Source organism: Ruegeria sp. CDSA079, assembly GCF_059612245.1.
In genome coordinates this window covers 1-57,671 of sequence record NZ_JBXWQF010000024.1, presented here as the reverse complement: position 1 = coordinate 57,671, position 57,671 = coordinate 1, and the positions used below count along the sequence as shown (strand labels likewise).

General features: G+C 56.3%; 52 protein-coding genes (1 of these 52 running past the window's edge). 26 read left to right on the top strand and 26 right to left on the bottom strand.

Annotated features, from left to right (window positions below; all coding sequences use genetic code 11):
- Positions 1-33, bottom strand: part of the annotated coding region (locus tag AC2FJZ_RS19430) for a hypothetical protein (RefSeq protein WP_496779691.1) (this coding region is incomplete at its 3' end). 566 nt of the annotated region lie to the left of the window's left edge; 33 of its 599 annotated nt are in view.
- Between the two features lie 196 nt (positions 34-229).
- Between AC2FJZ_RS19430 and AC2FJZ_RS19425 the strand changes: the two genes are divergently transcribed.
- Together AC2FJZ_RS19425 and AC2FJZ_RS19420 are read left to right on the top strand one after the other, a co-directional pair.
- Complete coding sequence (locus tag AC2FJZ_RS19425) at positions 230-427, top strand: hypothetical protein (RefSeq protein ID WP_496672190.1); 198 nt, start codon at positions 230-232, stop codon at positions 425-427.
- Positions 428-496: 69 nt separating this feature from the next.
- Positions 497-724, top strand: a complete 228-nt coding sequence (locus tag AC2FJZ_RS19420) for a hypothetical protein (RefSeq protein ID WP_050605465.1) — start codon at positions 497-499, stop codon at positions 722-724.
- Between the two features lie 123 nt (positions 725-847).
- Here the strand turns inward: AC2FJZ_RS19420 and AC2FJZ_RS19415 are convergent, their stop codons facing one another.
- Genes AC2FJZ_RS19415 through AC2FJZ_RS19380 form a run of 8 tightly spaced genes read right to left on the bottom strand, consistent with a single transcriptional unit; the run spans position 848 to position 6,915 of the window.
- The gene (locus AC2FJZ_RS19415) at positions 848-1,690 is read right to left on the bottom strand and encodes a fumarylacetoacetate hydrolase family protein (RefSeq protein ID WP_496779689.1); all 843 of its coding nucleotides are present in this window, start codon (positions 1,688-1,690) and stop codon (positions 848-850) included.
- A 19-nt stretch (positions 1,691-1,709) separates the two neighbouring features.
- Positions 1,710-2,462: an SDR family oxidoreductase gene (locus tag AC2FJZ_RS19410; RefSeq protein ID WP_496779687.1), complete on the bottom strand. Its 753-nt coding sequence runs from the start codon at positions 2,460-2,462 to the stop codon at positions 1,710-1,712.
- Positions 2,463-2,468: 6 nt separating this feature from the next.
- Positions 2,469-2,759 carry a hypothetical protein gene (locus tag AC2FJZ_RS19405; RefSeq protein ID WP_496779685.1) on the bottom strand — a complete coding sequence of 97 codons (291 nt, stop codon included), beginning with the start codon at positions 2,757-2,759 and terminating at the stop codon, positions 2,469-2,471.
- A 10-nt stretch (positions 2,760-2,769) separates the two neighbouring features.
- Positions 2,770-3,882: a fumarylacetoacetate hydrolase family protein gene (locus AC2FJZ_RS19400; RefSeq protein WP_496779683.1), complete on the bottom strand. Its 1,113-nt coding sequence runs from the start codon at positions 3,880-3,882 to the stop codon at positions 2,770-2,772.
- Between the two features lies 1 nt (position 3,883).
- Complete coding sequence (locus tag AC2FJZ_RS19395) at positions 3,884-4,714, bottom strand: amidohydrolase family protein (protein WP_496779681.1); 831 nt, start codon at positions 4,712-4,714, stop codon at positions 3,884-3,886.
- Complete coding sequence (locus AC2FJZ_RS19390; protein WP_496779679.1) at positions 4,711-5,139, bottom strand: RbsD/FucU family protein; 429 nt, start codon at positions 5,137-5,139, stop codon at positions 4,711-4,713. Before AC2FJZ_RS19390 ends, AC2FJZ_RS19395 begins: the two co-directional genes overlap by 4 nt.
- Positions 5,129-6,181 carry an aldo/keto reductase gene (locus AC2FJZ_RS19385; protein ID WP_496779677.1) on the bottom strand — a complete coding sequence of 351 codons (1,053 nt, stop codon included), beginning with the start codon at positions 6,179-6,181 and terminating at the stop codon, positions 5,129-5,131. The genes AC2FJZ_RS19390 and AC2FJZ_RS19385 overlap by 11 nt, the downstream gene beginning before the upstream one ends.
- Positions 6,178-6,915 (bottom strand): GntR family transcriptional regulator, encoded by a 738-nt coding sequence (locus tag AC2FJZ_RS19380; protein ID WP_496779675.1) that lies wholly within the window; start codon positions 6,913-6,915, stop codon positions 6,178-6,180. The genes AC2FJZ_RS19385 and AC2FJZ_RS19380 overlap by 4 nt, the downstream gene beginning before the upstream one ends.
- A gap of 85 nt (positions 6,916-7,000) precedes the next feature.
- Here AC2FJZ_RS19380 and AC2FJZ_RS19375 point away from each other — a divergent pair, with 85 nt between their 5' ends.
- The 4 genes from AC2FJZ_RS19375 to AC2FJZ_RS19360 are packed head-to-tail and all read left to right on the top strand — an operon-like array spanning position 7,001 to position 12,118.
- On the top strand, positions 7,001-8,554 hold the full coding sequence (locus AC2FJZ_RS19375) for a UxaA family hydrolase (RefSeq protein ID WP_496779697.1): 1,554 nt from the start codon (positions 7,001-7,003) through the stop codon (positions 8,552-8,554).
- Positions 8,555-8,596: 42 nt separating this feature from the next.
- A complete protein-coding gene (locus AC2FJZ_RS19370) occupies positions 8,597-10,123 on the top strand; it encodes a sugar ABC transporter ATP-binding protein (protein ID WP_496779673.1) in 1,527 nt (508 codons plus the stop codon).
- Positions 10,120-11,127, top strand: coding sequence for an ABC transporter permease (locus tag AC2FJZ_RS19365; RefSeq protein ID WP_496779671.1), 1,008 nt, complete (start codon positions 10,120-10,122; stop codon positions 11,125-11,127). Before AC2FJZ_RS19370 ends, AC2FJZ_RS19365 begins: the two co-directional genes overlap by 4 nt.
- Before the next feature lie 46 nt (positions 11,128-11,173).
- Positions 11,174-12,118, top strand: coding sequence for an ABC transporter substrate-binding protein (locus AC2FJZ_RS19360; protein ID WP_496672216.1), 945 nt, complete (start codon positions 11,174-11,176; stop codon positions 12,116-12,118).
- Positions 12,119-12,263: 145 nt separating this feature from the next.
- Here the strand turns inward: AC2FJZ_RS19360 and AC2FJZ_RS19355 are convergent, their stop codons facing one another.
- Genes AC2FJZ_RS19355 through ubiT form a run of 4 tightly spaced genes read right to left on the bottom strand, consistent with a single transcriptional unit; the run spans position 12,264 to position 15,934 of the window.
- Positions 12,264-13,532, bottom strand: a complete 1,269-nt coding sequence (locus AC2FJZ_RS19355; protein WP_496779669.1) for an NnrS family protein — start codon at positions 13,530-13,532, stop codon at positions 12,264-12,266.
- Complete coding sequence (gene ubiV / locus AC2FJZ_RS19350; RefSeq protein ID WP_496779667.1) at positions 13,493-14,410, bottom strand: ubiquinone anaerobic biosynthesis protein UbiV; 918 nt, start codon at positions 14,408-14,410, stop codon at positions 13,493-13,495. The genes AC2FJZ_RS19355 and ubiV overlap by 40 nt, the downstream gene beginning before the upstream one ends.
- A gap of 4 nt (positions 14,411-14,414) precedes the next feature.
- Complete coding sequence (gene ubiU, locus AC2FJZ_RS19345) at positions 14,415-15,392, bottom strand: ubiquinone anaerobic biosynthesis protein UbiU (RefSeq protein WP_496779696.1); 978 nt, start codon at positions 15,390-15,392, stop codon at positions 14,415-14,417.
- The gene (gene ubiT / locus AC2FJZ_RS19340; protein ID WP_496779665.1) at positions 15,392-15,934 is read right to left on the bottom strand and encodes a ubiquinone anaerobic biosynthesis accessory factor UbiT; all 543 of its coding nucleotides are present in this window, start codon (positions 15,932-15,934) and stop codon (positions 15,392-15,394) included. Before ubiT ends, ubiU begins: the two co-directional genes overlap by 1 nt.
- Positions 15,935-16,069: 135 nt before the next feature.
- On the opposite strand from ubiT, the gene AC2FJZ_RS19335 reads away from it, so the two are divergent.
- Both AC2FJZ_RS19335 and AC2FJZ_RS19330 read left to right on the top strand, forming a co-directional pair.
- Positions 16,070-17,578 carry a UbiD family decarboxylase gene (locus tag AC2FJZ_RS19335; protein ID WP_496779694.1) on the top strand — a complete coding sequence of 503 codons (1,509 nt, stop codon included), beginning with the start codon at positions 16,070-16,072 and terminating at the stop codon, positions 17,576-17,578.
- The gene (locus AC2FJZ_RS19330) at positions 17,575-18,165 is read left to right on the top strand and encodes a UbiX family flavin prenyltransferase (protein ID WP_496779663.1); all 591 of its coding nucleotides are present in this window, start codon (positions 17,575-17,577) and stop codon (positions 18,163-18,165) included. Before AC2FJZ_RS19335 ends, AC2FJZ_RS19330 begins: the two co-directional genes overlap by 4 nt.
- Before the next feature lie 110 nt (positions 18,166-18,275).
- On the opposite strand, the gene AC2FJZ_RS19325 is transcribed toward AC2FJZ_RS19330, so the two are convergent.
- Positions 18,276-22,250: an AAA family ATPase gene (locus tag AC2FJZ_RS19325; RefSeq protein WP_496779661.1), complete on the bottom strand. Its 3,975-nt coding sequence runs from the start codon at positions 22,248-22,250 to the stop codon at positions 18,276-18,278.
- A gap of 365 nt (positions 22,251-22,615) precedes the next feature.
- Here AC2FJZ_RS19325 and AC2FJZ_RS19320 point away from each other — a divergent pair, with 365 nt between their 5' ends.
- Together AC2FJZ_RS19320 and AC2FJZ_RS19315 are read left to right on the top strand one after the other, a co-directional pair.
- The gene (locus tag AC2FJZ_RS19320; protein ID WP_496779660.1) at positions 22,616-28,360 is read left to right on the top strand and encodes an alpha/beta fold hydrolase; all 5,745 of its coding nucleotides are present in this window, start codon (positions 22,616-22,618) and stop codon (positions 28,358-28,360) included.
- Between the two features lie 151 nt (positions 28,361-28,511).
- The gene (locus AC2FJZ_RS19315; RefSeq protein WP_496672234.1) at positions 28,512-28,643 is read left to right on the top strand and encodes a hypothetical protein; all 132 of its coding nucleotides are present in this window, start codon (positions 28,512-28,514) and stop codon (positions 28,641-28,643) included.
- A gap of 409 nt (positions 28,644-29,052) precedes the next feature.
- On the opposite strand, the gene AC2FJZ_RS19310 is transcribed toward AC2FJZ_RS19315, so the two are convergent.
- The 6 genes from AC2FJZ_RS19310 to AC2FJZ_RS19285 form a co-directional block, all read right to left on the bottom strand.
- Complete coding sequence (locus tag AC2FJZ_RS19310) at positions 29,053-29,862, bottom strand: NAD-dependent epimerase/dehydratase family protein (RefSeq protein ID WP_496672236.1); 810 nt, start codon at positions 29,860-29,862, stop codon at positions 29,053-29,055.
- Positions 29,850-30,740: a hypothetical protein gene (locus tag AC2FJZ_RS19305; RefSeq protein WP_496779659.1), complete on the bottom strand. Its 891-nt coding sequence runs from the start codon at positions 30,738-30,740 to the stop codon at positions 29,850-29,852. The genes AC2FJZ_RS19310 and AC2FJZ_RS19305 overlap by 13 nt, the downstream gene beginning before the upstream one ends.
- 52 nt (positions 30,741-30,792) lie before the next feature.
- Entirely contained in the window at positions 30,793-31,788 is a 996-nt protein-coding gene (locus tag AC2FJZ_RS19300; RefSeq protein ID WP_058275445.1) for a substrate-binding domain-containing protein, read from the bottom strand.
- Positions 31,789-31,839: 51 nt separating this feature from the next.
- Positions 31,840-32,826 (bottom strand): ABC transporter permease, encoded by a 987-nt coding sequence (locus AC2FJZ_RS19295; RefSeq protein WP_496779692.1) that lies wholly within the window; start codon positions 32,824-32,826, stop codon positions 31,840-31,842.
- Between the two features lie 2 nt (positions 32,827-32,828).
- Positions 32,829-34,340, bottom strand: coding sequence for a sugar ABC transporter ATP-binding protein (locus AC2FJZ_RS19290; RefSeq protein ID WP_496779657.1), 1,512 nt, complete (start codon positions 34,338-34,340; stop codon positions 32,829-32,831).
- A gap of 178 nt (positions 34,341-34,518) precedes the next feature.
- Positions 34,519-35,190: a GntR family transcriptional regulator gene (locus AC2FJZ_RS19285; RefSeq protein WP_496672244.1), complete on the bottom strand. Its 672-nt coding sequence runs from the start codon at positions 35,188-35,190 to the stop codon at positions 34,519-34,521.
- Positions 35,191-35,298: 108 nt separating this feature from the next.
- Between AC2FJZ_RS19285 and AC2FJZ_RS19280 the strand changes: the two genes are divergently transcribed.
- The 13 genes from AC2FJZ_RS19280 (at position 35,299) to AC2FJZ_RS19220 (ending at position 46,016) form a co-directional block, all read left to right on the top strand.
- Complete coding sequence (locus tag AC2FJZ_RS19280; RefSeq protein WP_496779655.1) at positions 35,299-36,168, top strand: SMP-30/gluconolactonase/LRE family protein; 870 nt, start codon at positions 35,299-35,301, stop codon at positions 36,166-36,168.
- Between the two features lie 26 nt (positions 36,169-36,194).
- Positions 36,195-37,229 (top strand): sugar ABC transporter substrate-binding protein, encoded by a 1,035-nt coding sequence (locus AC2FJZ_RS19275; protein WP_496672248.1) that lies wholly within the window; start codon positions 36,195-36,197, stop codon positions 37,227-37,229.
- Between the two features lie 87 nt (positions 37,230-37,316).
- Positions 37,317-38,840 (top strand): sugar ABC transporter ATP-binding protein, encoded by a 1,524-nt coding sequence (locus AC2FJZ_RS19270; RefSeq protein WP_496779654.1) that lies wholly within the window; start codon positions 37,317-37,319, stop codon positions 38,838-38,840.
- Positions 38,837-39,838: an ABC transporter permease gene (locus tag AC2FJZ_RS19265; RefSeq protein ID WP_496672253.1), complete on the top strand. Its 1,002-nt coding sequence runs from the start codon at positions 38,837-38,839 to the stop codon at positions 39,836-39,838. Before AC2FJZ_RS19270 ends, AC2FJZ_RS19265 begins: the two co-directional genes overlap by 4 nt.
- 1 nt (position 39,839) lies before the next feature.
- Complete coding sequence (locus tag AC2FJZ_RS19260; protein WP_496672255.1) at positions 39,840-40,628, top strand: SDR family NAD(P)-dependent oxidoreductase; 789 nt, start codon at positions 39,840-39,842, stop codon at positions 40,626-40,628.
- 22 nt (positions 40,629-40,650) lie between these two features.
- A complete protein-coding gene (locus AC2FJZ_RS19255; RefSeq protein ID WP_496779652.1) occupies positions 40,651-41,145 on the top strand; it encodes a lactoylglutathione lyase family protein in 495 nt (164 codons plus the stop codon).
- Positions 41,138-42,169 (top strand): C-terminal binding protein, encoded by a 1,032-nt coding sequence (locus AC2FJZ_RS19250; protein ID WP_496672257.1) that lies wholly within the window; start codon positions 41,138-41,140, stop codon positions 42,167-42,169. Before AC2FJZ_RS19255 ends, AC2FJZ_RS19250 begins: the two co-directional genes overlap by 8 nt.
- 12 nt (positions 42,170-42,181) lie before the next feature.
- Positions 42,182-42,871: an RraA family protein gene (locus tag AC2FJZ_RS19245; RefSeq protein ID WP_058275456.1), complete on the top strand. Its 690-nt coding sequence runs from the start codon at positions 42,182-42,184 to the stop codon at positions 42,869-42,871.
- Positions 42,852-43,772, top strand: a complete 921-nt coding sequence (locus AC2FJZ_RS19240; RefSeq protein WP_496672260.1) for a 2-dehydro-3-deoxygalactonokinase — start codon at positions 42,852-42,854, stop codon at positions 43,770-43,772. Before AC2FJZ_RS19245 ends, AC2FJZ_RS19240 begins: the two co-directional genes overlap by 20 nt.
- Positions 43,769-44,395, top strand: coding sequence for a 2-dehydro-3-deoxy-6-phosphogalactonate aldolase (locus tag AC2FJZ_RS19235; RefSeq protein ID WP_496672263.1), 627 nt, complete (start codon positions 43,769-43,771; stop codon positions 44,393-44,395). Before AC2FJZ_RS19240 ends, AC2FJZ_RS19235 begins: the two co-directional genes overlap by 4 nt.
- Entirely contained in the window at positions 44,392-45,093 is a 702-nt protein-coding gene (locus tag AC2FJZ_RS19230; RefSeq protein WP_496672266.1) for an SDR family NAD(P)-dependent oxidoreductase, read from the top strand. Before AC2FJZ_RS19235 ends, AC2FJZ_RS19230 begins: the two co-directional genes overlap by 4 nt.
- Positions 45,094-45,103: 10 nt before the next feature.
- A complete protein-coding gene (locus AC2FJZ_RS19225; RefSeq protein ID WP_496672268.1) occupies positions 45,104-45,622 on the top strand; it encodes a 2,4'-dihydroxyacetophenone dioxygenase family protein in 519 nt (172 codons plus the stop codon).
- Positions 45,603-46,016 (top strand): methylglyoxal synthase, encoded by a 414-nt coding sequence (locus AC2FJZ_RS19220; protein ID WP_496672271.1) that lies wholly within the window; start codon positions 45,603-45,605, stop codon positions 46,014-46,016. The genes AC2FJZ_RS19225 and AC2FJZ_RS19220 overlap by 20 nt, the downstream gene beginning before the upstream one ends.
- A gap of 24 nt (positions 46,017-46,040) precedes the next feature.
- Here the strand turns inward: AC2FJZ_RS19220 and AC2FJZ_RS19215 are convergent, their stop codons facing one another.
- The 4 genes from AC2FJZ_RS19215 to AC2FJZ_RS19200 form a co-directional block, all read right to left on the bottom strand.
- Positions 46,041-47,186, bottom strand: coding sequence for an alpha-hydroxy acid oxidase (locus tag AC2FJZ_RS19215; RefSeq protein WP_496779650.1), 1,146 nt, complete (start codon positions 47,184-47,186; stop codon positions 46,041-46,043).
- A gap of 47 nt (positions 47,187-47,233) precedes the next feature.
- On the bottom strand, positions 47,234-48,517 hold the full coding sequence (locus AC2FJZ_RS19210) for a TRAP transporter large permease (RefSeq protein WP_050606113.1): 1,284 nt from the start codon (positions 48,515-48,517) through the stop codon (positions 47,234-47,236).
- Positions 48,518-48,527: 10 nt separating this feature from the next.
- Complete coding sequence (locus AC2FJZ_RS19205; RefSeq protein ID WP_109312800.1) at positions 48,528-49,013, bottom strand: TRAP transporter small permease; 486 nt, start codon at positions 49,011-49,013, stop codon at positions 48,528-48,530.
- A gap of 78 nt (positions 49,014-49,091) precedes the next feature.
- Complete coding sequence (locus tag AC2FJZ_RS19200; protein ID WP_496779648.1) at positions 49,092-50,132, bottom strand: TRAP transporter substrate-binding protein; 1,041 nt, start codon at positions 50,130-50,132, stop codon at positions 49,092-49,094.
- Between the two features lie 78 nt (positions 50,133-50,210).
- Here AC2FJZ_RS19200 and AC2FJZ_RS19195 point away from each other — a divergent pair, with 78 nt between their 5' ends.
- On the top strand, positions 50,211-50,897 hold the full coding sequence (locus AC2FJZ_RS19195) for a GntR family transcriptional regulator (protein ID WP_496672281.1): 687 nt from the start codon (positions 50,211-50,213) through the stop codon (positions 50,895-50,897).
- An 814-nt stretch (positions 50,898-51,711) separates the two neighbouring features.
- Here the strand turns inward: AC2FJZ_RS19195 and AC2FJZ_RS19190 are convergent.
- Positions 51,712-54,222, bottom strand: coding sequence for a CoA transferase (locus tag AC2FJZ_RS19190; protein ID WP_496779646.1), 2,511 nt, complete (start codon positions 54,220-54,222; stop codon positions 51,712-51,714).
- A 41-nt stretch (positions 54,223-54,263) separates the two neighbouring features.
- Complete coding sequence (locus AC2FJZ_RS19185; protein ID WP_496779644.1) at positions 54,264-55,931, bottom strand: GMC family oxidoreductase; 1,668 nt, start codon at positions 55,929-55,931, stop codon at positions 54,264-54,266.
- Positions 55,932-56,145: 214 nt separating this feature from the next.
- Between AC2FJZ_RS19185 and AC2FJZ_RS19180 the strand changes: the two genes are divergently transcribed.
- Together AC2FJZ_RS19180 and AC2FJZ_RS19175 are read left to right on the top strand one after the other, a co-directional pair.
- Entirely contained in the window at positions 56,146-57,057 is a 912-nt protein-coding gene (locus AC2FJZ_RS19180; RefSeq protein WP_496779642.1) for a LysR family transcriptional regulator, read from the top strand.
- Positions 57,058-57,206: 149 nt separating this feature from the next.
- The coding region (locus tag AC2FJZ_RS19175; protein ID WP_496779640.1) for an AraC family transcriptional regulator ligand-binding domain-containing protein at positions 57,207-57,671 on the top strand (465 nt) is incomplete at its 3' end.

The window sequence follows — 57,671 nt, the reverse complement described above, 5'->3', positions numbered from 1 at the left end:
TCTTTGCCTCCTGCCCACTAAACTTTTCGCCACCTTTCCTGCAATTGCAGGGCATCCTACGCAGGACTTCTTTGTTGGGTGCATCGTATCATCGCGCAGAAATCAATCTTCCGGAACGAAACGGATGAACGTCTTGGATGCGCCATCTGGAAACTGGCATTTCCCAATTATGCTCTCAATCCGATGAAAATCGGCTATGGTTCCAAACATCTTGAGACAGGAGATTGCTATGCTTTATCCACTTGCAACGCTTGAGGCCGATAAACTCAGCTTGGTTAAGGAACTTGAAAAGGAAATCGGAAGCCCGCTTGTGGCGTTTGCCGCAGTTGACGCCGATACTGCCAATCTGCCGAAGGACCAGCTTCGGAAGTTACAGGCCCTTGAGGGTGAACTTGATGTCGTTCTTGTCGCTGTAAGACCAAACTAGGCTTTGTTCACAAAGCCCGCGTAATCACTCTCAGGAGTGTTGAGTTTCCAGCATCCATAGGAGGTTTTGTTGCCACTGTACAATGACATGTTCGAACTGTCTGTCGATGATATCGACTTAATTGAAAACTCGCTCCGTCGCGCTCAGACCGCTCTGTCACATGCCGATCGGGATGAGAGCGAACAGGAAAGGAGGGAACGGGAAGAAGCTCTTACCAGGATTCATGACTTATTGGGGCGGCTTCACGACCAGAAGATTTTCTATCGGCCGAAAAGCGGAGTGTACGTAGGCGGATAGAAGCCGGACTGTTGGAAAATTGGCCGCAGATCTGCAGCCAACACCGGTACTTTGCCATGCCGCTCTCAAAGCTCTCAAAGCTCTCGAAACATCCGATCTCGTCGAACAGTTAGAGGTCCTGCCTTATCCGGCAACGACATTTTGCCGCTGAACACCTAACCCCTCAATCCCCAACTCCATCCGGTCGCCGGGTTTCAAATAGGTTGGTGGATTTTGCCCCATGCCCACGCCCGGAGGGGTTCCGGTTGAGATCACATCGCCGGGCTGCAAGGACATGAACTGAGACAGGTGCGAGACAACTGTCGCCACGCCAAAATGCATCGTTTTGGTCGAACCGTCCTGATATCGATGGCCGTTCACCTCAAGATACATCGGCAAATTCTGCGGGTTGGTAACCTGATCGCGCGTCACCAGCCAAGGGCCGATCGGGCCAAATGTGTCTGCCGACTTACCTTTGACCCACTGACCCGAGCGATGCAGTTGAAAATCGCGTTCTGACAGATCGTTGACCACGCAATAGCCCGCAACGTGGTCCATGGCGTCTGCTTCGGAAACGTATTTGGCCTCTTTTCCCATGACCACGCCCAGTTCGACTTCCCAATCGGTTTTGACAGAGCCTCGCGGGATTTCCACCGGGTCATCAGGGCCGATAATGGCAGAGGTCGCTTTGAAAAAAATGACGGGCTCTTGCGGCAGTTCCATTCCGCTTTCCGCCGCGTGGTCGGCATAGTTCAGGCCGATGCAGATGAATTTGCCGACCCGGGCGACACAGGCACCGATGCGCGGATCGCCCTCTACTTTGGGCAGGCTGGTGGGGTCAATCTTGCGCAGTCGGGCCAGTGTGGCGTCGTCCAGCGCATCCCCTGCAATATCATCGACCACGTCCGAGAGGTCGCGGATCGCGCCTTCAGCATCCAGCAGCCCGGGTTTTTCTGCGCCCATCGGGCCAAAGCGTAGCAGTTTCATATATGATTTCCCTTGTCGCTCAGATCGTCCAGCCGCCATCAATGGCAAATGGCTGGCCAGTAGTGTATTTGCTGGCGTCGCTGGCCAGGTACAGGGCCAACTCAGCGATTTCCTCGGCGCTGCCAATCCGCCCCATCGGTTGCCGCGCGATGAAATCGGTCATCGCCTGATCATAGTCGCCTGTGGCGCGCAATCTGTCATGCAGGCTGGGGCTGTCGACAGTGCCCGGACAAATGGCGTTGCACCTTATGCCCCGGGCCACAAAATCAGCCGCCACGGACTTGGTCAAACCAATGACAGCCGCCTTTGACGCGCAATAGGCAAACCGGTTCGGCACACCTTTCAACGAAGAGGCTACAGATGACATGTTGATGATCGACCCGCCGCCGTTCTCCAACATGCCGGGCAGGGTCAGTTGGATCAGTCTGAACATGGATTTGACGTTGAGATCAAAACTGAATTCCCAGTCTTGTTCCGGGCATTCAAGGATCGAGCCTGCCGCAACATAGCCCGCGCAGTTAAACAGGACGTCTAGATGGGGCAGGTCAGACGCTGCCGTCCGTACCGCTTCGGCATCCAAAACATCCAGTTTGAGTGGAGTGATCCTGTCAATGTCGGTCAGCTCGGCGAGAGTGGCGTCATTTATGTCGCTGGCAATGACATGCGCACCTTCTGAGGCGAAAAGGTCAGCAGTCGCGCGGCCAATACCCTGACCGGCAGCCGTGATCAGAACCGTTTTCCCGGCAAGCCGGTTGGATGATGTCGTGGTCATGGGGCCTCACAGTTTTTCGGTCAGAAGGTCGGTTAGAATGTCCTGCAAACAAACAGGTCGTCGAATGCGTTTGATCGCATGGGTGCCAACGGATGTTGCATCGAATTCGCGTACCAGCGTGGCGCGGGTCGACCACCCGAAGGTGGTATAGGCTTTCTCTCTGGCCGGAATGGCGGCACCGACAACCGCGGGTAAGCCTGCGGCAAAGCCGCGGCTGAATCCGGGCGCAAGCTCTGACGCAAAAGTCTTGCCCAAACCTACCCATTCACCAGCCATCAGGCGTTTTCCGGTCAACATGCCTTTTCTCTCAAAGAAGCCCACGCTGGGCCAGGTTTCGCATCAGATGGGACGCACCAAATGTCCATTCGGGGCATTCCGTTGACAGTCGCACCGCGTTGGTCAGTGCTCCCAGTTGGTCATTTGCAATTGTGACGACATCGCCCAGTTTATGGGTGAAGCCACCGCCGGGCGTGTCCCGGTCCTGGGTCGGTGCAAACAACGTGCCCAGAAACAGCATGATCCCGTCAGGGTATTGGTGATGCCGTCCGATCGTCTGCAGTACAAGGTCGGTGGGATCGCGGCTGATCTGAGACATGGACGAGCGGCCGTTCAGGACAAACCCGTCCGGCCCGTTGACGGTCAATGTCAGTTCAGCCTGACGCACGTCGTCCAGTGAGTAGATTTCGTCAAACAGCCGGATCATCGGTCCGATCGCGCAAGAGGCATTGTTGTCCTTGGCCTTGCTCAGCAGCAGGGCTGAACGCCCTTCGACATCACGCAGGTTGACGTCATTGCCCAGTGTAGCGCCCTTGATTTCACCTTGTGATGTGATGGCCAATACGATTTCGGGTTCGGGATTGTTCCAGGTCGAGATCGGGTGAAGCCCGATATCCGCGCCATATCCAACCGATGACAGAACCTGCGCCTTTGAAAACACCTCGGCGTCAGGGCCTATCCCAACCTCGAGATACGGACTCCAAAGCCCCTCAGAGATCAGCGCGTCCTTGACCTGCGCAGCGGCGTCTGATCCGGGCACGATGTTTGACAGGCTCTCGCCGATCCTGTCGCCAATGCGTGTGCGGATTGCCTCGGCCTTGGCTGGATCACCCGCTGCCTGTTCTTCGATCACGCGTTCCACCATCGATCCTGCAAAGGTGACGCCGCAGGCTTTGACGGCCTGCAAGTCGCACGGGGCAAGCCATTGGTGGTCTGCATCCAACGGTCCGATATCCAGGCCCTTGGCTGAACGCACGTAATCCACCGCGTCGTCGCGTTCCAGAATATCCCGCACAGTGGGCGCCGGTTTTGCAGTGATGTCGACAACACGCCCATCGCGTAAGGTGACAACGCAAGGGCCGATCCCGGCGCGCTCAACGCGGCCAAGCCACAACCCGTCTGAATCCATGGTGTCGAGTGTCATTTCAATCCCTGAGGTTATAGGCGCGCGCTGCGTTGCCGCCCAGAATAGCCTGGCGTTCGGCACTGCTCATTGAGCCAAGCAGCACATCGGTGGTTTCAAACCAGCGTTCGTAACTGCTGGCCAAAGTGCAGACCGGCCAGTCACTGCCCCAGATCAGACGAGACGGGCCGAAGCAGTTCAATAGGTGATCCACATAGGGCCGCAGATCGTCAACGGTCCAATCCGGTTTTGCTTCGGTGACAAGTCCCGATAGCTTGCACCAGGCGTTTGCCTCTTGCGCCAGCGAAGCCATGTCGTTGGCCCAATCATCTATCATCACGTCCCGGATCAGAGGTTTCGAGGCGTGGTCTATGACCACCTTCATCTCGGGGTGCCGCGTCAAAAGAGTTCTAAGCGACCCAAGATGTTCGGGTAGGGTTAGGGCGTCAAACGTCAGGGCGTGGTGTTGCAGTGCTTCGAAGGCGGGCGTCAGGGTATCCTCAAGCATCCATAACGGATCAGAGATGTCCTGGATCATCGGGCGCAGGCCGACCAGAGCCGGATGGTCAGCCAGTGCCGCAATTTGTGCTGGCGCGTCAGTGGCCTCAAAATCGACCCAGCCGACAACACCTTTGATGAACGAAGTTTGATCGGCCAGTGACAGCATATATTCTGTCTCGGCCACAGTTGGTGCCGCTTGAACCAGAACCGTGCCGTCAATCCTTGCCGCTTCCAGCAAAGGGACCAGATCGGCTGGCGTGAAATCTCGATAAATAGCCTCCAGTTCAGGCGTCAACCAACCATAATCATCCCGCGCCAATGCCCAGAAATGCTGATGTGCGTCGATCCTCATCCGATCACGCCCTTTTTCAGCATGATATTGCCATAGAGCCTGCGTTCACCTGTCTGAACGACGGCAAAGGCGGTAGCGGCGCGCTCGTAGAAAGCGAACCTCTCCAGACATTGGATCTTGACCGGATTGTCGGCGGTTGAGTCTATGATACGTTGAAAATCCGCGACAGCATCGGGTACAGCCTGCGGGTTGTTGACCACCTGCATTGTCAGTGCCGGATCGGAAACGAATGTGTCCAGCGGCATCACTGAGAGAACGGCCCGTAAGATGTCACTGGCCGAAGAGCCATCGGCCCGGATGCAGTCAGTACCGATACTGGAGCCGGGGAAATTGGCATCGGTGATCACAATCTCATCCCCGTGGCCCATGGCCCGCAGCGCATAAAGCAGCTCGGGTGACAGGACCGGGTCGATATTACGCAGCATATGCGGCCTCATCAGGCAGCGGCGCGTCTGGGCGGATCAAGCCCTCGGCACGCAGGTCGGACCAAAGCGCCATCGGGATATCGCGGTCCAGCAAGGCAACATTCGCCTGCACTTCGGCTGCACTGACCGCACCGGGAACCACTGTCTTGACGCAGGGATGGCCCAAAACAAATTGCAGCGCTGCCGCGATCAGCGGCGTGTTATGTGCTGTACAGACATCCTCGATCTTTCGAACGCGATCCAGAATGTCCTCTGGAGCGTCAGCATAATTGTACTTGGCCCCGGGCACTGCACCGGTGGCCAGAATGCCCGAATTATAAGGACCGCCCAGAATGATCCCGACATCGCGCTTCTGACAAAGTGGCAAGAAGCTATCCAACGCTTCCTGTTCCAGCAGGGTATAGCGTCCAGCCAAAAGGAACCCGTCAAAATCTCCCAATCCCAGAAGCTTTTCACAAACCTGCCATTCATTCACGCCTGCGCCGATCGCCGCGATTTCACCGGCTTCGCGCAGTTCAACCAGAGCCCTGTAGCCGCCGCCATCAAACAGTTCGCGCACCTTGGTGTCTGACATTTCCTGGCTGCCCTGACTGAAGACACAGACATCATGAACCAACAGAATGTCCACATTGGACACGCCGAGCCGCGCGCGGCTGGCTTCATACGACCGCATTACCCCGTCATAGGTGTAATCAAACACGATACGTTTCTGCGGCACATCCACAAAAGCCTCTGGCGTGACCTCGTGCGGTTTGCAGTCCAGCAGCAGTCGTCCGATTTTAGTCGACAGTTGAATGTCCTCGCGACCAAAGCGGGTGATTGCTTCGCCAAACCGATGCTCGGACCGGCCGAGCCCGTATTGAGGGGCGGTGTCGAAAAACCGGATGCCTGCGTCATAGGCGGCTTGCAATGCAGCTTGCGCATCTTCGTCCGAGACCTTGCGATACAGATTTCCCAGCGGTGCGCCGCCGAACCCCATGCGGGTCAGGTGCACAGGTCGCGTGGTCCGTGAGTTGAGCAATTCTGCCTGGGAAACGGTCATACTTCCTCGCTGTGCGGCTGCGGGGTGAGGTTGAACAGATCTGGTTTTTGCTGCTCCAACTTTTCGATGCGGGGCATCAATTGGCGCAAATGTGTGCGCATGGCGTCCTTTGAACCCTGTTCGTCATGTTTGCTGATCGCTTCAAAGACTGCACGATGTTCGGCCAAAGTCTCGGCAATGCGGCCAGGTGTCGGCAGCAACAACATCCGTGCACGGCTGACCTGAAGGGAAACTGTTTGCGCCACGTCGTTGAGGCGACGGAAACCGGTAAATTCCATCAGCAGGCCGTGGAATTCTTCATCCGCCTGATAGAAACCGGGAATATCATCATCTTCGATCAGCAGTTCCTGTAGGCGCATATTGCGGCTGAGCCGCTTGCGTTGATCGTCGGTCAGATCCCGCGCGACCTTTGCAACCGCCGCAAGCTCAAGCGCCTCACGCAGGAAGACGCCTTCGCGAATTTCTTCCATCGAAAAATAGGAAACGCGCGTGCCTGACTGAGGCACAACATCCACCAAGCCTTCAGAGGCAAGACGTGCAATCGCGTCGGCGACCGGTGCGCGCGATACGCCAAGACGCTCGCATACTGGGGCTTTGCGCAGGATCGCGCCGGGCGGGAAGTCGAGCGCCAGAATCGCCTGCTTCAAGGCGCTGTGGACTCGCTGGGTTAGGGTCCCTTCGGTCGACGTGATTTCGGGCAGCAGGGTGGCATCAATATCATTGGGTTTGTTCATGTTTTGATATTTAGCATTCTAACATGTTAGTTGACAAGAGGTGAGATTCCACTTAGCAAAAGGACCCAGACAATAAGGGAAGATGATGAAGGCAAATGGCGGCATAGGTGTTTTGAACGGTGCAGCGCGCGACGTCGTAAAGCTGAATCCGCAGGACAACATCGTTATCGCCCTGCGGGACCTTCAAGCCGGTGAGCGGCCTGAGCTCGTCCCTGTACCTTTGACCAAATCGGTCGCACGCGGGCACAAGATTGCGGTGGCTCCGGTTCGTGCCGGCGAAAACATCGTTCGCTACGGCCAGATCATCGGTCAGGCAAAGTGTGATGTTGCCCCTGGCGAACATATCCACGTACACAATCTGGGTATGGGCGCGCACCAACAGGACTATGCCCATGCCAGCGCAAACAAGCCGCTACCCGGAAGATCAGAGGCGCGGACGTTCGATGGTTACTTCCGGACCGGCGGCAAGGTGGGAACTCGGAATTACATAGGGATTCTGACCACGGTGAATTGCTCTGGCTCGGTTGCGCGGTTCATTGCAGAAGCAGCCGGGAAATCCGGATTGTTGGACAGCTTTCCCAATGTCGATGGTGTGGTGCCGATCGTGCATGGCACTGGCTGCGGGATGTCGGGCAAGGACGAAGGCTATGCAACCTTACTCCGCACGCTTGCCGGATATGCCCAACACCCGAATTTCGGGGGTATCCTTTTGATCGGGCTTGGGTGCGAGGTCATGCAGGTGGCGGATCTTGTCGGCGGTCGTCCGATCCGCCCAGACGGCGTGTTACGGTATATGACCATTCAGAACGAGGGCGGCACCCGTCGCACTATCGAGCGTGGGCTGGACGAACTGCGCGGTATTGCCGAACTGGCCAGCCAGGTACAGCGTGCTCCGGCGCCGGTCAGTGCGCTTACCGTCGGGATGCAGTGCGGCGGTTCAGACGGCTATTCCGGCATCACGGCGAACCCGGCCTTGGGCTATGCCTCGGACCTTCTGGTGCGCCATGGTGGGACAACGATCCTGTCGGAAACCTCAGAGATCTACGGAGCGGAACATCTGCTGACCCGACGGGCCGAAACCGTTGAAGTCGGCGAGAAGTTGATCGAACGCATCCACTGGTGGGAAGACTACACCGCTCGCAATGGCGGTGAGATGGACAATAACCCAAGCCCCGGCAACAAGCGCGGCGGTTTGACGACGATCCTTGAAAAATCGTTGGGGGCAGTCGCCAAAGGCGGCACCGCGCCGCTGCGCGCCGTTTACAAGTTTGGCGAACAAATCAACAAGCGCGGTTTTGTTTTCATGGACAGCCCCGGCTTCGATCCATGTTCAGTCACGGGGCAGGTGGCCTCGGGGGCGAACCTGATCGTGTTCACTACGGGGCGCGGCTCGGTTTCAGGCTATCAGCCCACGCCCTGCATCAAGCTCGCCACCAATTCCGAAATGTATGCGCGCATGTCCGAGGACATGGACCTGAACTGTGGCGACATCGTTACCGACGGTGTCAGCATCGAAGCCAAGGGCGAGGAACTGTTCGAAATTCTGATCCGTGTCGCCTCGGGCGAGAAAACCAAAAGTGAGGAGCTTGGCTTCGGGGGCGTGGAATTCGTGCCCTGGCAAATTGGCGCGGTGATGTAACCCGCGCGCAGCCCCTGGGGAGAGGGGCAAATGGGAGGAAACATGTCTAAGTTGGTCGAAATGGCGGGGATCGAAAAGTTCTTCCCCGGCGTGCACGCGCTGAAATCTGTGCAGTTCGATCTGGAGCCGGGCGAAGTTCACGCACTGATGGGCGAGAACGGGGCTGGCAAAAGCACTTTGATGAAAGTTTTGTCGGGCATTTATCAGCGTGACGAAGGAGTCCTGAAAGTCGAAGGGCGCGAGGTCAGTCCCACAACCCCGCGCGAGGCGCAGGATCTGGGCATCGGCATTATTCATCAAGAACTGAGCCTGATGAATGATCTGACTGTGGCGCAGAATATCTTTATCGGGCGCGAGCCACGCAAGAGCTTTGGTCGCCTGGATGAGGTCGCGTTGAACGCGCAGACAGCCGGTATTTTTGCCTCGATGAACCTGAACCTTGATCCAAAAGCTCTTGTGGGCAGTCTGACCATCGCCAAACAGCAGATGGTCGAGATCGCCAAAGCCTTATCTTTCCGCTCCAAGGTTCTGATCATGGATGAGCCGACTGCGGCGCTGAACGACGCCGAGATCGCAGAATTGTTTGTGATCATCCGACGCCTCAAGGCCGAAGGCGTGGGGATCGTTTACATCAGTCACAAGATGGACGAGCTGAAACAGATCTCGGATCGCGTGACGGTGATGCGGGATGGCGAATATGTTGGCACAGTGGGGGCCGCGGACACGCCGATCAGCCAGATCATCGCCATGATGGTGGGTCGCGAAGTCAAGGAAGAGCCGCTGGATCCGCCAAATCTGGACGATGCCGAAGTGTCTCTGCAAGTCACGGGGCTGAGCCGTGACAATGAGATTCACGAAGTCAGCTTTGCGATGCAGAAGGGGGAAATCCTCGGTTTTGCGGGCCTGATGGGGGCGGGTCGAACCGAGGTTGCACGCGCGATATTTGGCGCTGACCCAAAGGATGGCGGAGAAATCCGGGTGCATGGCAAGGTGGTTACGATCAAGTCCCCTTCCGACGCGGTCAAAGCAGGGATCGGGTACCTGTCCGAGGATCGCAAGCACTTTGGCCTCGCCACTGGCATGAACGTGCGCGACAATATCGCGCTGGCCTCGATGGATATGTTCACCGGTGCGGGCGGTGTTCTCAACGACAGTGAAATCAGTTCTACAGCCAAAAGCTATATCAGCCAGTTGGGCATCCGCACGCCCTCGGACATGCAAGAGGTCAGGCTGTTGTCGGGCGGCAACCAGCAAAAAGTTGTTATCGCCAAATGGTTGCTGCGCGATTGCGACATTCTGATCTTTGATGAGCCGACACGCGGCATCGACGTAGGGGCGAAATCCGAGATCTACAAGCTGCTCGAAGACCTGGCAGAGCAGGGAAAGACCATCATCGTGATCTCGTCTGAATTGCCCGAGATCATGCGCCTCAGCCATCGCATCGCGGTGATGTGCGAAGGCCGCCTGACCGGCATTCTTCCCGGGGGAAGAAACACCACTCAGGAAGACATAATGCATCTGGCCACACAACGCGCCGCAGCGATGCATGTAACAGGGACATTGCAATGACCACAGCAACGGATGTCGACAAGAAGAAACCCCTCTCGGGTCTGTCGGAAAGCGGCGCGTACCAAAAGCTGCTGGCCTTCGCCAGCCTGATCGTATTGCTGATCGGCTTTTCGATCGCGTCGCCCAATTTCATGCAGACTTCGAACATGATCGCCATATTGCAGGCTACCTCGGTCAATGGGGTGCTCGCTGTAGCGGCAACGCTGATCATCATTACTGGCGGGATCGACCTTTCGCTGGGCACGCTGATGACTTTCTGCGCCGTGATTGCGGGCGTAGCGCTGACCTATCTGGGGATGCCCTTGCTGTTGGGCGTGGCGGCGGCCATTGCGGCAGGCGCGCTGTGTGGTCTGTGCTCGGGCACGTTTGTGGCCAAGATGAAAATACCGCCCTTCATTGCCACGCTTGGCATGATGCTGATCCTAAAGGGGCTGTCGCTTGTTATTTCGGGCACGCGCCCAATCTATTTCAACGACACGCCGGGGTTCGATCAGATCTCGCGCGGATCATTGATTGGCGAGATTTTCCCGAATCTGCCCATTCCCAACGGTGTGTTGATCCTGTTCCTTGTGGCCATCGCGGCCTCGTACATTTTGGGACGTACGGTGCTGGGGCGGTATGCATTTGCGCTGGGCTCGAACGAAGAGGCGGTCCGGCTGTCGGGCGTGAACACCGATATGTGGAAGATGCGTATCTACGCCTTGGCGGGGGCGATCTGCGGCATTGCAGGCATTCTGATCGCGTCGCGTCTCAACTCGGCCCAACCGGCATTGGGTCTAGGGTACGAGCTTGAGGCCATCGCGGCCGTGGTCATCGGCGGCACGTCTCTGTCCGGAGGGCGCGGGACAATTCTGGGCACATTGATTGGCGCGCTGATCATGGCGGTTTTGACCAATGGCCTGCGCGTACTGTCCGTTGCACAGGAATGGCAGACCGTTGTGACCGGCGCAATCATCATCCTTGCGGTCTACGCCGACATGGCGCGACGCAAGAAGGCAGGGTGATCAGGGCGATTCACCAAAGTCGAAATCAACCAACTGGAGGAGAGAAATGTTTTCACGTCGATTTATTCTGGGGGCCCTAAGCGCGGTCACTCTTGCAGGACCCGCCTCAATGGCGGCTGCGGAAGATATCTATATCCCACTGGTCTCGAAAGGATTTCAGCATCAATTCTGGCAGGCTGTGAAATCGGGTGCCGAGCAGGCGGCGGACGAGTATGGCGTCACCATCACGTTTGAAGGCCCGGATAACGAAACCATGGTCGATCGCCAGATCGACATGCTGGCGGCTGCGCTGGCCAATAATCCCAAGGCAATTGGGTTTGCCGCGCTGGACAGTCAGGCCGCGATCCCGTTGCTGAAGCAGGCAAACGAAAAGGGAATTCCGATCATCGCGTTTGACAGCGGTGTCGACAGCGATATCCCGCTTTCAACTGCCACCACCGACAATCTGGCGGCTGCCGGGCTTGCGGCAGACAAGATGGCTGAAAAACTCGGCGGTAAGGGCAAGGTTGCTGTCGTGGCACATGACCAGACCAGCCGGACAGGCATCGACCGCCGGGATGGTTTCGTCAATCGCATGGCCGAGAAGTATCCCGACATCGAGGTCGTCACGATTCAGTACGGTCAGGGCGACCACCTGAAATCGACAGAGGTGACAAAGGCGATCCTGACCGCGAACCCGGATTTGAAGGGTATCTTCGGCACAAATGAGGGTTCAGCCATCGGTGTGGTCAACGGCGTTCAGGAACTGGGCACCGAAGGTCTGGTCATCATCGGCTATGACAGCGGCAAGGCCCAGAAAGACGCAATCAAAAGCGGTCTTATGACCGGCGCCATCACCCAGAACCCGGTCGGCATCGGCTATGAGACCGTCAAGGCCGCTGTTTCAGCGTTGAACGGTGAAGACGTTCCGAACCTGATCGATACGGGCTTCTACTATTACGACGCGTCGAACATTGACGACCCGAAAATCGCGGCGGTTCTATACGACTGAACCTCGGCAACAGCGTGAGTTAGACTGGCCCGGCTGTTTCAGCCGGGCCAGATTGCTGAGACGCACATCTTTGCGGTGGACTGATGTTTGCCGTGGCGGGTGCAGCGTTCACCCCATGTCGGTTTCGAATTCAGGTTATTTGGCATCATTGGTCTCTGATTTTTTCGAAACGGTTGTATTTCTTGCCACTAAAAGCTGGTCGATGAACGGGGCCGGTCAAGGCGGGAAGAAAGCCGACGGTAAAAACCGCCCAACCGATGCACCAAACGACGGCTGCAAGAACTTCCAGCTGAAAGGCCGGCAGCAGCGGTGAGGCCAGACGGGTCACTGCAGACATCCACACCAACACGACGCCGATTACAAAGGGATTGCGAGCTTTCATGTCACCGGCTTTTGTATGGGCGGCAGCTCGGCCCGAGATGGCCATGATCAAACCGCTCAACCCTCCTATGGTGATTGCGTGCAAGGCGTCTTTGATGCGATAGACATCAGATACCAGCCCCGACAAGCCCATGATCAGCAACCCCATGGGCAGCCACAGGTAAGACAGATGCAAGGCCGCCAGAAGCGGGTTTGCCAGCACGTCAAACGTCTGCCATCTGCGCATTTGCCAAATCAGCAAAAGTGCTGTGGCAATCATCGCAAGGCTTTGACAGACACTCCAACCATTGAGCGCCGCGAGAATGCACACAACCAGCAACGCCTGTGTCAGTATTGTGTAGGCGGCCATTGGTAAGGGGATTGTATTGGATCGCCCCTTACTGAGCAGCCAATTGCTGGTGAAGGCCGGAATGGCCCGAGAGCCGACCCCATTCAACAGCATAGTGGCCCCAAGCGTCATGGGCAGCATCATGTCAAAGGCGACCCATGGCATACCAAAAGAAGTCGCGCTCATAAACAAGGCTTCGCTGATGCCAAGCGCAAGGATAACGCAAAGAAACCCGAGCTTGTTGAAGGCACGCGCGCACCATAGGTGGCGACCAACCACGACCGCCAAAAGTCCGAAATAACCGGCGTTGAACGCAAGCGGGACAAACGGAAAAGTGGTGCAGGCAAATGCTGTAGCGATACGCGCACCCAGCCAGAGAGCAAACAGTGCTTTTAAACATGAGCCCTGCGTTGGCAAAGCCCTTGTCCAACCGGGGAGTGCAGTCAGTATGTATCCGCCAATCGCCGCCCCGGCGAACCCGAAAATGAGTTCGTGGACATGCCAGAGGACCTCGGGAGTGCAGGCTGGGCCGGGTAGGCCGATCCAATCGCCCAAGGGCCACCAGCCCACTGTAATAAAAGCGCAAAGATAAGCCGCGAGGAACAGTGGACGGTACGGTGCTGCCCAAAAAGACGCAAGAGTCCGATTGCTATCTGTTTTGGGCGTCACGGCGCCTTGGGGGGCTGGTCTGAAGTGCCTGACCATTCGGCACCGCAGCGACCCGTCAGGAAACCGTCGCTCAGCCGGATACCCGGATGTTTGTCGCGCATAGCCTGCCCCAATTCACCTTGGGCCAACACGCCATCAACTCGCCGCCGGTACAAATCGCACAACTCCAAGAAACCGTCGGCCTGCGGTGACAGGCGCAGGGCGGATACTCCGGTATCCCGTAAAAGATCAATCTGGTGATCCGTACAGGCATAGCTGTCCGACAGGGTCTGCACCCCGTTCATCGCCATGAATGGCACACCGTCACTGGTCACAACGTCAAGCCCGTCCGGGTCATCTTCGCAGGCGAACTGACAATTGTCCTTGCTGCGCCCGTGTAGTCTGGCGTGATAGCAACGTCCGGAAATGGCCAGGGGCAGACGACCGTGACCCCATACCTCGATCGCGACGCCCTTGTCCTTTGCGGCCTGAGCCAAAACCTTGACGGACTCGACAGGGAGTTCAGGCGGCAGGCAAATGCGCCGGGCGCCTCGTGATGCCAACCAGTTCACCGTGCTTTCGTTATATACGTTCACCAGCGGTCCAACGGAAAACGCGCACCCATTGGGGATGTACACCAGAGCTGTCAGGTCGTTTATCTCGACCATGACACCCATGTCTGCCAGCTCCGCAGTCAATCTGAGCTCTCGCTTCAGTGTCACCAAAGCCAGAGTCGTCAACGTGACCTCTTTCCCGGCATCCAAAAGTCGGGATACGGCTTCTGGGATGCGATCTTGATAGAACGGCAAGCGTTTGGAACACACCAGCTCCCCGATCACGACCCGGTCAACAGGTGACTGAGTCAAATCGCTGTAAAAGGATTCCCAGCGTTCGGCTGACCAGAAAAACTGGTTTGGGCCAACGGTCAATTCCATCAGACTATCTCCAGGTCTTTTTGTATGCGCCGGTTGTCATGGCTTGCCCCTCGGACAAACGAGCGAGCATCCCCTGGGGCAGCGGACGTCCGGCATCCAATGCATCCACTGCAGCACGAAAGTTTCGAACGACTTGCGCGACATAGGATTTTGAACGTTGACGCCCTTCGATTTTCAAGGCGGTCACACCGGCCTTCTGCAATTGCGGGATCAACCGTTCAGCATTCAAACTGACGGGGTCTTCGAACAGATGTCCGGTCTTTCCTCCTGCAGAAAAACACCCTTTGCAAAGCGTTGGGTATGGTGCAGGCGCATTCCGTTCGACGCGATGAATCAGATAGCCGCCAAGACGGGCATCCAGAGCTCCGTCATCTTCCTCATACTCTACGTGGCTGGCCGGTGAGCAGACACCGTTCATATTTGGGGACAGCCCTGTGGCATAGGAGGACAGTGAGCATCGCCCTTCGGCCATGACGCATAGACCGCCGAAGACAAAAACCTCGGTCTCGACGTCGGTCTCGGCATTGATAGCGGAAATCTCGTGTACGGATAACACACGCGGCAAGACCACCCGTTTGACGCCAAACGTCTCGGCATAAAAGTTGATCACATCGGCATTGGCTGCAGCTGCCTGAACGGACAGATGCCTGCGCAAGCCGGGATGGTTCCGCGCGGTATGATCCAGCAGTCCCAGATCGGCCAGGATCACCGCATCCGCGCCGCAGGTTTCTGCGTCTGCCACCGCATGATGCCAGATGGACTCGCTGCCTGCACGGGGAAACGTGTTGATCGCGACCAGCACTTTGGCGCCGTGTTCATGTGCAAAAGAGATCCCGGACCGCATCTCGGTCCGGTCAAAATTGAGACCGGGAAAATTGCGCGCGTTGGTTTCGTCATTGAAGCCGCAATAGATTGTATGAGCGCCAGCCTTGACCGCTGCTCTCAAGGCGGCGGGTGTGCCTGCGGGGCAGACGATTTCCATTACCATGAAAGAGAGTCCTCCGGCCGGGTCAGGCACAGGCCAGTTCGACGTTCTGCGAATGCAATTATCTGTTCCAAGAAGCGTGCCAATGGGCCAGACACATTAGTGACCTCATGCGCGAGGTCCAGTTCCGCGTCATCGATTGCGTTTCTCAAAGCCAAGGCCGCTGCGGTGTCGCCTTGAATCACAAGGTCGCGCGAAAAAAACAGTGCATCGCCATCAAAAGCCCCATGCACCAGCCCCAACAGGGCCGCCAAAGGGCCAGAGATTCGCGCTGTCCCGTCCCCATGCTTTCGGCTCACGGTTATCGTTGGAAGCCCATTATTTGGCTTGAGAAGCAGAACAACCGGCAAATCCGTGGGGTCCAGAACAAACAAGGCCCGATTGTGTTTCCCGAGCCTGCGAAACATGTCTGGATGTGCTTTTGCGATCCGACGCGAGAACGCTGTCAGTGACAGTGAAAGGGGTACGAGTGGAACGAACCTCAGCGCGGTTGCCAAAGCGACCGGGCATTGTGGTATCTGGGTTTGGGGAACAGACAAACAGACCTCCTGCTGTCTCAAGATGGTGATTACGGACATGTCCTAAGCGGTTCGCGAAGCCATGCATTTGACGGTTGTCAATTCGATGCCGAGGTTTCGCTGCTAGGGGATCGGAACCACCGACGGAGCAAGACCATTCGCACCCTTCCGCAATACCCCAGCCTTCGACATTTTCTGAAATGGTGTGACGAAAACGGGCAATTCAGGCATATCCCTGACCCGGTTTCAGTGCGCCATCAGATGACTGCCGTTCACCGAGCGGTGTTAGAGGCCAAGGGGCCGGTCCTGCAATTTGATCAGCCAACGGGTTTCTCTGCGAGGGGGTCCTCGATTCCCGTTGTGGCCAATTTGTTTGGAACAACGGAACGGGTTGCCGCCGGTTTGGGTGTTTCGCTTGACGGGTTGGACGATCTGGGCAGTTTTCTGGCCGCGTTGCGGGCGCCGACACCTCCGGACGGGTTGCGGGACGCGCTGTCGCGGTGGCCAATGCTGAAGGCGGCTCTGTCCACACGGCCAAAGGTTGTCAAAACTGCACCTGTCCAACATGCTTGCTACAGTGGACCTGATGTGGACCTGCGCGCGCTGCCAATACAAACGCACTGGCCGGAAGACGCAGGGCCGCTGATTACATGGCCTGTTGTCCTGACTCGGCCTTATGGCAGCGAACCCAATGCTGCGCAGGGCTATAATGCAGGTGTCTATCGCGTTCAGGTACTGGATCGAAACCGCCTGATCATGCGCTGGCTGCCCCATCGCGGTGGGGCTGGTCACCACCGAGGCTGGGCCCGGAACAATAAAAAAATGCCGGTCGCAATCGTCCTCGGCGCGAACCCTGCGACGTTGTTGTCGGCGGCCCTGCCATTGCCGGAAACTGTGTCTGAATTGACGTTTGCAGGTGCGCTGAACCAAAGCCGCCCACGCCTAGTCCCTGCACGAACTGTTCCAATGTTGGTTCCGGCAGATGCCGAGATCATTCTGGAGGGATGGGTTTCACCAAACGAAATGGCACCTGAAGGGCCTTTTGGCGATCACACGGGGTATTACAATCCTGCCGAGCCATTCCCTGTAATGCATGTCACCGCAGTGACTTATCGCGAAGCGCCTTTGTACCTGTCCACCTATACCGGGCGACCGCCGGACGAGCCGGCGATCATTGGCGAGGTGTTCAATCGTCTGGCTTTGCCGACGATCCGTGCGCAGATTCCTGAAATCTGCGACCTTTGGCTGCCGCCAGCCGCCTGTTCTTATCGCATTGCGATCGTTGCCATCGATAAACGGTATCCGGGGCAGGCGCGTCGCGTGATGATGGCCCTGTGGGGGATGCTGCCGCAATTCAGCTATACAAAGATGATTGTTGCCGTCGACGCTGACATCAACACCCGAAACTGGGATGACATTGCCTGGGCGCTTGCTACGCGCATGGACCCTGGCCGCGATGTGATCACTTTAGACAGAACTCCAATGGATTACCTCGATTTCGCGTCACCCGAGCCTGGCCTCGCAGGAAAGATTGGCCTGGACGCGACGACCAAGATTCAAAGCGAAACGAAACGGGAATGGGGAACGGTCATGCGCAGTTCTGAAGCGGATCTGGAATTCGCGCAAAACCTTGTAAACAAAAGAATGCCGGAGTTGCAGCCATGAAACAGGTTCGGGTTGTTCTGGGCGTATCTGGGGCCTCGGGGGCGGCTCTTGGCCCAGCGGTTGCACGGCGATTGGCGGCCGCAGGTGTAGAAACAGACCTTGTTGTCAGTGCTGCTGCCAAGCTCACGTTACACCAAGAGTGCGGTCCCACTGCGTTTGCGGATTTGCAACGACTTGTCTCTCGGACTCACCCCTCGGATGACATAGGAGCTTCGATCGCGTCCGGTTCCGTCCCTGTGTCGGGTATGATCGTCGCGCCGTGTTCCATGCGCACACTGGCCGCCATAGCGCATGGGTTGGATGATAACCTGTTGACCCGTGCCGCCAGTGTTCAACTTAAGGAGCGCAGGCCGCTGGTTCTGTTGGCCCGCGAGGCGCCTCTGACCCTTGCACATCTGCGCAATATGACGGCCGTTGCCGAAATGGGGGCCATTATCATGCCGCCAGTACCTGCCTTCTACCTGAAGCCGGTCAATCTTGTTGAGATCATTGACCAAATTGCAAGCCGCGCTGTGGATAGCCTGAAAATCAGCGACCCGATGGCCCGGCAATGGCATCCTGTGAGCTCAGGTTCGGTTTCATCCTAAAGGCTTGGCTTTGCACCAGTGGCGGGAAATCGCGGGGGGCTAACTCTAAAGCGACTACACGGTTGGTCTGTTGTCTTGCAGAATTCCCTTTCAGAACCGGCCAGTCAGTTTCAACGTGTCTGCCAGCGGCGGATTTCTGCATTTAGCAATGTTGCATCCTTACGCAGTTGAAGTTTGTCGGCCCAGTCCCGCGCTTGCTTCCATTCGGACATCGCTTCGCCCTGGGCTCCGTCCAGAAATTGGCTGAGCCCACGCCAAAGCCCAAGCTGTGCCTTTCCGACGGGAAAGACCTTGCTGTAGCGTGACAGCTTCGCGAGCGCGCGCGCTTCCAAGTCGCGTTTTTCGTTTTGGTTTGACCACAAACCCGCTTCCCGGCCGCGCAGAAGGACTTCGAGCACGCTCGAAATTCCGACGATCACGCTGTGTGAGGATGGCCGACGCATCTGGTCGAGGAACTCCATGGTTGTCACCGCTGCGTCGTAGCTTTCGGAATGCTTGCCAATCCGCGTCAAAGCAAGCGCCATCGCACCTGTCGCCGAAATCCGGGCTGCAATATCGGCGGATTCAGACATGCTCGTGTTTGCCACACGCAGCAGATCGACGGCCTGACGCGGATTGTCGATATGCAGCAGGTAAAGCGCCTTGCAGCGAAGCGCCCAAATTTCCTGCTGAATGTTTCCGGCGTTTTGCGCCCGCAGAAGAAGCAGACGCGTCGTCTCTTCCAGCGCATCGAGATTGCCGCGATAGTATTGCGACCAGAAACGAATGCCTTGCGCGTTGCACCACCGAAGCTGATCGCCAGATTCCAGTGCAAGTTTTTGGGCCTGATCAATACGTTTGTCGAGCATGCCCCAATCGCAAACACCCACGCGCCAGAGCGCATCGAGTGTACATACATGCGATTGCAGCGCGGGGTCTTCCAGCTTGATCGCCACGTCTTCGGCGCGGTTCATCAGTCGGGCGTTCATCCTGCGCCACCCCATCATGCCAAGCCCTGCAGCCAACTGACAGTTGGACAAAACCGTTTCAACCGACACGTCGGTCCACTCTGCCCGGATAACGGCGCCCAGCAGATTGCACATGCCACGCGCGAACCTCAGTTCAAAATAGTCGACGGTTGCTGCCTGGTTCAGGCACCGAGCGATTTCCCCATTCCATCGCGCCCCGTCAGTATCTGTGCGAAAGTCGCGATTATGTGGCAAGGCTTGGCGGGTTAGAATACGCAAGCCGCGTGTGGCCAGGTGCAGGCCAATGGACACGGCCGAGTTCGGTACCGTGTGCCCAGCCACGTCAAGAGCCGAGCGAATGGCCACGCCCTGTGCCTGGATGTCGCCACGCCCATAATGCGCCTCTGCCAACTGCCGTCGCCACGTCACCGATCGCAGCCTTTGCTCGGGTGTCCAACTGCTGTGCGGAGGCTCGTGATCCAGACAGATGGCGAGGAAAGATTCCACTTCGCGATAGGCACCACTGCGCAATGCACTGGTCGCGGCGCTATCGGCATATTTGACAGCCTGATCGTATGCGCCCGCAGCTTCGAAATGCCGGGCCAGGGTCGCGATGCCGTTTGCAGTCGCATCGGGTTGTTCCAGTTCCAGCCACGTGGCCAAGGACTTGTGCAGATGTCGCCGACGATCATTGGTAATCGAATTGTAGACAACATCCCGAATCTGATCGTGCCGAAACTGGTACAGGCTTTCCTGTTGTTGGCGCACGATAAGTTGCGCGTCGACAAGGCGCTGTAGCGCCGTAGCCACCGAGTGTCCCAGAAGCGCTTGCAGGGGCCGCTCTGCAAACGTGCGACCAATGATCGATGCTGCGCTCAGAACTTCGCGAGAGGCACCATCAAGTTGTTCGAAACGTTCCCGGATCACTCTTTCGATGCCTTCGAAATAGCCGAGGTCGGGCAGGGGGCGCGCCGACTGCCAGTGGCCGTCACGCTCGAAGATCATTCCCTCGCTTTTCAACGACAAGGCGATCTCTTCTGCAAATAACGGGTTCCCGCTTGCCAGTGACAATATCTGATGTTCGATTTCCGCCCCTGCTGGCGTGCCGTCCAGAGTCCGCGTGATCAGCTGACGCATCGAGGTTTCGTCCAGTTCCGTAAGATCGACGCGGCGGTAATACTGCGCCAGGTCAGCCGGGCTTGGCGTAGCGCCCGATGCAATCTCTTCCGCGCTCCGGCTTAAATCGGACAGGGGTTGCGGTATTTCACCTGCGCGGACGCAAAGGACCACCAGTAGCGTGTCGAGAGAGGTTAGAACCCATTCGACAAGACGCCAAGAAGCCGAGTCCAGCCATTGACTGTCCTCTAAAACAAACGCGACCGGGCGCGGTGCCAGTAACCCGACGATGTCGGCGATCAAACGCATCGTCGCATCGGCTCTGTGGGCACCTGACAGGTGCATCGTGTTTTGAGATTCAGGCAATTCGATCGCCAGCACGTCGCTGAGCAAAGGCAAGCCTGCAGCAATTCGGGCGTCGTCGCCAACGTGCTGCTGAATCACGTCAAAGACAGCTTGACCATCTCGTAGATCTTGCAGACCGGTCAGGGCGTGCAGCAGTTGCCGCCATACGTGGAGTGAGCTTCGCCGGTCATCCCGTTCGGCGCGCGCAACAAAAACCGAGGCCCCACGTTCCTTCAGACCGTCTTCAAAGGCATTGATCAGCGTCGTCTTGCCAGTGCCCGGCTCGCCGACGACGACAACAAGTCGTTTTGCACCTGAACTGACGTGCTCAAACGCTGTATTGAGGAATTCGAGCTCCGAACCGCGCCCGATCAGTTTTGTCTCGCGCTCCATCTGTTGGCGTCGTGGAGCCGGGTGAAAGACCGGAACAACTTCACCAAGGCCGGTCAGTTGCAGCGATCTGCTTTGTGTGAATTCGAACTCACCTCGAGCCAGCCGTTGTGTCCGTGAGTCGCACAGTATGTCGTCGTCAACTTGCGCCATCAGACGCGCGGCGCGGTTGACCGACTGTCCGAACAGCATCGGTTGAAGCCTTTTGGAACTGCCCGCCACCCTGTAAAGCGCATCACCAGTTGCTACACCGACGGCAGCGCGCAACTTTCTTCGGTGGGCCAGGGCGACGATCGCCTGGGCCATGTCCAGTGCGCGTCGCGGGTCATCACGATGGAAAACGCCAGGCCCGCCAAAGCCGGCAAGGCAGACCAGACCATTCCCATCAAAGAAGAACTCACTTGCTGGCCCGTCCCGTGCGCGTAGCTCTAATTGTATGTCGCGACACAGGTCATGCAGGTCTGTCAGGTCAATAACCTCGTTAGGATGCTCTTCAGCGGGGCGGGTTAATCGGGCAAAGAGAACTGACACGGGCCTGATCTCGGAATTGCCCGACGAACTGACAGACGGGTCAGGTGTTCCTTGCACGTACCCTGATTCCATCGAGTTCCGCACAGATGGGGGCACGAATCCAAGCAGCCAGTCCGTGTCGGGATCAACGTCGCGGTTGACAGGCGGTGCAGCGGGTGTCCACTTTGCCTCGTCGGTACTGCCATAGGCCAATTGTGCCGTTTCGGATAATGCGACTTCGCCCACGCCCGTCTGGTCGAGCGCGCGCGCAGCCTGATCCAGCGCATCACCGCCGATCACAAGGTTCCAAATCGGATCGCCGCCAACTGCCAGAAGCCTAAGGTCGCCATGGCCGATGCCCGCATGGAAAGCGGTTTCTTCCGCCGTTCCAAGGGTTTCGGTGCCAAGGTCAGTCTGGCCGCAAATCGTGTCCGCAAATCGCTTGGCCTGAACGACGGCGCGCTGTGCCCCTGCTTTGTCGTCCGGCCAAAAGGCCAAAATGGAATCACCTGTGAATCTGACAACCTCACCATCAAGCGAAATGATCAAGTCGACGCAGCGCGTGTAAGACTGGTTGAGAAGCCTGCCGATCTGTTCCAGCCCCGCTTGCCCGCGTTGTGATGCACGCTCGACCAGGGCTGTGGACCGTGACACATCGATCAGGAGTGTTGCACCCGACAGGTTTACCTCTGCGGGCCGCGAACCGTCTGTGCCATGCAACCGTTTCAAAAGGAAAAGAGGAAGCAGATTGTCAAGCGTAATCAACGCGTTTTCCAAGACAAACCTCCGGTCCCACCAATACTCGAAACGTCTCCGCGCTGCCATGCCAGCGTGCAAACAAAGCTGGCAGGCGATCAATCGACGAGCTGCCTGCCCGGGGCCAGTTTTGCACAGAATCCGGGATTTATGAATGTTCAGCCAATGCGTCTGTGAATTTCACCAAGGAACGCCGTTTGGCAGTGTCGCGCGAAGACCGCCTGGAAATGTGCTATAATGCCAAGTGGGACGTCTGACGCATCTCTCTTTTTCTCTTCGTGGTTTCGCGAGTCCCAGCCGAATTGATCGGCGATGCAACTGGATCCTGGTCCGATCTAGTACTGCGTTGCGCCATCGTTTTCCGGACCAAACAAACAGGTTCATTAATGAGTAGTTTTGATACGGAATCTCGGACGGCCTGGATATCAAAAGGGTTCGAACACCTTGCAGCTGAAGTCAGTGCCGCACCCAATAATGAGGTTCATTTTGACGTTCTCATCATCGGCAGCGGTTATGGTGGGGCGGTGGCCGCAGCAACCCTTGCAGGGCGCTCCGACGGCGGGTCACTTGTCCGGGTTGGTGTGCTGGAACGCGGAAACGAGTACTTGCCGGGGGCCTTTCCCAGTGGTCTTGCCGAACTGCCAACATATCTGAGACGGGATGGCAACCGGCAGGGGCTTTTTGATGTCAGGTTAGGCCCCAAGGTTAATGTGGTTGTTGCAAATGGCCTTGGCGGCGGGTCGCTTATCAATGCAGGGGTCATGGAAACGCCGTCTCCTGACCGGTTCCAGTCCGGATGGCCAGCTGAACTCTCGACCTTCACCACGTGGCAGAATTTCTACGATGAGGCGGCAGAAATGCTGGGGGCCAGGATCGGAGGCGTGCCCAACCAGATCGGCAATCACCCGGACGGGCCGCTTGAAAAACATCAGGCGCTAGAAAGTATGGCACCGTCACACTTTCGGTCGGCTGACATTACGGTCGCCATGACGGACCGGACAAACGGAGCGAATGTCCGGCTCAAGAAGTGCATCAGGTGCGGCGACTGCGCCACGGGTTGCAATTTTGGAGCAAAAGAATCGCTGGATCTCGGTTTGCTGGTGCAAGCGCATCAGGCCGGGGCCGAGATTTATTGCGGTGGTACTGTTTTATACGTTTCAAAAGATGGGGATAACTGGATTGCGAATACGGTTTTCACCGACAAAAATCTGCGCCTGCGCGAGAATTCGGTCACCCGTATTCGGGCATCGAAAATCATCATCGCGGCGGGCACGATGGGGTCGAATGAAATCCTGGCACGTTCTCACGCGAATGGGTTGGCTTTGTCGGCACAAATGCTGGGGCAACGCTGTTCGACCAATGGTGACATGCTTGCAGCTGATTTTTCGACAAGCTCCGAGGTCAACACGGTCGCCGATGAGGCAGTTCAACCGTCGACCCGAAATATTGGCCCGACCATCACCGGGGTGATCGACCTGCGCGAGGACAAGGGCGTTCTGATTCAGGAGATTTCGGTTCCGGCCTCACTTCGCGTGGTTTTTGGTGAGGTTTTCGGGTCCGTCAACGCGCTCCATGCGTTGCAGGACATGGACTGGTCTTCGCACGGAACCGGATTCCCGAGCGATGATGGTTATGCCATTCCACCGCAGTCGATCAAACAGACTGCTGTCTTTGCTATTATGGGCGACGATGGCGCGAAAGGTGAGATTGAGGTCCGGAACAAGTCCAAGGATTTCGAGGTTGACGGAACCGCGCGAATGCTATGGCCGGGCGACGAACCGTCAACCTTCGTCAACGGTGTTGATACCCTTTCCAACCTGACGACCGGGTCGGGTGGGCGGTTCATAGCAAACCCGGCGTGGCGGCTTTTACCCGAGGATCTTTCGTTCCTGACCGGAGGCCAGCGCGGCCCGGTTACAACCGTTCACCCGCTGGGGGGGCTGATCATGGCCGATCATGGCTCTGACGGGGTGGTGAACCCGACCGGCCGGGTCTTCAGGTCCGACAGTTCCCCGGATGCCTATGAGGGGCTTGTCGTGCTGGACGGGTCGATTGTTCCAACTGCGCTTGGAACGAACCCGGCTCTGACAATCGCGGCACTGGCGCTGCGATCCGCCAGACATCTGGCCGCATTCTGGGGATACGATCCCGCGCAACCCCCGGCACCACAACCGCAACCGTTCGAACGCCCGGTATTTCGTGAGACGGACCATGCCGTTGAGCCCGAACCGACCGAAGTCGAGGTCATAGAACGCCTGCACGGCCCGGTCCGGTTTTCTCCGCAGGGCAAACCGCCGGGCCTGTTTGTTGTCGAGTTGACAATGCGGTTCGAGCCCAAACCGGTGCAAAGCTTGAATCCCGGGCAGCCTGGGCTTCCGGTGCTCGATGTTTCCACGTCGACCGGCGAGCGACTGATCCAGAGTGAGATCAGGGTTTTTGACAAGAATGAGTGGGATCAATTGGCCAGGAAATGGGACCCGCCGACCGTGCGAGAACTGAAGCTCGACGCTATGGCAAAGTTCCGGGCACCGCTTAGCGGAACGCTCAAGGTGCTGGAGCGGGAGGACAGTTGGTTCCTTGGTCGGATCTGGCGCGCAGGACGCGCCTGGTTCTGGAACCGCGGGCTCAGGGACATTTATCAGGCCGCTTTTGACGGCGGCTCCGGCCCGCCGGGGCCGGGTTTTCTGAGCAGGATCAAATCTGGCTTCGCCATTGCCAGTCGCGCGGGCGAGGTCCGCAGATTTGTCTATGATCTTCAGGTTGGAACCGCGGCACCGGGCGGAGATTTCACGCTGTCAGGAGACCGTATCGTCGGGATAAAACGCTTCACCTACAATCGGCGCGGAAACCCCTGGCGTCAGCTTATGGAAATCGAGTTGGAGGGGTTTCCTGGAATTGATACTGCGCATCCGCGCGTTCTGAAACTCGATACCGCGTATCTGGCGCGGATTGGCGTTCCGTTGTTCCGCATTGTGAAACAAGCGGACTCGGTTAAGGCGATCGCCGATCTTGGCGGCTTTTTGGGCTATTTCCTGCGTCTCTTGCTTGGCATCCATATCTGGAGCTTCCGCGCGCCGGACGAATGGCCATCCGAACCGCAGGTGGATTTTGAACCACCTGCCAAGCTGACACTCTCTGTCGGTTTGCCCGTCACGGCAGAGCCGCACTTTGATGAAGGAGCGATCCTGCCAGAGAAACCAGCGCTTTCGGCATCGGATGAATTGATCGAAGGTAAGGTGCGTATCACGCTGTATCGGAACTCAAACACCACAGAACGCCCTGTGGTGATGTTTCACGGTTACAGCGCTGGCGGAACGACCTTTGCCCACAAGGCCGTCACGCCGAACCTTGCAAGCCATCTGTACGAAAGCGGACGTGACGTGATGATCGCCGACATGCGCACGAGCCCATACTTCAAGCAGACGGCAAAGCAGCCTTGGGCCTTTGAGCAGATCGCAAAGCGGGATGTTCACTGGGTTATCGACAAGGCATTGGAACTCACCGGGGCTCAGCAAGTGGATGTGGTGGCGCATTGCATGGGCACGATCGTCGTCAGTCAGGCGATATTGGAGTCTGCGCAAGGGAATCCCCCGGCGGACGCTTTGTTCACGAAAATCGGACGCATGGCCTTTACGCAAGTGGGACCGCTTGTTGTGTTTTCCCCCATCAACATCCTGCGCGGCTACGTTATGCGCTATCTGGTGGAATTCCTGCCTGACGCGTACGAGTTCCGGCCTGAAAACCCGACCCTGGTCGACGATCTATGGGATCGTGTCGTCACCACCTTGCCTTACCCGGTAGAGGAATTTGACATCGAGAACCCGATCCTGCCCTGGAAGCGGACACCTTGGACACGCACGCGGCATCGGATGGATGCGCTGTACGGGCGCGACTTCACTGCCGCACGGATGGAAGACGGGGTCCTTAACCATATCGACGATCATTTTGGTGCTCTGAGCCTGCGCACTGTTGCATCGACCCTGCATTTTGCACGCCATGATCTGATGACCGACCATCGTGGCCGCAACGCGTTGGTGTCCCGGGATTTGCTGGAGAAAGGTTTGAAAAATATCCCGATTCTGAGCGTGCATGGTAGCGACAATGGGCTGTCCAATGTTGCGACGGTGGATCGGATGGAGCAGATCCTGCATGATGCCGGTGTCCAGTATCTTGCTCCTAAGATTATTGAGGGGGCGGGGCATCAAGACTGTTTGATCGGCGCGGATCGATTGGAAACGTTCGAAAGTATTAGAACGTTCCTTGATGCGGATGTAGGCCAAAACAACCATGTTCGAAACGACGAGCGCGTCGCCTACGCTCCGTGGATCGGGCCGATCATGACGCTTGAGGAACCGGACAATGCTGCCGAAGAAGGCTACATCGCGCGGATCGGCGCGGCGCCATCGCATCGCAAACCCGAAGGGGTCGTATTGCTGCGGGTTCATGTTTCCGGAAACAGCATCCTGAAACCGGACCAGACCGGCCCGTGGACAAAGAACGAAATTCTCGATTCCATGGCAGTGTATCGTTCGAGTCAGCTTGAACAAAAATTGTGGGATGCGTTCGAGATTCCCGCAGCGGATGTCATGCCGAACCATGATCCTGCGAATCCCGGGAACGCGACACTGATCCTTATCGTCTACGACGAAGCGCGGGTCCTCGCACCGGTCGTCGCGGCGCGTTACTACATGCTTGAAAACAGGCAGACACTGAAGGAATTCGATCGCACTGGCAAGCGGTCTGATGTGGTGTCCCGCGAAATCACGCTAGAGAGTTTTCAGGCCATGCGCGACGCGGTGGCAGACGCGTTGGCCCGCCAACTTTCAATGGAAAGACCAGAGGGCGAGAAGCCGGACAAAGGCAAAAACTATAAAGGTTTGCGCACGGTCAACCGATTGATGATCGACCCTGCCGCGGCGACCGGCGTAAGTCGGCAAGCGGTCACGGAAATGCAGTTTGGTCCCGATACGGTTTTTGGTACAGCCGCGCTGGAAAGTCTTCGCGATCAGAGTTTCGATTTGCATGATGGAATCGTGCCGGATCGTAAACCGCCAATCGGGGCAGATACCACGCGGTTCGTGTTCGGATCCTGTCAGTACCCTGCCGGGATGTTCGACGGTCCGACGGCGTACAAGTCCTACGCGGGTCTGGCGCATCGCCTGCGCGGTCCTGCTGCGACTGCCCCACGTTTCATGCTGTTTGTAGGTGACCAGATCTATTCTGATGCCACTGCGGGGGTTTTTGACCCGAGAGATCAGGATGACCGCTATCGCACACCCTATGAGAATTGGCTGCGCGCCAACCCGGTCAGAACTGCGCTTCGGTCGGGCCCATCGTACATGTTGCTCGATGATCATGAGTTGGTCGACAATTGGGAGCCGTCGGGACAGCCGCCTGCCACTTGGTTTGCGACCGCAGTTGACGCTTACAAGAAATACCAACACGGCCTGCGCGCGAACCGGGTTGAGTTCGATTTTGACGGTTTCCCGTTCTTCCTGCTGGACACACGCACGGATAGAAGCAGGCGACAGGTCAACAGCCTGGGCGGTGCCAAACTGTTTGACGCTGATCCACTGAACACAAATATGGCCGCGCTAAAGACGTTCCTCAGCAGCCACGATGGGCCAAAGTTCGTCATCACACCTTCGCTCTTTCTGCCGCGCCACAGGCGGGCCGTGCAGCGTGACGCGTCGCTCGACCCAACGAACCTCAGCGCCATCCATTCCGACGGTTGGGATGGCTACCTTACAACGATGCAAGAGGTGCTGCTTCACATCGCAAAAAACGAGATCTCCCATGTTGTTTTCCTTTCCGGCGATGAACACCGCGCGTGTTTCGCGACGGTCGACCTCAGCGAGACGAACGGAGACCACGTCGCGCGGTTTGTGTCGGTTCACACATCGGCCTTATGGGCACCGTTTCCTTTCGCGAACGGGAAGGCCGAAGACACAGCGGATCAGGAGACCTTTACAGTCGCTGATAATGTCGATCAGTTCACCTGTTCCGTAACCACAGACCGACCTGCGCCAGGCGATGGTCCGACATATATATATGTGGGCCGCAACGAGCAGGATTGGATTCTGGAAGTCGAGTATTCAGATGGAACGACGCAGAGCACAATTCTCACCTGATCCGCCTCCTCAGATCGATCAAACACTTGTCCGCAACGTCATCAAAACGCGCCGGTGGTTGGCCATGATTGTTGTTGGCTGAACGTTCTCAAAATTCGCGGAAGAAGAAGGTACCTCCAAGCGCCGTGTTCAGGATGATGTCGACCTGGCAATGCTGGCGCTTGATGTTCTGGATGCCATCGCTGCGGGCGATCAGCCTGACGGCCTGACCACGGATTACCTGATCAAGTCGAGCTTTCCGGCAATCTGGTCAGCTCAACGCAAGCAGTTCGCCGGGCTCTGATCTCAAACTTCTTCTAAAACAACCTAACTCATACCATAGGAATCGCGAACTCGGACTGTGGCCGAATATCGACCATTGTTGCGCTCACATTCGAGTCTCAACTGAATACGTCAGAAGCTAAACTGCTAAAAATGCGCCACAATTAGAGGCGACATATTCAGTGCGTGATATTAGGGAAAATCATGGCTGGGGTGGTAGGATTTTTTGTCAACATATTGAAAATTAACAAAATAAAGGAAATGGGGTCAATGGGAAATGTTCGGAAATTGGTTTGAGTCCAGTACTGTGTAGCACTTCTCTGTTTTGAATTGCTTTGGAACTAAGAAGTAGAAATGACACGGCGATGAGGGCTGCAACTACTCTCGAACTGCCCGGAACGCAGAGCATCAAAAACTTCAAGGTACCGCTTTTACCAATGCGGAAGTCTCTTCTCAAAAAACTCAACGATGCGAAATGAGAAAAGCCTTTTGATTGAGGTTCTCATTGCGATGGCGGATGTCATTTTCGCGGGGCTTCCATCTTGCGGATCGTACCCGATTTTCCGTTTTGTTTCGGCGATATCCCAACGCATGCCAGGATTGTCTGACATAAGATTTAGGGCGGCAAACGCGACGTCCTTTGCGTCTATCGCTGCGCGCATGCCGTTTAGGAAATCCCGATCGCTCAGCCACATCTCCTGACCCCAACGGCCCATCGCCATATGCGGTCCAGGCTTGTTGTCATAGGTCCATTGGGTCCAGCCGATACGCAGGCAGATGACCGAAAGCCCATGATTCTGCGCAAAGTAAGCTCCGGTCCGTTCGCAAAACAGCTTTGACATGCCATAGGCGTTCACCGGTCCTGGAGGCGTGTCGCTTTTCAAAGCATCAGTGGTGAAACGCTTGTCCCCGTGGACCCAGTTCGAACTGGCGAGAACCACACGTTTGACACCCATCGCTACTGCATGATGATAGAGCTTAAGAGTCGCATCCATGTTGTGCTTGATCGCTGATGACCAGCTTGCGGCAGGCTCACGGTCTCCGGCCAGATGGACGATTACATCGACACCTTCCAGAAGTTTGATCCAGATTGGGTCACCAGACAGATCCGCGATATGTATATCCGGGTGATCAACCGAGCGAATGTCGATCCCTGACACTATATAGTCAGGATCCGCCTCCAACACGTCGAAGAGTTTTCGACCCAAATGCCCACCTGCACCTGTAATCAGGACATGCATGATATAAACTCCCTATTCGAGCCAAGAATTGGTGGATTGCTGTCTGGCCAAATTTCAAAGTCCTGACGAAACCTGAGCGTCTCATCCCGCGCCAAATCAGATTTTGGCGAGTGCCATTCGGCCTCACAGTAGGAATAGTCGCCCGAATTGAATATCTCTACGGGATACTTATGCATAAAGCTGTCGCTCGGTGCTGGCGGATGGGTTGAACAGAGTATCCAGGGGCCAGCTTTGCCGATCTTGATAAGCGTTTCCCCATCTGGGTTAGGAAGTCCAACCTTGAATTCTTGTTGTTTGGCGCAATCTGTAATGACGCAGTTTGCCGCCGGTTCAACCATTGATCCGGAGTGCCCAAAAACGGGGTAGATTTCGGGATCACCCATCGTAATCCCGATCGTGGCGGGCGTATTGACCATCATTACTGACCAAATGCCTGTTGCCCTGGAAACGTGACCGTGATTGGTCACACTATGCTCAATGCTCCACGCAGCGGCGGATTTCAGGGTGATGCGACGTGTCACGGACAGGTGCGAGACAGGGCAGATCTGGCTTGTCAATTCGACGTGAGTCTCATCTTGTGAGGTGACCAGATAGGGGCAGCTGTCGAGTGCCGTAAACGGGGCTCCATCCGTCCAGGCCGTATCCGGCGCAATCCAGGTTTTTTCCCCGCCCCAGAGAGGAAAACCAAATTGCGGTGAGCGTGAGGGCAACTCGGCCGGGTCGACTTCATCAATCGGCAAACCTACCAAGTCAGAGTTCTGAAACAGTAGCGATCGCCGCTGGAATATTACGTCCCACAAACGGCCACCAATTCCGGGCAGGATAACAAGCTCCAATTCGCCTTTTGTTAACTGCAGAACGGACCATCGATCAGGCATGAGGGGTTCCCGGGCGGTGACCCGGCGCAAAACTTCTGCGCCGGGAAAGCGTTTAGACGTGTTTGAATTGGGCGACGTTTTGCGCCGTTATCGGCATCACTCCAGTTTCCACGCGTTCTGGCAGTGGATTGATCCCGGCGGCCTTCCAATCCGGCAAGACCTTCAGTGCGTCCGTATTCTGCCAGTGCATCATGTGGAAGGCGAGGAAGATCTCGAGGTAGGATTTTTGAGCAACCGCACCGTGGATCGTGCCGTCTTCGATATAGGGCAGCATGTCATCGTTGCGGTCCATCGCGACGATCTTGATGTCCTTTCGACCAGCTTCGGTGACCGCGATGGCTGCGCCTTTGCCGCTGTCGCCGTCCGTACCACCAATGCCAACAATGTCAGGGTTGGCCTGGATAGCCTGAAGATAGGCCGTCGGAGCGTATGATGGGTCGGCTTTATCGTTGACGACGTCAACCACCTCAATGTCAGGATATTTCTCTGCAAAGATCTGTTTGTACCCTTCGACACGCTCCAGGGTAGACGGCGCTGGGAATGTACCAAGGATGACTTTTCCCTTTCCACCAATGGCTTCGGCCAGCATCTCGCCGCCGACGCGGCCAGCCTGAACGCCGTTGATGCCCAGGAACGTTGATCTGGGGCTGTCGGGAATGTCACCAATACAGCAAGTGATGGGGATGCCGGCTTCGACTGCGCGTTCCACGCCGGGCGCCAGCGTCGCCGGATCGCCTGGGAATATCAAGATGCCAGCGGGACGGCGGGCGATCAGTTCATCAAGCTGACGCGCCTGTGCTGCTGTGTCGAAATCCAGCGGACCGGTGAACGTGGCCTTGATACCCATCAGTTCTTCGAGGTCTTCCATCGCGTTGCGGTAATCCACCCAGAACGGCACCTGAGTTACGATGGAGAGAAAAACATATTCCTTACCAGCCGCCTGTGCCATGGCTTCTTTCGACAGGATTGGTAGTCCGAAGGCAGCGGCCAATCCTGCGGTTGTGCCCGCTGTCAGAAGCCTGCGCCGATTTACAGTCATCTCAGTCATTATGATCTCCCTTTTGGATGATTAGTAGTTTTCGGTTTCTTTTGATTGAGGTCAGCCCCGTTTACTGCGGATCAGCATGTCCAATGCGACGGCTGAGACGAGCACGCCACCGATGACAATCATTTGCCAGTAGATCGAAACGGCTTGCATGGTCATCGTGTTGTTGATCAAGGCAACGAACACGACGCCGAGGAATGCGCCGAGAATTGTGCCTTCGCCTCCGCGCAACGACGCACCACCGATAACGGCCGCAGCCAGCACCTGCAGTTCGATTCCATTGCCAGCTGTTGGCGTGCCGCTCATCAAGCGGGAGGCCAGCAGGACCCCAGCCAAGGCCGCCAAAACGCCGGTGAGCGCATAAAGGATGATGCGAACGCGTGTTACGTGGATGCCTGAAAGCATCGCAGCTTTTTCATTTGCACCTATGAAGTAGACCTGCCTGAAAAACCGGGTGTGGCGCACTGCCAGGTCAAAAATGATCACTAAAACGAGGGTCAGCAACACGATCACAGGAAAGCCGCCAATGTCGGTCTTGCCAATCCAGCCGAATGATGCGGGCAGACTGGAGACTGAGAAACCCTCGGTCAGAACCAGCGCGATGCCGCGCGCGATCGACATCGTCCCAAGTGTGGCGATCAATGGGTTGATCCCGAGTCCCGTGACAAGCAAACCATTCACAACCCCGATGACGCCGCCAAGAATCAGACCGCAGATCACCGCAAGCGGGATAGGCATGCCAGTCAGCAGCAACATGGCAACAACGGTGGAAGACAGTGCCATGACTGATCCAACCGAAAGATCGAACCCGCCAGACGCCAGCAGGATTGCCATGCCGATCACAATGATTGCAGTCGGGGCCATGCCCACAGCCACGGCCCGAAAGTTCGAGAAGCTGAAGAAATAGGGATTGACGTTGGCCATCACGATGATGATCGCGGCGATCAAAACGATTAGCGTCAGCTCACGGATGTCAACGAATGCCTGCAGGATGCGCCGCATAACTGACCGTTTCTCGGAAATGTTGGCTTGAGCGACCATAGTCACGACGCGACTCCTTTATGTTGGGATGGCTGTGCAGCCGAGCGATTGGCGTTCCCGGCGGCCATTTGCAGAAGTACGCCTTCACTGGCGTCTTCGGCGGCGATGTCGCCCATCAGACGACCCTCGTGAACGACAAGAATGCGCGAGGACAGCGAAACCAATTCCGGAAAATCGGACGACACCACCAGAATCGCCATTCCTTCTGCCGCTTGGCGGAGCAGCTCTGTGTGGATCTGAAATTTCGCGCCCACATCGACGCCTTTTGTAGGTTCTTCTACGATCAGAAGGTCAGGCGTGCGCTTGAGCCATTTGGCCAGCATGATCTTTTGCTGATTTCCTCCCGACAGAGCGCCGACGTCTTCAGTGATCCCACTGGCTTTGACGCTAAATGCATCAATGGCAGCGTTGCTGGCTTTCTTTATTGACGCCTTGCGCATGATGCCCAAGCTCGCGTGTTCAGAAAGACTTGCGGCGATCAGGTTGTCGCTAAGCGATTGCTCGAGAAACAAACCTTCTGTCTTCCGTTCTTCCGGTACAAAACCTACGCCAAAGCGCATGGCATGGCGTAGCGATTTGAGTTTCACGGGCACCCCACGCAACTCGACAATCCCTTCGGCTCCTTGCATCAATCCAACTATCGAGCGGACAATCTCGCTTCGGCGGGCGCCCATTAGCCCGGCCATGCCGACTATTTCGCCGGCCCTAATCGAAAAGGAGATGTCTTCGAATTCACCTGGGTGCGTCAGGCCTTTGACGGTAAGGATATCATTCCCTGAGGTGTTGACTGATCTACAGACGTCACCCGGGTGCCCGCCGCCAATCATTTCCGCAACGACTTGTTCCTGGGAGGTTTCGCTCACCGATAAAGTGCTGATATGGCGTCCGTCCCGCAAAACGGTAATTCGATCGGAAATTCGGAATATCTCGTCCATGTGATGACTGACATAGACAATGCCGATACCCTTTTTTGTAAGCCCGCGAAGTACGTCAAACAACGCGTCCACTTCGTCAGGAGCCAGCGCTGATGTCGGCTCATCCAGCAAAAGGACGCGCGAGTTCAGGGACAGCGCCTTGGCAATTTCTACTATCTGGCGGGAGCTGATTGGCAGGTTGTCGACGGGCAATGAGACGTCGATGTCCAGACCGAACTCTGCCAAAAGCGCTTCGGCCCGGCGGCGCAGTTCCGGCCAGTCAACGACACCCAAACGGGTCGGAGCTCGCCCGGCATAAATGTTTTCAGCGACAGAAAGAGCGCCAGCCAGGCTGAGTTCTTGAAACACGCAACTGACGCCAAGCGATTGCGCGTGCGACGGATTTTCAATTCGGCGTTCATTGCCGTCACACAGAATTCTTCCCGCTGAAGGGTGATGAAGCCCGTAGAGCAGACCCAAGCACGTGGATTTGCCTGCGCCGTTTTCACCGCAAAGCGCATGCACTTCACCTGGGCGCAGTTCGAATTCCAAATGATTAAGAACAACGTTTGCACCGAAGCTTTTGCTAACCGCATCCAATCGGATCAGGGGGGGCGCGTTTCTCGTATCAAGAATCGAAACTGACGTCATTGTATTCCTCCCAAAGCTTAATTGGCATCTGAGATATCAGATGTCAATTACTTTGTGATGAAGCTAATGACGGCATAAAAAAGGGCAGCCCTTCGCGGGACTGCCCTTTAAAACGTGTTGGCGTTGATTAGGAGGCTTTTGCACCCTCAAGCACGATCGAGGCACTTTCATAGGCCTGCCGGGTTCGATCAATGTGCTCCACCAGAAGCGATTTAATCTTCTTCATATCCCCTTGACGCACCGCGACCGCGATTTTCTGATGTTCTTCGAATGAAAGCTCTGTGTGTTGCGGCAGCTTGGACAAATGGGTTCGCAATGCAGCGATCTTACCTATGTAGCGCGTATAACTCGCCGTCAGATAGTCGTTTCCGGCGTGCTCAAAAATCAATTGGTGAAAAGATGTATCCAGCGCCAGGTACTCTTTTTCATCGTTGCGCGCGCGTGCGCGCGCCATGTCTCTCACAACTCTCTCCATGCTGTCGGCCAACCCGTTAGGGTCCCTTGATAGCGCCAGTTCAAATGCGGCTGTCTCGATGGCCTGCCTGAAGTCACAGATTTGCGTTACTTCAGATTCGGAAAGGGAGAACACGCGTGCGCCTTTTTGCGGTTCGATACTGACGAGCCCTTCATCACGCAGTTGTGCCAACGCTTCGCGAACCGGCGATTTGGAGACACCAAGCTCCTCGGATATCTTACGCTCAGACAGTATTTGGCCCATCTTTAGCGAGCCGTCGATGATACTGTTCCTCAAATGCTCCAAGGCAAGTTCTCGGAGAGATTTGGGTCGTTCAAGGGCCATAATCGGGGTCTCCAAAAAAATGTGTTGCATGACAGAAGATATCTGATACACCAGATAAGGCAAGCTGGAATATCAGATATCAGATCAACTGGGGGGAGCCAGTTTGAAATGCGTGCAGAGTTAGTTCTTGATTGCAGGAATGAGCATGGGGAGGGGATCTTCTGGAACCCAACCGATGAGCTCGTCTGGTGGACCGATATCGAAGGCCGCGCGCTTTGGTCGTACGAGCCGTCGACTTTAAAGAGTGCCAAATACCCTATGACAGAGCGTGTGTGCTGTTTCGCGCCGCGCGCCACAGGGGGCTGGATTGTTGCCTTTGCTGATCGGGTCGTTCTGTTTGATCCGGACACAAAAGTGGAAACGCTTGTTGCCCGCTTCGAACCGGCCAACGCTGAGACGCGACTGAACGATGGGCGAACAGATCGGCAGGGACGGCTGATCGTCGGTGGGATGAACGAAGTTTCCGGTGCACCCGATTCGTCAGTCTTGTGCATCGACACCGACCTGTCCGTGCAGACAATCATCGAAAAGGTGTCTTGCTCAAACTCTGCCTGCTTTGCCCCGGATGGCAGCACGATGTTTTTTGCGGATACACCAGACCGGGAAATCGTGGCCTTTGATTACGACACCGCCACGGGTTCGGTTTCTGACCGACGCATTCATGCCTCCTTCAAAGATGAGCCGGGCCTGCCCGACGGGTCCTGTGTCGATGCTGAAGGGGGGGTCTGGAACGCCGAGTGGGAAGGTCACCGCGTTGTTCGAGTCGCCCCGAACGGCACGATTGACCGGGTCATAGAGGTCCCTGTCTGGAAGCCTACCTGCTGTGCCTTCGGTGGCCCGGAACTCGACACGCTTTTCATTACGACCTCGCGCCTGATGAGTGATGAGGACGCTCTATCAAAAGAACCGGAGTCGGGCGGCTTGTTCGCCGTCAAACCCGGCGTTTGCGGCGTGCTGGACACGCCATTCAACGGATAACCAACGAATTTCTGGAGGAGAATAAAATGTTGAAAACACTTATGAATACGACGATAGCAGCTGGCTTCGCTGTTCTCGCCTCTGTCGTCCATGCGGAAGACTATCCGACCCCGGTCCCGCTGCAAGACGGTGCGCAGGCTCCAATTGATGCGATTGCCCCGAAAAACGAAAAATTCCGCGTCGCCTACATGCCGCCTGCAACTGAGTTCAACTACTACATCGCAATTGGCGAAGGTATCAAAGCAGTTGCGGCCGAAGCGGGCGTTGACGTCTTCATGTTGGCTCCGCAATCGGGTGCAGACATCAACGGCCAAATGGGCATGATCCAGGACGTTCTGACGCAGGATGTGGATGCGATCATTTTTGGCACTCACGATGAATTTGCTGCCGCGCCCCTTCTCAAGCAGGCGGTCGACAAGGGTATGGCCGTTTTGATGATCAACTCGGATATCCCGAACTTTCCGACGCCGATCCACGGTGTGGTCGGGTACTCGCAGCGAAACGGCACACACAATATCGCTAATTGGGCCATCGAGAATTACGGCGACAAACCTCTGAAGGTTGGCATCATCGAAGGCCAGCCCGGGTATCACTCGACCGAGCGGGTTGGCGGTTTCCTAGACGGTATCGACGGCAACGAAAACTTCGAAGTCGTTGTATCCATTGACGGCAAGTGGAATGTCGAAGGCGGCAATACCGCAGGCATGGATATTCTGCAGTCTCATCCCGACCTCGACATGATCTTCGCAGCCAATGACTACATGATCATTGGCGCGTCGTTTGCCGCCAAGGCTCTTGGCCGCTCCGATATCGTTCTGCTCGGCAACGATGGAGATACCTCGGGCCTGGAGGAAATCGCAGCGGGCAACATAACGGCAACCGTCAATACGTCGCCGTTCCTTATGGGCAGAGCAGCCATGCAGGCGACGATTGATGCGCTGAACGGTTCCTATCCCGGTGGATGGATTGAAACGCCGACCTCGATTGAGGATAAAGATGGTGCAATCAGCGTTCTGCAAGAACCTGAAAAGCTCTTCCCGCAGCCATCCAAAGAGTACTGAGCGTTCTCCCTGCTTCCCGGTGGCATGTTCGCGTGCTGCCGGGGGCGCAATTGAGCTGAGTTTCACGTTCAAGTCGAGGCCACCAAGATGACAACAGATATACCCCTTTGGGAGTTTGTCGATATCACCCAGGCCTATCCCGGCGTTTTGGCGAATGACAAAGTCTGTATCAAGCTTCTGCCTGGCTCGATCCATGGGCTGCTTGGCGAAAACGGTTGCGGCAAGTCCACGATGATAAAGACTCTGTCTGGCGTGCAGCAACCTGACAGCGGCCAAATTCTTCACAACGGGCAACCGGTAACAGTTGGTGACCCACAGGTCGCACGCGATCTGGGCATAGCAACGGTATTTCAGGAATTCTCGATCGTTCCAACACTGTCTGTTGGCGAGAACATATTCTTGGGCAACATGCCCCGGTCGAGATTGGGGGTAATAGACTGGGGTAAGGTGCACGACGAAGCCGCCCGTGTTTTGGCAGAGATGGACGTCGATGTTTCACCCAATGCCATCACCGGCACGCTTTCAGTAGGTGAGCAACAGCTTGTCGAGATTGCTAAGGCCATTGCGATGGATGCCCGTATGATCATCCTTGATGAGCCGACGGCTGCGTTGGGCGAGGACGAAATCGAACGCCTGCACCTGCTATTGCGCAACATGCGCAGCCGCGGAACAGCTATTCTCTACGTCTCCCACCGCTTGGATGAGGTGGAGCGGATCGTCGACGAAGTGACGATCCTGCGCAATGGGCGCGTCGTGCGGGCCAGTGGCGAGACGGAAATCAACGTCTCTGAAATTGTCAGCGCGATGGTCGGGGAAGACATAGGTGAGCATTACCCAAAAGAGCAGAACGCAACCCACGAAGTTGTTCTCGAAGCGAGCGGGCTTGCGACCAATGCCGGAGTGTCAGATGCGTCCTTTGCGCTCCACAAAGGCGAAGTCCTGGGCCTGGGCGGCGTGTTGGGCAGCGGGCGCACTGAAATCGCACGGGCCCTGTTTGGAACAGATGAGGTTATTACCGGTCAGGTCACGTTAAAGGGCAATCCGGTTCGGTTCCGCCGGGAAATCGACGCGATCCGTGCTGGTTTGGCCTTGGTTCCGGAGAACCGCAAATATGATGGCTTGTTCTTCAATTTCCGGGCCAGCGGCAACATTACCGCAGCGTCGCTTGGCGGGCTGAGCCGGTTTGGTGTCTTGGACCTTAAGGCTGAGGATCACGCCACGCACGACCTGATCCGCGATCTGGAGATTTCAACTCAGGCTGAGGAAAAAACGGTCAACTTCCTTTCTGGAGGGAACCAGCAGAAGATTGTGATCGCGCGTTGGCTGTTCTCGGATTCGGAGATTCTGATCCTTGATGAACCTACGCAAGGGATCGATATCGGTGCCAAGATTGCGGTCTACAAGCTGATAAACAAACTGACCCGTGCGGGCAAATCCATCATCCTGATCAGTTCAGACCACGATGAGCTTCTGGCGATGAGCGATCGGATCGCCATCGTGCAGCACGGCACGATCACGCGCACCGTGGATGCGTCGGAACTGACCCACGATGACCTGGTCCGGGCCTCTGCCGACACCCCACAACTCAAGTCTGAGGAGGTTTTCGCATGAAGCGGATCTTTGACACTCAATTGATCGGACCCTTCGCGGCAATGGTGATCGTTGCCCTGATAGTCGCGCTCACAACAGAGCGGTTTCTGAATCCGGGCAATCTCTCGAACCTTTCGTTGCAAGTCAGCATCGTGGCGCTCATTGCCATCGGTTCTACCATCGTGATTTTCGCGGCTGGCATCGATTTGAGCTCCGGTTCAATGGTTGCTTTGCTGACCATGATCCTTGCTCAGATGCTGAAGTTCCTCGGCATTCCTCTCGTGCTGGCAATCCCGCTTATCCTTTTCGCCGGTGGATTGTTGGGGCTCTTTATTGGCTTGATTACGGCTTACGGACGCATACCGTCGTTCATTACCACACTGGCGGCGCTAATCGCATTCCGTGGTCTCGCACTGACCTTCAACAATGGCTCACCGATCTTTTCGCTCGATCCGGCACTTGAACCGATCTTTTACGGTAAGCTGTTTGGCATTCCGCTGCCCTTCTTCTACCTCGTCATTTTCTATGCACTCGCGGCATTTACGATGAACTTCACAAAGCTAGGCCGCGAAATCTATGCCGTCGGGGGCAACCCTGCCGCCGCTGTTCTGACCGGCATCAACGTGCGCAAGGTGCAGACAACAACATTCGTGATTGCAGGTTTCATGACCGCCGTAGGCGCGATCCTGATGTCGGCGCGCTTGAATTCCGGCTCCCCCAATTATGGGCAAACGCTTGAATTGCAGGCGATAGCCGCAGCAGTGGTCGGAGGTGCCAGTCTCGCTGGAGGGCGCGGCAACATCCTCGCCACTCTGATGGGAGCCATGACCATCGTGATTGTCCAGAACGGCCTGAATCTGAATGCAGCACCGTCATCTGTTCAGAATATCGTGCTGGGACTGATCATCCTTCTGGCCGTTGGCATCGACATGTGGCGGGCTGAGATTTCTGCCCTGATGGCGCGCATTTTCGGGCGCGCGTCGCCCGCTCAGACATCTAGTGTGAAAAAGGGAGCATGACATGGACCTTGGTCTGAAAGATAAGCTTGTCCTCGTCACCGGCTCTGGCTCTGGTATCGGGAAGGCGACTGCGAAAGTCTATTTGCAGGAAGGCGCACGTGTCATTGTTCACGGTCTGACGGAGATCGAAGTGAGTGCCTGCGTGGACGACCTTGCCACCTTGGGCGACGTTACAGGGAAGGCGGCGGATCTGACGAACACGACTGACTCAAGCGCGTTGGCAGAGTTCGCGCAAATGCAGGGTGATGTTGATGTCCTGGTTAACAATGTCGGCATCTTTTCGGTCAAACCATTCGAAGATCTGACCGATGATGACTGGATGTACTATTTTAACATCAACGTCCTGTCTGCAGTTCGGATGAGCCGGGTTTTTCTGCCTGCTATGCTCAAACGTGGCATTGGGTCGATCATCAATATGGCAAGCGAAGCCGCGGTAAAGCCTCTGCCTCAGATGGTGCACTATTCAGTCACTAAAACTGCCATATTAGGTCTCACCCGTGGCATGGCAGAGCTCACCAAGGGTACGCAGGTACGGGTTAACTCCGTCCTGCCCGGTCCGACATGGACCGAAGGGGTAGAGGCCTATTTCGATGGTCTTGCAGCTCAAAAAGGCGAACCGCTCGACACAATCGTGGACAACTACTTCAAGTCGGACGAGCCCACCTCGCTGATCCAGCGGTTCGTTCAACCGGACGAAGTCGCCCGCATGATCGTCACGATCTCGGCCAGTACCGCCTCCAATGGTTCTGCGCATCGGATCGAAGGCGGCATCATTCGCAACATTCTCTGACATTCAAACACAGGAGCCTATCATGGTCGCACTTACATTCTCTCACATCGGCATCACGGTTCCGGATCTGGAAAAGGCCGTGGAATTTTATTCCAAGGCGTTTGATCTATACGTGCTGATGGAGCCCACAGAAATCGTCCATGACGAAAGCGCCATCGGCCAGATGTGCGACGACGTCTTTGGCGAAGGTTGGGGCAAATTCCGTATCGCACACCTATCGATGGGCGACGGCGTTGGTATCGAGCTATTCGAATTTCCCAAGACGATCGAAGAAGAACGCCCGTTTGAGTATTGGCGCCGGGGTCTGTTTCACTTCTGTGTGCAGGATGCGGACCTGGAGGGGCGGATCAAAATTATCGAAGAATTGGGCGGTCGCCAGCGCATGGAACAGGTGCGCAAGTATTACCCGGGCGAAAAGCCATATCGCATGGTCTACATGGAAGACCCGTTTGGCAACATTTTCGAACTCTACAGCCACTCGTACGAGTTGACATATTCGGCAGGCGCCTATGTCTGATCAGCCGACATTCGTTCCACGGACGGATCGGCCGATGGTCGTGATCACCGACTACGACTTTGGTAATGTCGATGTGGAAACCGAGATCCTCGAAGCGGCCGGTGCCGAAGTCATCGCGCTTCAGGCCAAATCTGAAGAGGACCTTTTTGAGGTCGCGCCGCACTGCGCTGCGATGATGAACCAATATGCCAAGGTAGGGCAGCAAACGATCACGCGGATGGAACGCTGTGAAGTGATCGCGCGCTATGGTGTTGGTGTCGATATTGTCGATGTAGGCACGGCCACCGAACGGGGCATTCTGGTGACCAATGTGCAAAACTACTGCACCGAAGAGGTCGCGGATCACGCGATCTCCCTGTGGCTTACACTTGCCCGCAAATTGCCAGACTACGACCGAGCAACGCATGCGGGGATCTGGCAATGGCAAAGTGGGCAACCGGTTTTTCGGTTGCGCGGACGCACAATGGGTGTCGTGTCGTTGGGCAAGATCGGACAGGCCATTGTGACACGGGCACAGTCCTTCGGCGTCAATGTCATCGCCTATGACCCCTTTCTGCCAGCTAATGTCGCGGCGTCGCTGGGGGTGGAGTTGGTTTCCAAGGCTGATCTTCTGGCACGCTCCGACTATGTCCTGATGCAGGCGCCTATGACGCCTGACACACATCATTTCTTGTCGGATGCGGAGTTTGCTTCGATGAAATCGGGCGCAATCCTGGTGAACACGGGTCGTGGTCCAACCGTGGACAACAAGGCCCTCTACCGGGCTCTGACCAATGGCCACCTGGCCGCCGCCGGCCTTGATGACCCCGAAGAAGAACCGGCCAAGCGTGCCAATTGGAGCCCGGATGACAACCCGCTCTTCGCGTTGCCCAACGTGCTCGTGACACCACACGCCGCCTACTACTCCGAAGAATCCATATGTGCCGCCCGGGTCACCGCTGCAACGCAGGTGGCCAAGGTGCTCACAGGGCAAAAGCCAGACTACACGGTCAATGCCGAGGCATTGGCCGCAACACCCGCATAACAGGAGACAAGAATGCCAGACGTTAGTAGTGACCTTAGGGTCTTCAATGACTTTGAACGAAACCCGGATCTGCTCAAGAAATTCGACAAGGTGCTTGAGGCCTATTCAGCAGCAGCCATCTTTGCCGATGTTCAGTACCGCACCGGTGTGATGGACAGTGCTATCAAACCCGCATTTCGCGCCAAGGTTACGGGCCAGGCCGTCACTGTGCAGCTTTCCAAAGGCGACCTCGTTGACCCTCTGAAAGCCTTGGAGATGGGCCAACCCGGCGACGTGATCGTTGTGGATGCGGGCGGCGACGTCAATACGTCGGTCTGCGGCGGGCTCATGGGTGGGCTGGCGCAGAATCGGGGCATTCGCGGCATGATCGTAGATGGTACGGGACGCGATACGGACGAATTGGAAGACATCAACTGGCCCATCTGGACACGGGCGATCACCCCGCGCGGAACGCACACGATGTTTTCTGGACGCAAGGACGAGCTTTCGATCAACGTGCCGATTGCCTGTGGTGGCGTGGTCGTAAACCCGGGGGACTTCATCGTGGCCGATTTGATGGGCGTGGTCGTGGTTCCACAGGAACTGGCCGAAGAAACCGTGCGCCTTGCCCAGGAACAGGCTGACCGCGAAGAAGAAACCCGCAAGTGGGTCGCCAAGGGAAAAACCGTCGAGGATCTTTTAAATGAATTCGGTCGTATCTGAACCAGCCCTTATCGGTGTCGATTGGGGAACGTCTTCTCTCCGTGCTTTTCTTATTGGTGCGGATGGTGAGGTCATTGACGGTGTCTCTTCACCCGAAGGCATCATGCAGGTTTCTGGAAAGACCTTCGAGGCGGTCCTTGATCGTCTCATTGGTCCTTGGGTTGCTCAGATTGATCTGCCGATCCTTGCATCTGGCATGATAACCAGCCGGAACGGATGGGTTGAAACGCCCTATGCCGAAATGCCGCTTGGCGCTTGTGGTCTTGCGCGGGCTTTGGTGCCACATGATGCCGATAGCGGAGCCCGGATTCACTTTGTGACGGGGGCATCTATCGAGCACGCGGGCGGCCCGGACGTGATGCGCGGCGAGGAAACGCAGATTATTGGCGCGTCCGCGCTTGGCCTGAACGACGGTACTTTCGTAATGCCGGGCACGCACAGCAAATGGGTCCAAGTTGCGGATGGGCAGATCGTGGATTTCTCGACCTATATGACGGGCGAGATCTTCGCAGCTCTCAAGGGGCACACGATCCTTGGCACGTTGATGGAGGATCACGACTTCGACGTAGCTGCCTTTGAAACCGGCGTAGCTGCGGGCCTCGAAGGGGGTTCTAATCTATTGCACAATTTGTTTCACGTTCGGACCCTTCCACTCATGGGCAAAATCCCCAAGGTCGCTACGGCTGATTACTTGTCCGGCCTTCTGATAGGTGCAGAGGTTGCGGCTGCGACCCGCGCTGTCGAAAACATCGGCACAGTCACCCTTGTGGGACGCAGCGACCTGTCAGACCGCTATGATATTGCCCTACGGGCCGCGGGGCTGGAAACCCGCCGAGCGCCGGATGATATCGTCGCCAAAGGGCATTTTCTGATTGCCCGCGCAGCGGGGCTTTTGGGATGATCAACCTCACCGTGGCGCTGGCCGAAAACCCACTGATTGCAATCTTGCGCGGGCTGGAACCAGAAAACGCGTTACCAGTTGCGGGTGAGCTCATTGAGGCCGCCTTTCGTATCGTCGAAGTTCCGCTGAACTCTCCAGATCCGCTGGAGTCGATCGCTCGAATTGCCAAGCATTATGGCGCGCAAGCCGTCGTAGGGGCAGGCACAGTCCTTACCGCTGAGCAAGTCGACGCGGTTGCTGAGGCAGGCGGGCGGATCATAGTCTCACCGAACATGAACCCGGATGTGGGGCGTGCCGCGGTTGCGCGGGGTCTGTATTGGTGTCCGGGCGTGGTGACCCCGTCCGAGGCCTTTGCCGCCTTGGATCTTGGTGCCTCTGTTCTAAAGTTCTTTCCAGCTGAGATGGTGCCGCCGACCGCTATCGCCGCCATGCGTGCGATTTTGCCCCAAGAGGCTGTCATTGCTGCGGTGGGGGGGATCACACCTGAAACAATGGCCGCGTACCAGGCAGCCGGGACAAACGGGTTCGGGTTGGGATCGGCCCTGTTCAAGCCGGGCCGTGCATTGGATGATATTGGCGCACGTGCGCGTGCTTTCACCCAAGCACTGAAAGATCAAAGATGAAACAAGCCATTGTCACCGGAGGCACCCGAGGTATCGGCGCGGGTGTGGCGCGGTCGCTTGCTGATGCTGGTTGGTCCGTTATCGCCGCATCCGTGTCGAACTCTGAGCTGGATGCCTTTGCTCCTCAGGCCGGGATAACAACACAGCTTCTCGATGTGACAGATCAGGCTTCGGTCGATGCTGTGTTCGGCAACCTCAGGCGCCTCGACGCTTTGGTGAACTGCGCGGGGATTCTGCTCAGGGGTGAAGAATATGATATCGACGTCTTTGCCAGGGTTCTTGATGTAAACCTGACCGGGACGATGCGCTGCTGCCTCGCCGCACAACCGCTTTTGGTCGAGCAGGGTGGGGCAATCGTTAACACCGCGTCCATGCTCAGCACTTTTGGCGGCCCACTGGTCCCGGCCTATTCCGCCTCAAAAGGTGGGGTCGCACAACTCACCAAGGCATTGGCAGGTCGCTGGGCCGAGGACGGCGTCAGAGTAAATGCCATTGCACCGGGCTGGATCGAGACGGAAATGACCCAAGGTCTTCGGGACGACCCAGATCGAACCGAAGGTATCATGGCGCGTACGCCGATGAAACGATGGGGTAAACCTGAAGAGGTTGGCACGCTTGTACGCTGGCTTCTGAGTGAAGATGCTAGCTTTGTCACCGGGTCGGTTTATCCGATCGACGGTGGCTATCTGGCAATGTGAGGAGAGGCCAATGAAAAACGACGACACTGCCCGAATGCCGTATCAGTTGCCGTTCCCAAAAGATGCACAGGAAGAGATTGTGATACCGAACGCGGTCTCCGAGGACGAAAAGCTCTGGGTGCCGCAGGCCGAAAATGTGTGGTTCCGGCCCCTCTGCCTCAATCGCTCACAAGGCTATTGGATGAACCTGTTGAAGGTCCGTAAGGCTGGAGTCCTTTCCCGCCACCGTCACCCGCAACCTGTCCACGGTTTTGTTCTGAAAGGGCGCTGGCACTATTTGGAACATGACTGGGTCGCCGAAGAGGGCGGCTATGTCTATGAACCACCGGGTGAGACACACACGTTGGTTGTTCCAGATGATGTCGAAGAGATGATTACCTATTTCCAGGTCAATGGCGTGATGTGCTATGTCGATCCATGGGGTGAGGTGCAAGGCTACGAAGATGTTTTCACCAAGATCGAACTGTGTCGAAAGCACTTCGCCGAAGTCGGTCTTGGGGAGGATTACGTTGAACAATTCATCCGGTGAACGCCCGTGTTTCGCGCTTGTTGCGCATGACGCAAGAAAAGACGAGATCGTGGCTTGGGTTGGTATTCAGCAGGCCCGGTTATCGGGTGTTAGCATCATATCAACCGGCACGACCGGCGGCCGTATCAAAGAGGCATTTCCTGAATTGAATGTAACCTGTTTGAAAAGCGGCCCGCTTGGTGGTGACCAGCAGATCGGTGCCATGATCTGCGAAGAGAAGCTCGACGCTTTAATATTCTTCGTCGATCCACTCTCGCCTATGCCGCATGATGTGGATGTAAAGGCGTTGACTCGTCTTGCAACAGTATACGATCTACCGATGGCGTGTTCGCGATCAACGGCTGATCTGATCGTGAAGGGCCTGCGTGCGACCAACAACAACGCGCGGTCCTAAGGTTTTCAGATTCCGGCGGATTGCTCAGTCGCAGTTTAGAAGGAAACGGGCAAGGTGGTCTGGTTTTTCAACGCCCAACTGGCTCATATTAGCTGTCATGTCAGCTCGCAAAATATGCACGAGGTGATCTATGCCCTGTGATCCAAAAGCTGTGACCGCATACTGAAACGCCCGCCCGACCATGACGAAATCGGCACCTTTGGCCAGCGCGCGCATGATATCCAGGCCCCAGGCCACACCGGAATCGTATATGAGCGGGACATCCGGTCCGACAGCATCACGGATTTTTGGCAATTGGTCGATGACGGCAGGTCCAGCTTCGAATTGGCGACCGGAATGATTTGAAACCCAAATGCAATCTATGCCCTCGGCCACCATTTGGATGGCATCCTCTGGCCGAAGAACGCCTTTAACGACAAGTTGACCATCCCATTCCTCGCGCAATTCTCGCAGATACTTCCAATCGGGGATGCCCCGGATCAAAGCGCCCGCATGCGTGAAACTCTCTCGGCCGCGTTGCGGTACATAGTCATCAAAGAACCGCATGCGCGGCATGATTCCTTCAAGTAGATGGGCAAGGCACCAGGCCGGCCGCGCGGCCATTTCAGCCAGCGTGCGTAAGTCTGCCTTGGGCGGGACGGTCAGGTTTGCACGTCTCTGGCGTTCACGCCTGCTTTCTTCCGGGACATCAACAGTAATAATAAGCGTGTGAAAACCAGCGGCCTTAATCCTCGGCAGCATCTTGCGGCGCAATTCTGCAGAGTTCACTGGGTAGTGCTGGAACCACCCGTTTTGGCCAATGTAGGGGGCAACATCCTCCGGGGACGCGACCGCTACGCTGGACAGTGAAAACGGTATGTTGTGCGCGACGGCTGCCTGCGCCAGCATCCGTTCCGCACCGGCCCACAACAATCCAGACATACCCACAGGTGCAATTCCAAACGGCAGATCGTACGTCTGCCCCAGCAGTGTCGTTTGGAGGTCAGCTTTGGTTCGTCCACACAGCACGCTGGGCATGAACCCGATAGCATCAAGCGCATCCCGATTCACGCTTTTCCCCAGTTCCCGGCCGGTTGCGCTGTCGAGGTACTCGAAGGCAAACTTCGGAATGCGCTTTTGCGCGGTATTCCGAAGATCTTCTATCGACGGGTGGGATAGGTCCAGATCCATCAGGGTCCCCTGGTTTCGTTGTCTAACGTTTGAAGCTCCTCAGCCGGTCACCAAAGGGACGGTAAGGCCAAAGAAATTGCGGGCACATAGGTGATGAACATCAGCAGGATCAGCATGCCTGCAAAGAATGGTAGGATCGCCCGGCTGAGGCTTTCGATGGAGACCTTCGAAATGCTGCTGGCCACGAACAGGTTGACGCCCAAAGGTGGTGTGCAGAATCCGATGGCCAGATTGACCGTCAGAATGACGCCAAAGACGATAGGATCGACACCAAGCGCGGTTGCAACCGGCAGCAGGATCGGCGTCATGATGATGATCGACGAAATCGTCTCCATGAACATGCCGATCACCAGCAAAAGCAGATTGATCAACAACAGAATGATGATCGGATTGTCGGACAGGCTGGTGATCGTTGTGGCGAGTTCTGTCGGGATTCTTGCAAGCGTGATCAGCCTGCCAAATGCGGTCGCCATGATCACCAATACCAGAATGGTCCCACTGGTCTTTGCACTGCCTGCTAAGACCTCTGGCAAGTCCCTGACGGTGATATCGCCATAGACAAAGATGCCGATGAAGGCGGCATAAACCACAGCGACGGCGCCTGCTTCGGTTGGGGTGAAGATGCCGCTGTAGATGCCCCCAAGGATGATTACAGGCACCAGAAGTGCCCAGATCGAAGACCGGAAGCTCTGCCAGACACCCGGGCCTGAGAACGTGGTTGTCGATTGCTGAACAACCTCATCCTTTCGCAGCAGGACACGGGCGACCAACATGAACATGAGGGCAAAGAGGATGCCGGGAACAACACCCGCCAGGAACAGCTTTCCGATCGAAACCTCGGCAGTAACACCGTAGATGATAAAGGGGATACTTGGCGGGATCATCACGCCGATCATCCCTGAAGACGCCGTCAATGCGCCGCTGAATTTGCGCGTATAGCCAACCTTTTCCATCTCGGGGATCATGTTTGATCCGATGGCGGCGACGGTTGCTGGGGACGACCCGGATATGGCGGCAAAGAACACGCAGGCAAGCACGTTCACATAAGCCAGCCCGCCCCGGATATGACCTATCAGGGCATTGGCGAACCCAACCAGACGGCGCGACATTCCACCGTGCTGCATCAGGTCGCCCGCGAGGATGAATAAAGGAACAGCGATCAGCGGAAACGAGTCTGCGCCTGTCACCACCGAGCGCGCCAAAAGCACCATCGGCGGAGTTCCATCCACGAAGACCATCACGATCATCGTCGCAAGACCCAGGCAGATGCCAATTGGCACGCTGAAAAGCAAAAGGGCGAAAAGTGTCAGGAAAAGCGTTGTCGCAAGCATGCCGGGTTCCTCACACTTTGGTTCCTGCGATCAGACGCAGGGTTCGGATCAGATGTTGAGTGACGCGGATCGCGGACAGGCCCGCACCAACCGGCGCTGAGGCATAGAGGATCGGGATTGGCAGCCCCAGAACAACCGAGGTCTGGCTGGCGACAAAGGGTTGCCGGATCAGCTTGATGCATTCAATTGTAAGAACGATCAGAAACCCAAGGACCAGAAGCGCGATCACAACATCCGCAAAAAGCCTCGCCCGCTCGCTCAGGACATCACGCAGGACCGTGATGCGCACATGATCGCCTGTGTGGAAGGCATAGCTGACACCAAGCCAGACGAACCAGACGAACAGCCAAAGCGTTAGCTCTTCACCCCATGAAAGAGAGGCATTCATGATGTAGCGCATGAATACATTGCCAAAGATCAACACGACAATCGCGGCCAAGAGCGCGCTGGCTAAGACTTTTTCGGCATTCATATCGATCCATTTGATAGCCGACATCGTTCACCTCCCCTTGAACGAAAGGGGCACCCGTTCCCGCATGGCACGGGTGCCCGGATTGATAGAGTATATCGTGGGTCAGCTTCCGCTTGCTGCGGATACCGCCGCGACCCAAGCGTCGTAGGCTTCTGCGCCAACTTCATCGCGATATTGCAGGCGAACGCTTTCGGTTTTGACGGCGAAGGCCTGTCTCTGCTCTGCCGTCAGTTCCAGAACCTCGACACCAGCAGCACGGATCTGTTCCAGCTGCTCTGCATTTTCGCTGGCGACCAATTCGGCCTGATAATCACGAGCGGAGGCCATTGACTCCCGGATTAGTTGCTGATGCTCCGCAGGCAGCGAGTCAAAGAATGGTTTGGAGATGACCGGCATGTAGACCGCAAAGACATGGCCCGTGGTCGAAAGGTATTTCTGCACCTCGTAGAAACGCTGTGAGGTAATGATCGCCAGCGGGTTTTCTTGCCCGTCGATCACGCCTTGCTGGAGGGCAGAATAGACCTCGCCAAAGTTCATCGGCGTTGGGTTGGCCCCGAGTGTTTCGAATGTCGCCACATGTGCTGGCACTTTCATAGTGCGCAGTTTTACGCCTTCGAGGTCTTCGGGTGTTTCAACTGGACGGACATTGTTGGTCACGTTACGCACACCCAACTCAAGCCAACCAAGACCGACCAGTCCCTGATTTTCGACCCGTCCAAGCATTCCGTCACCGGCCTCACCATCAAGAACATCAAAGGCGATGTCTTTGGAGGCATACATGTAGGGAAGCTCGATCACCGCAAAAGCCGGATCCCAACCTGCGAAGAACGAAGACGGGGGAATAGCCATTTCAAGAACACCGGTTTGAACACCTTCGATCATCTCGCGGTCCGGGCCCATCTGCGAGGATGGAAAGATCTGGACATCGATCTCGCCATTCGAACCGGTCTCAACCAGTTCTTCGAATTTCAGGAGTGCCCGATGCATGTGGAATGCCTCGGCGGCGCCGTGACCAATTTTGATAACTGTTTCGGCCGAGGCCGCGAAGGCAAGTCCGGTCGACATGGCGACGGCAAGCGCGAATGTGGATTTGTTGAACAAGGTATCCTCCCATGAACGGTTTAGCATTTTACGATCTTTCATCTGACATATCAGATACAATATATAAATCAATGCTGGACCTGAAACACTGAAACAGTAGAGTGGTCGGATACCATGAATATGGCTGGGAAAATGCAAATTAAGAGACCGGATTCATTGAGCAAAATTGCGGAGGCGGAAATCCGGAGAAACATCGTGCAGGGTGTCTTTCGACTGGGCGAGTCGCTGCAGGAAGCCAAACTTTCAACGACCATGGGTATCAGTAAGACGCCGATTCGCGAAGCTCTTGCAGCGTTAAACCTACAGGGTCTTGTGCAGATCGTTCCGCGGCGCGGAGCATTTGTTTTCACTCTGTCTCACGAGGATGTCGTGCAACTCTGTAAGTATCGGCTGATCCTCGAAACAGCGGCGATGGATCAGGCGCTTGAAGAAAACCCTTCTGCTTTGCTTGATGAACTTGCGGATTTAGTGACTGAGATGACTGAAGCACGGAAGGCCGATGATTTCGAACGCTATCTCGAGTTGGACGCAGCTTTTCACGACGCATTTTTCAGACATTGTGGCAACAGCTACCTGCGGGACGGATATCAGAAAGTCAGTGACATCGTTCGAACAATGCGCACGTATTTATCAAAGCGCCCGGATCGCACTGCCAAATCTCTGAAAGAACATGATGCAATCACTACCCATCTGCGTGAGGGCAAAGTGAAAGCCGCAAAGAACGTCTTAAGTCGGCAAATCACACGAGGAGAACGCTCTTACTCGGATCTGGCTGGCAACGAACTGCCATCCGAGAAGAGGCGGTAAGATTCCAGTTTGCCTGTGGCCCGCCCATTGCGTACGCAAATATCGCTGCGATTTGCCTGATTGGCCGAATTATCTTCTGCTGAGTAGCGTGAACTATCGTGTGGTTGCAGTGAGGTTGGCGTGCACGCATTCGCTAAAAAAACGAAATTTCCGAGTAGGTCACGGAACAGCGGCGGACTGTATCCAGTATGAATGTCGTAGTGGGCCGTTTTCGTACTGACCTCATGGTCAAACTGACTGAACCGGAGGCCATGGTAAGGGGTTTGGGCAACCGACCGCCGGGTCGATTTCTGGCTGGCTGTGTCACATCCAATTTTCCGGGGGCTCTGTCGCCTCCTTATTTTCCTGGCTTTTCTGGAAAATTATGGCTGGGGCGGTAGGATTTTTTTGTCAACATACTGAAAATTAACAAAATAAATAAAATGGGGTCAATGGGAAGTGTTCAGAAATTGGTTTGTGTCCAGTATTGTGCCTCACTTTTCTGCTTTTGACTTTTGGGACGTTAGGGAACTCGCCTGTCATACGACTTGCGTGGGATTGGGCGGAAAGCGGTCATTAGCTGCAGTTAGCACCAAGGTCCACCAGGTCCGATGTGCGGGATCAAAGCGGCCATTGGCACCATGAACTCATCCGATTAACTTGGCCGGATGTCCGCGATTGTCGGCGCTCTACCAGTTCAGTCAGCTCGCAGCATCGGTCAGTAAAGGTTCAAAGTGGTATCTGGCCGCTGCAGTCACAAAGATATGCTCAGGGCCGCCAGTAGAAAAAAGCAAATTTGCCCCTACTCCCTGTCACAAGCGACTTGGGTATTCACTTAGCTTGGCAAATATTCCTCACTCCAGGACTCGGCGACATCGCCAGATTTGATCATCACTTCAATGGCCTCATCAGCATAGCCGAGTTCACTGAGGATCGTTCTGGTTGAAGTGCCGAACTTCTCGGATGGTTCGACCGCAAACACTTTTGCACGGCTTGGGCGCACCGCGTAGGGATCAAGTTGTGTCACTTCATGCCCACTCGGATGATCGGGGTAAATCGAGAAGGAGTAGCTGCCATTTTTGGTGCCCGGTGTGCCATCTGCCTCGCGAGAATTCCGCGCACGCAACGCGTCGAGGTTTTCGCAGATCGCCACGCCGATATCGGCCGCGTGCAGCTTTTCCACCCAATCCGACGCAGGAAGGGCTTGGAAGGCGGTCGCCAGGTACGCAGCGCGGTCTTCTTCCGCCAGATCCGGCAGATCCTCCAAGCCTTCGACTTTTCGGAACCGAGACAGATCGGCTTCGTAGGCGCTGAGCAGCACATAGCGACCTGACGCGGTGCTATAGAAGCGGGTCAGAGCATCATAGCCGTTTGCCTCGGGGCCCGACGGCTCGTCAAACAGCCCACGGCCTTTGTAGTCAAAAGCAAAGGGGACTTGCAAAAGGCCGCTATTGGCATTGAGCGAGGTGCGCCCGCGCCCAATCCGACCGAAGCGGTATTTCTGATAGAGTGCTGCGGCCACTCCAAGCGCACCGCCAAATCCGCACATGACATCGATCGTGCCTACATGGGCGTGTTCCTCTGGCCGGTCCATGGCGCCACCAAAACGCAACATGATGCCCGTCGTCGCCTGAACCAGATCGTCGTAACCGATGTAATCGGTCCGCGTGCCCCGACGCACACCGCTGAAACAATCGAGTTTGCAGAACAGCGCATCAGGGTTGAGCTTGCGCAGGCTATCGGCATCCAGACCCATTTTCTTGATTTGATTGTCTGGTGCGTTCCAAACGATGACATCCACGGATTTCACAAGGTCCTCGAAAATCCGGCGTCCGTGTTGCGAGTTGATGTCTGCCAGAATGGAGCGTTTGCTGCGCATCTGTGACATGCCATAGATGACGGTGTTCCAACTGTCATACATCGGCATGGATGGGTCGAGCTTGATCACCTCGGCCCCGAACCGCGCCAGGTAACTGGCCGAATGCGGACCCGCGATCACATTGCATAGGTCCAGTACCCGTACGCCGGACAACCACCCTTCTTTCGCTGTTTCTTCACAAGGTGCTGGAATCTCGGTGCTGTGTTTCCTCAATAGTTTCAGCGCTTCGTCGAAATCGACCCATCGGCGGGGCTCGGGCTGCAATGCCTCTTCGCCACTTTCCTCCATCCAAACCACAGGGCCGGGTTGCGTCATATCGCCATAAATCGGATCGTGGACGTCGATCATCAGCCCCGAGGTCTCGGCGTATTCGTCGTGAATCCATTCCTGCAGCCAGCGCTGCGGCGCACCGGGGATCAATCCACGGCCGAACATTTTTTTCCACTCGTGCGATGTGCGGGTCATGAAGACCTCTTTCATACGCGCCGCGATTTTATCGGCCCAGAACTTGGGCACCGGATAGACCCCAAGTGAGGTATCATGCGACCATTCCGACCAAGGTTTGTATGTGTCGTCTTCCGACGTCAGCCCGTCCGCGACCAATTCGTCGTAAATGCCAAGCACTTCCAAGCACCGGCGGGCATGGTTCTTGTGGCTGGGGCAGACGACGTAGAACATGCGCCCGTCCTTGCACATGTAGCTGCGGAAGAACGGGTCCAGCAGTTCCTGCAGATCTTCATATGCAACATTCATCGGCAGGCCTTCGATGCGCCGACGTTCGATCTCGACCTCGCGCTGGGTTAGATAGCGCTCGGGTATGTTTTCGACCTTGATCGAGTTGTAGCAGAGCCCCTCCATCACGGCGGCGGCCAACGGAACTTCGATCTGGTCACCAAGGCCTGTTACCTGCCGGGACTGCAGAGCCAACACCGCGGCAGAGGCCGCGATCTGCGAGGCGTATGCCGAGGCAAGCGGCAGGGGAGAAAATGACGGATTCAGTCCCATTAGAACCCGGTTCAGCCCCATGTCGGTGAACACACCCGAACTTGCCGCGACGATGCTTTCATAGGCCCGAAGTTCGCGCCGTTCTTCGTCGTTCGATGCGAAACCGGGGACTGAGATAGTGATCAGCTCAGGCCTTTTGTCGTGCATTGCGGCAAAGTCTATTCCAAGCGCGGCCAGCTTACCGGGGCGGAAATTCTCGACGATGATGTCGGCCTCGGCGCAGAGCGCCTTGGCTCTGTCCAATCCCTCTGGTGTCTTGAGGTCCAGATTAACGATCACCTTGTTTCGGTTCAGTGCAGCGTTTGCCGGGCTGTCCCACATCGGACCGTCAGGTGGGTCGATATGAACCACGGTTGCGCCCAGATCGCCCAGCAACATCGCAACAGCAGGACCGGCGATGTACTGACCGAAGTCGACAACTTTCAAGCCGGTCAGCGGAAGATTGGAAAACGAATTGCGCATGGTTCCTCCCAGAAACTCTTATTCCCGCATGTCGATAGGTCTTATTGGCCCGCCAGTATCCAGCCCGCGGCCTTTTCTGCGATCATGATTGTGGGTGAATTGGTGTTGCCACTTGTGATCGTTGGCATGACCGAGGCATCGACCACGCGCAGGCCAGCCACTCCTTTCATGCGCAGGTGCGGGTCGAGAACGGCGGTTTCATCGTCCTCGCGACCCATCTTGATCGTGCCGACAGGGTGAAAGATCGTGCTGGCGATGTCCCCTGCCAACCGAGCCAGTTCCTCGTCGGTTTGATATTGGATACCCGGTTTGAATTCTTCCGGCTCGTACGCTTCCATCGCGGTCTGAGCCATAATTTCACGCACCTGCCGCAGGCTTTGGGCGGCAACCTTGCGATCTTCGTCGGTGTCCAGATAGTTGGGCGTGATCTCGGGTGCCTGACGGAAATTCGAAGACGCGATGCGGACATGCCCGCGGCTGGTTGGGTTTAGGTTGCAAACACTGACGGTGATCGCGGGGAAGTCATGCAGGTCTTCACCAAACGCCTCAAGGCTCAGCGGTTGGACATGGTATTCGAGATTGGCATGCGGGCGCGTCGGATCCGATCTGGTGAAAGCACCCAACTGGCTGGGCGACATGCTCATCGGGCCCGAGCGTTTCAGCACATATTCCCAGCCGATTTTTGCCTTGCCTACCAGGGAGTTGGCCAGTGTGTTCAACGTCTTGGTACCCCTGACTTTGTAGACCGCACGAATTTGCAAGTGATCTTGCAGGTTTTCGCCCACGTAAGGCGCATCCATCACCACATCTATCCCGTGCTCTTTCAAAAGCGCCGCCGGGCCTATCCCCGACAGTTGCAGGATTTGCGGAGAGTTCACGGCACCTGCCGACAGAACCACTTCCTTTGAGGCCCGGACCGTGACGGGCTGCCCCTTGTGGCGGACAACCGCGCCGGTGCAACGCAACGCAGCGTCGCCGCCTTTGTCAAAGGTCAACCTCTCAACCTGTGCTTCCGTCCAGATCGTCAGGTTCGGACGCGATTTGGCCGGGCGCAGAAACGCCTTGGACGTGTTCCAACGCCAGCCCGAGCGCTGGTTGACGTCGAAATAGCCAACCCCGGAATTGTCGCCCGCGTTGAAATCATCGGTTTTGGGAATGCCGTTTTCGACCGCAGCATCTGCAAAACTGTCCAGAACATCCCAACGCAGCCGCTGTTTTTCGACTCGCCATTCGCCGCCATGCCCGTGCAGGTCGGAAAACCGACTGTTGTCGCCGGTGCGCGGGTCGGCACCGTCATCCAACTTGTAGTGGTTCTCATGTGCCTTAAAATCAGCCAGCGAGTTTTCCCAGCTCCATGCTTCTTCGCCGGTGAGCTTGGCCCAATTGTCATAGTCGCGGGCCTGACCCCGCATATAGATCATCCCGTTGATCGAGGAGCACCCGCCGAGCGTCTTCCCGCGCGGGTAAAGCAGGCTGCGTCCGTTCAACCCCTTGGCTGGCTGGGTCTTGTACATCCAGTCTGCGCGCGGGTTTCCAATGCAATAGAGATAGCCGACCGGAATGTGTATCCACGGATAGGTGTCAGGCTTGCCCGCCTCAAGCAGCAACACGCGGTTCGTAGGGTCAGCACTCAGCCTGTTGGCCATCAGGCACCCGGCTGATCCGCCACCAATCACGATATAGTCGAACCTGTTTGCGCCGTCAGACATCTTTGTCTTCCACCTATTCAGTCTTTGCTTCGCCGTTTGCGCACCGGAAAGGAAACGGATTTGTGTTTTCCGGTACGCCGTCCTTTCAATTCACCCTCGAAGGTCGGGGGGCGGTTCACCCGCCACCACGCAACGTTGGTTTCACTGATCTGTGCCGGAGCGGCACACAAAAAGCTAATGACAATTCGCACAATGCCATATTAGTGAATTTTATATGGACCGGTTTTCGAATATTAACACCATCCTGGCCTTTGTGACGGTGGCCCGTGAAGGTAGCGTTTCACGCGCAGCCGAAGTGTTGAATCTGACCCAGCCGGCCATCAGCCATCAAATCAAGCGTCTTGGTGAAGAGACGGGACTTACGCTGTTCAACCGAACCGCAACTGGGTTACAGATCACCCATGACGGCGCTGCGGTTTTAGCGAAGGCTCAACAAGTCCTCGATGCAGCCAGTGACTTCCAACGCAGCGCCCGCCAGCGTATTGGTCGTTTGAGTGGGAAATTGACGATCGGCACGATTGTCGATCCGGAGTTCATTCGGCTGGGTCGACTGCTGGCGGATTTACGCACCGAGCATCCTGGTATTGAAACCGAACTGATACACGGTGTCAGCGGAGACATTCTGACATGGCTCAAACGGGGCCGGATAGATGCCGGTTTCTACCTGTGTGGGCCCGATGACCTTGCCAGTATTGGGTCAGACGGAGGCGATCCGGTGCACGCCCTAAAGCTGGCCGATTTCACGTATCGCGTGATCGGGCCTGCTGGCTGGCAGAAACAGGTGGAAGAGGCCGACTGGTCTTCTCTTGCAGCCCTCCCTTGGATTGGCACGCCCGAAGCCTCCGTCCACCATCGCCTGCTGGCCAAGATTTTCGAAGGACAGGCCAGCCGCCCGAACGTGGTTGCTCTGGTCGATCAAGAAGCTTCGATGCTTGAAATGGTAAGATCCGGCATTGGCCTGAGTCTCTGTCGCGATTCCATAGCGCTCCATCAAAAGCAATCCTTCGGACTCGCCGTCTGCAATTCCGTGTCAGTTCCTGCTTGCCTGTGTTTTGTGGCGTTAGAACGACGTAAAGATAGCCCGATGATAGCCGAGACATTCGACCTGCTGCACCGGTCCTGGTGATCTGGTTTTCATAAGCAGCACAAAGGCTTCCGGTGAAGCTATAGCGATTATCGTCATTTGGCGCGTTCTGCGAGTGGTATGGCGGGCGGCGCTATAAACTTGCTCGGCTCCAAATGCTATGTTCTGCCCAGACAGCAAGGAACGTACTCATGCCAGCACCAGATCGGATAAAGACGCCAGACACGTTCTGGAACGCACTTAGAAGTTTGTCGATCAATCCGGTAGCGCTGTTGCGCGAGGCCATGCTACCCCAAAGCGTGATTTCGCCGGGCGCGCGCATTAGCACGAAACAACTCTTTGCGTTGTGGGAAGCGCTACAGAAACTCGGAGGTGATGATATTGGGTTGGCCTTGACGCGGGCTATGCATGGTTCGACGTTGCCCCCTTCCTTTCTGGTCGCTTTCCACGCCAAAAACGTGGGCGAGGCCTTGCACCGTGTCGCGCGCTTCAAGGCGCTCTGTGCACCTGAAGAGTTCCATGTTGTTGTCAAAGACGAGGGTTGTGTCGTGACCACTGCTTGGACGTACGCCAAGCAGACAGAACCAGATGCACTGACTGACGCCACATTTACATTTCTTGTGAACATGGCACGCGCTGGCACGGGAGAGAAGATA

Coding starts and splice junctions, on each gene's coding strand:
- AC2FJZ_RS19235 (WP_496672263.1), top strand. CDS start 43,769: ATGATCAACCTCACCGTGGCGCTGGCCGAAAACCCACTGATTGCAATC.
- AC2FJZ_RS19370 (WP_496779673.1), top strand. CDS start 8,597: ATGTCTAAGTTGGTCGAAATGGCGGGGATCGAAAAGTTCTTCCCCGGC.
- AC2FJZ_RS19275 (WP_496672248.1), top strand. CDS start 36,195: ATGTTGAAAACACTTATGAATACGACGATAGCAGCTGGCTTCGCTGTT.
- AC2FJZ_RS19380 (WP_496779675.1), bottom strand. CDS start 6,915: ATGAACAAACCCAATGATATTGATGCCACCCTGCTGCCCGAAATCACG.
- AC2FJZ_RS19180 (WP_496779642.1), top strand. CDS start 56,146: ATGGACCGGTTTTCGAATATTAACACCATCCTGGCCTTTGTGACGGTG.
- AC2FJZ_RS19400 (WP_496779683.1), bottom strand. CDS start 3,882: ATGACACTCGACACCATGGATTCAGACGGGTTGTGGCTTGGCCGCGTT.
- AC2FJZ_RS19405 (WP_496779685.1), bottom strand. CDS start 2,759: ATGTTGACCGGAAAACGCCTGATGGCTGGTGAATGGGTAGGTTTGGGC.
- AC2FJZ_RS19295 (WP_496779692.1), bottom strand. CDS start 32,826: ATGGTCGCTCAAGCCAACATTTCCGAGAAACGGTCAGTTATGCGGCGC.
- AC2FJZ_RS19390 (WP_496779679.1), bottom strand. CDS start 5,139: ATGCTGCGTAATATCGACCCGGTCCTGTCACCCGAGCTGCTTTATGCG.
- AC2FJZ_RS19265 (WP_496672253.1), top strand. CDS start 38,837: ATGAAGCGGATCTTTGACACTCAATTGATCGGACCCTTCGCGGCAATG.
- ubiU (WP_496779696.1), bottom strand. CDS start 15,392: ATGGAAATCGTCTGCCCCGCAGGCACACCCGCCGCCTTGAGAGCAGCG.
- AC2FJZ_RS19245 (WP_058275456.1), top strand. CDS start 42,182: ATGCCAGACGTTAGTAGTGACCTTAGGGTCTTCAATGACTTTGAACGA.
- ubiV (WP_496779667.1), bottom strand. CDS start 14,410: ATGGAATTGACCGTTGGCCCAAACCAGTTTTTCTGGTCAGCCGAACGC.
- AC2FJZ_RS19280 (WP_496779655.1), top strand. CDS start 35,299: ATGCGTGCAGAGTTAGTTCTTGATTGCAGGAATGAGCATGGGGAGGGG.
- AC2FJZ_RS19310 (WP_496672236.1), bottom strand. CDS start 29,862: ATGCATGTCCTGATTACAGGTGCAGGTGGGCATTTGGGTCGAAAACTC.
- AC2FJZ_RS19355 (WP_496779669.1), bottom strand. CDS start 13,532: ATGGTCAGGCACTTCAGACCAGCCCCCCAAGGCGCCGTGACGCCCAAA.
- AC2FJZ_RS19195 (WP_496672281.1), top strand. CDS start 50,211: ATGGCTGGGAAAATGCAAATTAAGAGACCGGATTCATTGAGCAAAATT.
- AC2FJZ_RS19395 (WP_496779681.1), bottom strand. CDS start 4,714: ATGAGGATCGACGCACATCAGCATTTCTGGGCATTGGCGCGGGATGAT.
- AC2FJZ_RS19320 (WP_496779660.1), top strand. CDS start 22,616: ATGAGTAGTTTTGATACGGAATCTCGGACGGCCTGGATATCAAAAGGG.
- AC2FJZ_RS19375 (WP_496779697.1), top strand. CDS start 7,001: ATGAAGGCAAATGGCGGCATAGGTGTTTTGAACGGTGCAGCGCGCGAC.
- AC2FJZ_RS19365 (WP_496779671.1), top strand. CDS start 10,120: ATGACCACAGCAACGGATGTCGACAAGAAGAAACCCCTCTCGGGTCTG.
- AC2FJZ_RS19410 (WP_496779687.1), bottom strand. CDS start 2,462: ATGACCACGACATCATCCAACCGGCTTGCCGGGAAAACGGTTCTGATC.
- AC2FJZ_RS19270 (WP_496779654.1), top strand. CDS start 37,317: ATGACAACAGATATACCCCTTTGGGAGTTTGTCGATATCACCCAGGCC.
- AC2FJZ_RS19360 (WP_496672216.1), top strand. CDS start 11,174: ATGTTTTCACGTCGATTTATTCTGGGGGCCCTAAGCGCGGTCACTCTT.
- AC2FJZ_RS19205 (WP_109312800.1), bottom strand. CDS start 49,013: ATGTCGGCTATCAAATGGATCGATATGAATGCCGAAAAAGTCTTAGCC.
- AC2FJZ_RS19330 (WP_496779663.1), top strand. CDS start 17,575: ATGAAACAGGTTCGGGTTGTTCTGGGCGTATCTGGGGCCTCGGGGGCG.
- AC2FJZ_RS19185 (WP_496779644.1), bottom strand. CDS start 55,931: ATGTCTGACGGCGCAAACAGGTTCGACTATATCGTGATTGGTGGCGGA.
- AC2FJZ_RS19285 (WP_496672244.1), bottom strand. CDS start 35,190: ATGGCCCTTGAACGACCCAAATCTCTCCGAGAACTTGCCTTGGAGCAT.
- AC2FJZ_RS19425 (WP_496672190.1), top strand. CDS start 230: ATGCTTTATCCACTTGCAACGCTTGAGGCCGATAAACTCAGCTTGGTT.
- AC2FJZ_RS19305 (WP_496779659.1), bottom strand. CDS start 30,740: ATGCCTGATCGATGGTCCGTTCTGCAGTTAACAAAAGGCGAATTGGAG.
- AC2FJZ_RS19255 (WP_496779652.1), top strand. CDS start 40,651: ATGGTCGCACTTACATTCTCTCACATCGGCATCACGGTTCCGGATCTG.
- AC2FJZ_RS19250 (WP_496672257.1), top strand. CDS start 41,138: ATGTCTGATCAGCCGACATTCGTTCCACGGACGGATCGGCCGATGGTC.
- AC2FJZ_RS19225 (WP_496672268.1), top strand. CDS start 45,104: ATGAAAAACGACGACACTGCCCGAATGCCGTATCAGTTGCCGTTCCCA.
- AC2FJZ_RS19215 (WP_496779650.1), bottom strand. CDS start 47,186: ATGGATCTGGACCTATCCCACCCGTCGATAGAAGATCTTCGGAATACC.
- AC2FJZ_RS19315 (WP_496672234.1), top strand. CDS start 28,512: ATGCTGGCGCTTGATGTTCTGGATGCCATCGCTGCGGGCGATCAGCCT.
- AC2FJZ_RS19385 (WP_496779677.1), bottom strand. CDS start 6,181: ATGACCGTTTCCCAGGCAGAATTGCTCAACTCACGGACCACGCGACCT.
- AC2FJZ_RS19260 (WP_496672255.1), top strand. CDS start 39,840: ATGGACCTTGGTCTGAAAGATAAGCTTGTCCTCGTCACCGGCTCTGGC.
- AC2FJZ_RS19210 (WP_050606113.1), bottom strand. CDS start 48,517: ATGCTTGCGACAACGCTTTTCCTGACACTTTTCGCCCTTTTGCTTTTC.
- AC2FJZ_RS19240 (WP_496672260.1), top strand. CDS start 42,852: ATGAATTCGGTCGTATCTGAACCAGCCCTTATCGGTGTCGATTGGGGA.
- AC2FJZ_RS19415 (WP_496779689.1), bottom strand. CDS start 1,690: ATGAAACTGCTACGCTTTGGCCCGATGGGCGCAGAAAAACCCGGGCTG.
- AC2FJZ_RS19190 (WP_496779646.1), bottom strand. CDS start 54,222: ATGCGCAATTCGTTTTCCAATCTTCCGCTGACCGGCTTGAAAGTTGTC.
- AC2FJZ_RS19300 (WP_058275445.1), bottom strand. CDS start 31,788: ATGACTGAGATGACTGTAAATCGGCGCAGGCTTCTGACAGCGGGCACA.
- AC2FJZ_RS19200 (WP_496779648.1), bottom strand. CDS start 50,132: ATGAAAGATCGTAAAATGCTAAACCGTTCATGGGAGGATACCTTGTTC.
- AC2FJZ_RS19230 (WP_496672266.1), top strand. CDS start 44,392: ATGAAACAAGCCATTGTCACCGGAGGCACCCGAGGTATCGGCGCGGGT.